Consider the following 57,256-nt stretch of genomic DNA (forward strand, 5'->3'; position numbering starts at 1 on the left):
ACATCAATCAGACACTCGGGGTGACGATTGTCCTTGTCAGTCATGAGATGCAGGTGATTCAAAGCATTTGCAATCGGGTCACGATCATGGCGGACGGGCAGATTGAAACGACGATTGCGACCGAACCGGCTGGAATCACGGAAATTACGAGTGATGCCGGTTGGTTCCTGACCCAATTGACGGAGCGGAGGGATCCACATGCCTGACATCGTGCTCGAATATGCTTCGGAAATCAGACTGGCGATCGGACAAACGTTCGTGATGGTCGGGATCTCGATTCTCGCGGCAGTTCTCGTTGGTTTACCGCTCGGAACCTGGCTCTATCTGTCACGCAAAGGCCAGTTATTGTCGAACCGGTTCGTCTTTTCAAGTTTGAACTTACTCGTCAATACAATCCGGTCATTTCCATTTTTATTGCTCGTCGTTTTCCTGATTCCGTTTACGCGGATCATCATCGGGACGGCGATTGGAACAGCAGCGGCGACCGTCCCGCTTGCGGTCATTGCGATCGCCCATTACTCACGGCTCGTCGAACAGTCGTTGCTTGAAGTGCCGAAAGGTGTCATCGAAGCGGCCGTCTCGATGGGGGCTTCGACACGCGAAGTCGTCGTAAAATTTTTATTTGTTGAAGCCCGGTCCGGTCTTGTGCTCGGTCTGACGACGTCGATCGTCAGCTTCATTTCCTATTCGACGATCATGGGAGTTGTCGGCGGCGGAGGAATCGGCGACTTTGCCGTCCGGTACGGCTACCAACAGTTTCAGACGGAATTGATGCTGTATATGATTTTAATTATGGTCATCCTGGTGCAACTGATTCAGTTTGCCGGGACGACCGTAGCACGCTTGCTCGATAAACGTTAACCGAAAGTAGGAATTCAAATGAAAAAAATCATGATATTACTCAGCGTGTTTGTCCTGGCATTAGCCGGATGCGGGAACGCGGACAAGAAGGACGAACAAGGTTCGACGGAAAAAACGGAGACGTTAAAAGTCGCGTCACTGATCAAACCGATGACAGAAATTCTGGATCTCGTTAAACCCCAATTAAAAGAAGAGGGCATTAACCTGGAAGTCGTCGTCTTGAGTGATAACGTTCAACCGAACAGTGCCCTGGCGGCAAAAGAAGTGGATGCGAACTTCTTCCAACACGTCCCGTACATGGAAGAGTTTAACCGGAACAACGATGCCAAACTCGTCCCGATTGAACCGATCTACTTCGCGAACTACGGTCTTTATTCGAAAGAATACAAAAAGCTGGACCAATTGCCGAAAGGTGCCGTCATCGCAATCGCGAACGACGTCTCGAACATTGACCGCTCGCTGGCTTTACTTGCCCAACATGATGCGATCAAGTTGAAAAAGAAAACCGGTCCGTATTACACGATGAAAGACATCACGGAAAACAAACGTAACTTTAAGTTCAAGGAAGTGGATTTGTTGATGCTGGCCCGTCTCTATGACGATGCTGATGCGGTCATCATGACGCCGGCCTACGCTTCTCCACTCGGTCTGACGCCGAAGAAGGATGCCCTTGTCACGGAAGGCGTCGAGAATGACTTCGCGATCACGCTCGTCGCCCGGAAGGACAATCAGGATGCAGAAGCGATTCAAAAACTTGCGAAAGCGATGACAAGTCCGAAAGTCAAAAAGTTCCTCGAAGACAATTATGATGAAACAGCGATTCCGGCCTTTAAATAAGTGATCAGATGTAAGGACCAAAAACCACTGGATGCATGTCTTTAAACAGACACGCGATCAGTGGTTTTTGCTTATAGTTTTATTAGAGTTTCGCTTATTGAGCGGTCAGTTTTTTCGCATAGCCGCTTTTTTGTAGAACGTCAGCTGTCGGCATATGGGTCCACTTGGTGACCGGGACATCGGGATTCTTTTGAATGAATTCTGTCATGATTGTATTGCCGATGGCGTAATTCGACCAACTTGGAATCTGTAACTCATAATTTCCGTTTTGTAAGTCAGAATATTTGATATTGTACGCATTCACTTCATGTAAAACATGTTTTAAGGAATGTGCAACGAGTGGTTGTGTCCAAAGGGGATTCACGTCCGGGTACAGGTCTTTTGCGAAAAGGTCTGCTTTGCCTTCTGTAACGATGTTATCAGTAACTGAGGAAGTTGATAGTTGTTCGGCCACAACAGTGTGATGGTATTCATGAGCCGTCGTATAGGCTAACATCGGTTCTGCAAAATCGACATCGAGATACAGGACAAACAAATCTTTTGAAAGAGCGATTCCGCTAACTCCTTCCATTTTTTTGTTGTGACTTGGATCATCTGGACTGATTGGCGCAACGAGTACAACAAGATCATTCTGCCGTGGGAGTTCTTTGATTGAACGCTGTAAGGACTTCTTAATTTGCTTATTAATACGTGTCTCATGTTTTTTCAAATAGGTTACGGATTCTTTTAAGTATTTTAAGTTGTTTGTCGGCTGGTCCAGCGGATTATAGACGCCAGATTGTTCGGATACCTTTTCTTGTTTCCGGACTCGTTCGTTTTCCGCCAAAACGTATTTTTCGAATAATGCTCCATTCTCGGTCGGTTTTTTCAATGCAGCATCGACATACGACTGATACGCGTCGTAGAGCGGAATGACGGTGATTGTCTGATTGTCTTGCTTGAAAGTCAATTTCTGTGGTTCGTCATTTCCATTTAGTCAGATGAACTTATGTTACCGATTACATCATTCGAGCGGATCAGCAGTCATTATTTTAGAAAAGGGTGAAACAGCAAGTTTTTTTGAGAAATGTCAGAATATTCACCAGATAAACTCCTAGCACGAGGTCACAGACCTATGTTATCCTTTCGAACGAAGTACCTGATTCGTTGATAAAACATGAGTCAGGTCGTAATTAAATCGTGGGGGTTTCTTATGTCTAAAACAGTTCCAACATCCTTTATCGTCGTCATCGGTATGATGCTGTTTGCCTTGTTTTTCGGGGCCGGTAATCTGATTTTTCCACCGATGCTCGGGCAAATGGCAGGGGAGAACGTCTGGATTGCCAATGCCGGGTTCCTGGTCACAGGCGTCGGCTTACCGTTGCTTGCGATCTTAGCCTTTGCCTATTCCGGTGAACCGGACTTACGGGCGATGGCGTCCCGGGTCCATCCGATCTTCGGTCTTGTCTTTGCCATCATCCTGTACTTAGCAATTGGTCCATTTTTTGCGATTCCGCGCGCCGGAACCGTTTCCTATGAAATCGGGATCAAACCATTCTTCGGAGAATCGGCGTCATCAACACCACTGTTGATCTTTTCGATTCTGTTTTATACGCTTGCTTGCCTGTTGTCGCTGAATCCGACAAAAATCGTGGATGTCGTCGGAAAGATTTTGACACCAATCAAGATTACATTCATCGGGCTGTTGATTCTCGTTGCCGTCATTAAGCCAATTGGAAGTTTTCAGAATCCTTTGACGACGTATCAACACAACGCTTTTTTTAACGGCTTCCAGGAAGGATATCTGACGCTTGATGCCCTCGGCGCGTTTGTCTTCGGCATCATCATCATCTCGGCAATCAAGGAAAAAGGGGTTACGTCGAAAAAACAACTGCTGATCATCTGTTCGAAAGCAGCTCTGATTGCGGCAAGCTTGCTGGCCATCACCTATTCGGCCCTTGCGTTCATGGGGGCTTCCAGTGTCTCGAAAATCGGTCCGTTGAAGAACGGAGCGGAAATCTTGTCTGCCGTCTCCGATTATTACTTCGGTTCGTACGGTTCGATTCTACTCGGTCTGATGATCACGGTCGCGTGTCTGACGACGAGTGTCGGTCTGATCACGGCCTGTGCGTCCTTCTTCTCCCTCTTGTTGCCACGGATTTCATACGTCAAGTGGACGATTGGACTGTCGATCTTCAGCGCGCTCGTCGCCAACATCGGTCTGACACAGTTGATCGCGATTTCGAAACCGGTTCTGCTGACACTTTATCCACTGGCAATCTGTCTGATTTTCCTGACGTTCTTACATAACGTCTTTAAAGGAAAACCGGCTGTCTACCAGGGCGCGATGTGGATGACGTTTGCCGTCAGTCTGTTTGACGGACTGAAGGTCGCGGAAGCACCGGTTGGACCGGTCTTACGTGTTTTTGAAAACGTGTTGCCGTTCTTTTCCGTCGGACTCGGTTGGGTCGTTCCGGCCATCATCGGAGCCATCTTAGGCGGATTATTCGGGCGGAAAAAAGCGTACCGCTCGGAAGAATCACGTGTTGCTTAATTTCAATTTTATTTAGACGGAAGCTGTTTCGATTTTAAAATCGAAGCAGCTTTTTTGCTGTCTGCCCAACTATCATCGATGGAAACAAATTGGAATGGTATTGACAAAGGGAACAGGATCGATGATATAGTAGTATTGCAAATGAGATTCATTATCAATTAAAAGGGAGTGGTTTTTCTGTTTATTCAACTTAAAACAATCCGGGTGGAAACCGGTCATGCCGAGTCAATGATTGAACGGTTCGCAGGCGAAGGCATCATCGAACAACAACCCGGCTTCATCGATCTCAGTGTCCTGCAAAAAAAGCGGACGCGGGGCGAGGAAGAAGTCATCGTACTGATTCGCTGGGAGTCGGAAGACGACTGGAAAGCGTGGGAGACGAGTGACGTCCATCTTGCAGGTCACCGTGCACGTCGTGGTCAACCGGTGCCGTCGTTCATTTTAGGAAGTGACCAGCAGTATTACGAGGTCCTTGGTCAAAAAGTAAAAAGTTAAAAAAAGACCGATCCGTCGATTCGTGACAGATCGGTCTGCCTTTATTTTCGGAACAATAATACGATGAAATAAGGTGCCCCAAGAATTGCGATGACAATCCCGACCGGAATGTCGGCCGGAGCAAGCAGATTTTTCCCGATCAAGTCGGCGAGCAACACGAGCAGACTGCCGAGCAGGGCGGCGACCGGAATCAGACTGTAATGATTTGGTCCGACGAGACGCCGGGCGATGTGCGGGGCGAGCAATCCGATAAAGGAAATTCCGCCACCGGCAGCGACACAGGAACCGGCAAGTGCGGCAGCGATCAATAAAATCCGTTTCCGTGTCCGTTCGACTCGGAGTCCTAACGTCTGCGGGAGCGAGCCGCTCAGTTGCAACAGATTCAACGACCGGCTGTGTAAAAAGGCAAGCGGCACCAAACTGACGATCCAAGGGGCAAGCGTCAAGACGGATGACCAATCTGCCTGCCAGATGCTTCCGGTCAACCAGACCGTCGCCTGCTGAAAATCGCGAGGATCCATCTTCAACTGAAAAATGATCAAGAGAGCGCCGCAGAGGGCGTTGATTCCGACCCCAACCAACAACAGACGTCCCGGTTGGACCGCTTTTCCCGCCAACCGGTAAATCGTCCAGGCGACAAGCGTCGCACCGAAAAAAGCGACGAACGGCAGAACCGGAAGTTGATGTGTAGCGGAGCGAAAGAAAAACAGCGTCAAGACCACGAACAGTCCGGCACCGGCATTGATTCCGAGAATGCCGGGATCAGCGAGGGCATTGCGTGACATCCCTTGAAGTAATGTCCCGGAGACAGCCAGTCCGGCACCAATCAACAAGGCGAGCAACATCCGCGGTAGCCGGAGATCGATGAGAATCAATCGTTCCGCTTCCGTCCCTTGTCCGATCAACGTTCGGCCGATCGCACCAAACGAAACGGGAAGAATTCCGGTCGACAGACTGTACACGAATGTCAAAATGAGCAGACTACATAAACAAACCAGCGTCAATCGCGCCTGTTTTACGGCATGCCAGACATCCATCAGACGGACAACTCCTTTCGGCGGGCGAGATAAAGAAAGTAGGGTACCCCGACCAAGGCGGTGACGGCTCCAAGCGGGGTTTCGAACGGCGGATTGATCATGCGCGCCAGCAAATCGGAAGCGATCAATAACGTCATGCCGAACAGAGCGCTGACCGGTAGCAACAGGTAATAGTTCGTTCCGACTAAAAAGCGGCTGATATGGGGAATGATCAAGCCGACAAAGCCGATGACACCGGCGACCGACACGGCAACACCGGCAAGCAGGACGATGCTGCAAAATCCAAGCAGCCGGACTTTCGTCAACGAGGAACCGAGCCCGGTCGCAACATCTTCTCCGAGCGAGAGGACGGTCATGCTGCGGGCGATATGTAAGGAAATGAGGAGTCCAAGCAGGACGACCGGAAGCAAGACAAACACGTGCGCCCATTTTGCCCCGGATAACCCGCCGGCATACCAAAAGCTGAGATCTTGGGCGACTTGGTGAAACAGAGTGATGCCGGTCGACAAGGCGCTGAATAAAGCACTCAGTGCCGCACCGGCTACGGTCAACGTGACTGGTGAAAAGCGACCGCGGGCAAACACCGTGATCAGCAGAATGACGGCTGTTCCAAGTGCAGCGCCGCCAAACGAAAAGGCAAGCGAAGTCACAAATGAATGCTCCGAGACAAAGGCTAGCGACAAGGCGACTCCAAGTCCCGCTCCGTGGGTGATGCCAAGCAGGGAGGGGTCAGCCAGCGCATTCCGGGTCAACCCTTGCATCATCGTTCCCGACAGCGCCAGTGCAATGCCGACAAGCCCGGCGCAAATCAGACGCGGAAGCCGGACTTCTTGGACGAGTTGATGCTGCAGATTACCGGCGTCAAAGGCATGAAACGAGGCGAGGACGGTCGCCCGGGAAATCGGCACGGCACCGTAAAACAAGGACAGTGTACTGAGTAGCGTGAGCAGTCCAACCGTGAGAACAACAATCGTCAGGATTGAGCGTGGTCGAACGGATGTAGTCATAGACGTCTCTCCTTTTTAATTGAGAATCAGATTCATTATCAACGCGATTAAACGTACATCGAAGACCAATTTTTTGTCAAATGTTTTTTTAAGGAGTGGGCAGGATGGAGTTACAGATCAAACCGTTACCAATCGAGAAGCACTGGTTGCTTGAAGGCGACCGGCGATCAGTCAAGCCGGGACTGGTCATTGTCGTTGCGGGGAGCGGATTTTTATACAGCAACCGGCACCGATTATACCCGGGCGACGCCGTCTGGATCGAACAAATCGATGAGGTGTTGCCAACTGTAAAAGAAACCTGTTTGTTCTATCACCTGACGTTGACAGGACACCGGTGTGCGCTGTACCGACAAGATGCAGGCATCCTGCATGACTGGTTACGGCAACTGCATGTCAGCCCGACTTCGGAACAGGAAGGGTTGACTCAACTACGAATTCTGTATCAATTGCTTGAGACATTGAGCCGCGAACAGGAGAATCATGTGTTTGAGGAAGTGGTCGCTTCGTGGCTGAAGGACTTGTCGATGCAACGGTCCGTCCATGAGCTGGCGCTTGATCTCGGAATGTCGGTCCCGACATTTAACCGGCTGTTTAAAGAGCGGTATCACGCAACACCAAAAGAATATGTGACGCAACTGCGGATTCGCACGGCAAAGGAGTGGATGCTCGCTTCACACGAGATGACGTTGGCGCAAATCGCACAAAAAGTGGGGCTGCAGGACGAATTTTACTTCAGCCGCCTCTTCAAAAAACGGACCGGCTTGTCGCCGACCTATTTTTTACAACGGATTACGCCCCGGATCGGCATTGCCAGCCGCCTCTTATTGCAGGATCATCTGTTGGCACTTGGTCTGCAACCGATCCTGGCACCGAGTTATCCGACGGAATACGGAGCAAGCGGATTACCCGTGTTTTTGACCGGACTGGACGGAACCCTTTTGTACGACGCCAATCAACCGCTTCAACGGGAATGGTTCGAGACGACGGCACTCGATTTGATTATCAAGACACCGAGTTTAGAGAAGGGACAGGATATCAGCTGGTTGCCGGCGGACCATGTCCTTGAACTGCCGCATCAAACCTGCTGGAGTGACTATCTCCGACTGATTGCCGTCGCGACGAATCGGGAAGACCGGATCGAGCCGATCGTCGCGCAGATTACAGCGCTCGAACAAACGGTCAAGGAACGTCTGACGTGGAACAAGACCGGAACATGGGCTGTCGTCTGGATTCGACCGGATGAGGTGCGGTTATACGGGACGAAGCAACATACAATGCTCGATTTTTTATTTCATGATTTGGGTCTGACACCGGCACCGGGATTACCGGAAACCATTTATGAGATTGTCACGCTGGAGACGTTACAACGAGTTGATCCCGAAAACCTGCTGATCTTATGGAGTCAACCGGTTGATGTCGAGCGGATTCAGCAAGAAGAGTCGTGGCAGACCTTGCAGGCGGTCAGGCGCCATCAAGTCCATTATCCGGACAGCGTTGATTGGGATCCTTGGGGACCACTCGGGCGCACCCACATGCTGAAGCAATTGTTAGACTACATCGAAAATGAACCACGCTTGATTTGTCCATGAAAGTTGATCGGTTCGTCCATGTTGCTCTTTAGTGATAATGATTATCATTACTAATGAAGAACGAGAGTGAGAGGGGAAAAGAACCACATGAAAAAAATCATCAGTGTCACATCAGTCCTCGCGACGTGTGTTGTATTAGCCGCCTGTGGAGGCGAGGCAAGCGAACAACCGACAAAAAAAGCAGCCGCCGTCCACACCGTTGAACATATTTTTGGAAAGACGGAAGTTCCGAATGATCCGAAGAAAGTGGTTGTCCTGTCGCACGTATCGTGGGAAGGGTCGCTCGTCTCCGTCGGTGTCAAACCGTATGCCGTGATGGCGTACGATAATGAGTTTCCACCACACTTGACGAAAGAACTCGAAGGAACGAAGGCGTTGCCGTACGCGGACGAAATCAATCCGGAAGAAATCGTCAAACTGGATCCGGACTTGTTGATCATCAGTGACCGGTACAAACCGCTGTATGACAAACTGGCTAAAACAATCCCGACAGTCGTCGTCGAGGTGGGGGGTGACTGGAAAGAGGATCACCTAAAGGTTGCGGAAGCGGTCAACAAGAAAGAAGAAGGACAGGCAGTCATCGATGACTTGGCGAAAGAAGCAAAAGACATCGGTCAACGGATTAAGGAAAACGTCAAGGACGAGACGTTTATGGCGGTCTCGGTCAACAAAAAAGATATTCGTGTCTACGGTCTGACGAACCACGCGACGAACTCGCTCTTGTTTGATGATATCGGGCTGACACCGACGAAAGGTCTGCCAAAAGACTTCGGGGAAAACATTTCGATCGAAGGACTGGCGAAATACAATCCCGACCACATCATTGATCTGTCGTACTTCAACAGTGGACCGTACTACGATGAAGTGACGAACGGGAAGGTCTGGAAAGGGCTGACAGCAGTCAAACAAGATCAAGTCCATCAATTGTCGACGACGTGGGGCTTCTGGGATCCAATCGAACGCCAAAAAGGATTAATGGAACTGGAAGACGTCTTATTGAAATGACCAGATGAAGAGCAGGAGAAAGAACGGGGAAACCCGTTTTTCTCTTTTTCAAGAGTGAGAATGATTATCAATTGTTAGAAGGAGTGTGACAGTCATGACGACACGTACAGAACGAACCGAAGAGATTGCAACCCATGCAACGCTCCAAGCATTCGGCAACAGCTACCTCCGTGAAATCGACATGATCGAGTGGTTCATTCCAACAGACGAGGAGAATGTCCGGTTCGGTGATACCGCCTGCCGGATCGACGTTGGGACCGTCTACGTCCTTGAAATCCGCCGCCGTTCACGGATCGGTCGTCACGAAATCGGACGGATTTACCGGCAAACGACGAGCGGGTGGACAGAGGAAGCACCGTTGACTTTCATTATCGCTTGTTGCCAACATCTGCAACGGCTTGCTCCCGGCGTGACGGATTTATTGTACCGGGTTCTCGACAGTCACCGGGGTATGTGTCACATCATCGCGCATGAGCTGAACGAGCCGGTTTGTCCTGAGACGTTTCTTGAACACGAGCAGACGGTCCGGTTCGGACATTGGTTCCACCCGACGCCGAAAAGCCGGGTCGGGATGCATGACTGGGAGCAAGTCGCGTATGCACCGGAATTCAGGAACGGGTTTCAACTCGATTATTTTGCGGTTGATGAGTCCCTGCTGACGGAAGCCAGTGCGACGGATCAATGGATCAGCGAACAGATGCGGAAGCAACTCGGATCAGCAGTGGCACTGTCAGCGTCAGAACGCCTGTTACCCGCGCATCCTTTGCAGGCACAACATCTTTTGTTGCAACCGACCGTGCAACAGTTGCTCGCGACGAACCAACTCCGCCATCTCGGCCGCCTGGGTCCGATGTACTTCGCGACATCCTCGATCCGGACAGTCCTGCAAGCGGATCGGTCGCACATGCTGAAGTTTTCGATTCCGGTTCAAGTCACCAATTCGCGCCGGGTCAATAAACGGCACGAACTGACGGCGGGATTCGTCATGCGACGTCTCGCTGAACAGTTGACGTTGCCAAAGAGATTTTCAATTACGCACGATCCGGCCTATGCGACGATTCGGACGGAGGCGGAAGAATCCGGTTTTGAGGTCATCTACCGCGAAGCGCAAGGCGATGCGATCAACGTCGCGGCACTCGTTCAGGAACCGCTCGATCAAGAACCATCTGTCTTGATGTCGCTTGTCCACGAAGCCAGACAATCGGGTCAATCGTTAGACGAAGCTGCCTGGGAGTGGTTTGCAGCGTATATCGAACTGACCGCCGGAGCGCTGATTGAATTGTATGAGACTTACGGGATTGCTCTCGAAGCGCACCAACAGAACAGTTTGATCCGCGTCGAACAGGGACGTCCGGTCAGCTATCAGTTCCGCGATAATCAAGGATATTATCTCGCCCGGTCACATGAAGAACGGTTAATACGACTGGAACCCTCACTCGCACAGGCACCAGATCTGTTTTATGACGAAACGACGATTCAAGAACGGTTGACCTATTACGTGATCTGGAATCACTTGGCGGGTCTGATTCATCGGTTCGACCGTGATGGACTTTTGCCGGAACAAGAGTTGCTCGATTGGCTCGGGAATTGGTTCGACGACCGACAAGCGATGTTATTCGGACTCGGAAAAGACTGGATCGAGTATCTCCGTTCGCGTCAGACGTTACCTTACAAGGCAAACTTGTTGACGCGCCTGCATGCACTTGACGAACTGGAAGTCAGCGGGGAACGGGTCATCTTCATTGATATCGATAATCCATTACAGCGGGAGGGGTACCATGTCACGACTGAGCGAACGACGTGTCTGCAAACAACTTCTTGAAGCGATCCTGTTCGAACGGATCGAGCCGTTCATCGAACACCGGCGACCAAAGGGGAAAACGACATTTCGGTTCGTCCGACCGCCCTACGAACTGACGATCGAGGGTGGACGTGGGGCATTCGACCGTGTCTGGCTCGAACTCGAGACGGCCGTCTTGACACAACACCAACAAGTCCAACCGCTGACGCTTAAGCATGTGCTCGATTGCTTTCAAATCGAGGACCAATTGCGACAAGAACTGAAGCAGACGGTTCAGTTGGATGAAATCTGTCCAAGACTGATCGTCGCCCGAACGAACTTGTCGTATGAAGTATTGGAACAAGCGTTAGTCGAAGGACATCCGTATCATCCCTGTTTTAAGTCACGGATCGGCTTCTCAAACGAAGATCATTGGCGATATGGACCGGAAGCGGGACAACGATTCCGATTACGGTTCGTCGCCCTTCCGACTTCAGTCGTCCGTGCGACACGGATGGACGGGGTGATGGAGAAGACGTTTGGTCGAACGATCCTGGCCCAATTAGAGACCAGACTGACAAGCTTGACGAGTAAGTGGGAAAACTACCAGATCCTGCCCGTCCATCCATGGCAGTGGGCGCGGGTCGAGCGGGAAGTCGAACGGTGCGGAGGAATCGATCTTGGGGAAACGGGTCCTCATTTTCAAGCGACCCAGTCGATCCGGACGGTCTTTCAACCGGAGGCACCGGATGTACCGCATCTTAAATTTCCGCTCGATTTGATGCAGACGTCAGCACGGCGGACGTTCACCGTCCCGAACATCATGGCGGCACCTTCTGTATCGGACTGGTTGACCCGTTGGACAGACGGGAAACATGTCACCTTACTGCGTGAATTTGCCAGTCAGGTCGTCGAGACGGAAGACGGACGATTATCCGGACGGATCGGCTGCCTTTATCGTGACAATGTGTTGGCAAACGTGACGGCGAACGAAACCGTCGTCCCCTTGACGGCACTACCCCTCCGTGAAACGACCGGGGCACTGTTTCTGGATCCTTGGGTGAAGACATACGGTCTCGAGCCCTGGCTGAAACAGTTTCTGAGCGTGTATCTAGAACCGGTTTTTCAGTTGCTGATCGAAGAAGGGATTGCCATCGAGGCACATGCCCAAAATACCTTACTGGTGTTAGAGGACGGGTGGCCGACGCGACTGATCGTCCGGGACTTTCACGACAGCGTCGAGTACGTCACATCGTTTGTCCGTCAACGGGAGGACATACCTGATTTTGAAGCCATTCATCCCGCTTTTCGTTCGTCACTGAATACGTATTATGAGATGGCAGACGTCGAAGCGTTACGTGAACTCATCATGGATACGGTGTTTGTCTTCCATCTGACGGAATTATCACATCAGCTGGAGGCACAGTACGGCTTAAAAGAAGCGACGTTTTTTGATTGGGTCGTCGAGACACTCGCCGGACTGCAGTTGCCACCGGACCGTCTCGCTGTTCTCGAGCTGGACGCGCCGATGATTCAAGCTGAATCGCTGGTCACCCGGAAATTCAAGACAACTCAGACCCAACATCTTGTCCGCAATCCCTTGGCGGCAGAAACGAAGAAAGGAAGCGAAACGTATGCTATACATTGAAGAAACGATTTACACCGAACAGATGCTGACCGATCATCCGGTCTGTCGATTAAGCTGGCTCACGGATCCTGCTCGGACGGTCGTCGCCGTCTGCGTGAAGGATGCTGCGAGCTGGATTGCGTTTTGCCTGTACATGAAACGAATCAATGGGACGGTCGTACCGCTTCATCCTGATTTACCGGAAGCAGGAGCACGCCGTCTGGCCGAACAAGCCGGGTGCGATTATTTGGTCTATCACGATTTTCAGCAACCGATCCGCTTGACCGCAGCGAAACCTCGTCCAGGTGGACTGATCCAGTTCAGCTCCGGGACGACGGGAGACGCCAAAGTCATTCACCGGACATGGGCATCGATTGAGCAGGAGTTGACCGCATACGATCAATGTTTTCCGTTACCACGCACGACCGGAACGATCGTCGCCTGTCCGACGTCGCATTCCTACGGCTTGATTTGTGGTATCCTCGCGACGTTGCATCGCGGCGCGACACCGGTCATTCTCGAAAACCTGTCGCCACGCCATGTCTTACAGGTTTGTCAGACACACCCGGACGCGATTTTGTATGCCGGACCGGGACTTGTTTATCTGCTCAGTCAATTTAAACAACGGCTGTTCGCGGTGATGATCTCCGGAATGACGTTGCCTGCCGTCTGGTTTGAAGCAATTCAGAACGTGACGGATCATCTCCTGCAACAATATGGTTGTTCGGAAGTCGGCTGTATCGCCTTACATCCTGCGCCTAAAACCGCGCAAGCAATCGGTTATCCGTTACCACATCTGCAAATCGAGACCGGAACAAGCGATCAGCCGGCGGAATTACGGGTCAAATCGGATGGAATATGGATCGGGACAAAGGATTTGATGAGTCAGTCGGAAGACGGCGAACTGTTTTTCCTCAGTCGTCTGGACGAGATGATCAACGTGTCCGGTTTGGCGGTCTATCCGGCAGACGTCGAGGATGTGTTGTTACGTCACGTCGACGTCGAAGAAGCCGTCGTCTTTAAACGAAGTGATCGGCTGCAGGGGGAACGGGTTTGTGTGCAACTCGTCAGCACGGCGACGGAAGAGACGTTACGGCACTATTGCCGGGAACAGCTCGCCCCACATCAATGTCCGACCGATTGGACGTTTGTCCCGGCAATTGAAAAATTACCGAACGGAAAAGTGAGCCGGATCCGACTGGGGGTGACGTCATGAAGCGAGTACTCAATCACCTGGCATTTCGGCAACTCGTCCGGGACCACCTGGATGTCGTGCTGCCGGAAGAACTGACGGGACAGGAACGCCTTCGTGACGAGCTGCAACTCGACTCGATGCGCCTGTTACAGTTGCTCGTCCATCTCGAACTTGAACTGGATTTGATTCTGGCCGATGAAAAACTCGGTCAGCTTCCGCAGATGACGGTCGACCAGTTCCTTCAGTCACTTCAGAAAAAGGAGGTCCTCCGATGATTAAGGTGCATTGTCTCGTCAGCTGCGTCTGTGAAACGATCAAACGGTCGGAAGCCGACCATCGCCCGTATTATTTTGGGGTCTGGGATGCGGATTTTGCCGTGACACCTGACTTTATCTTGTCGCATCATGACGAACGGATCGATCATCAAGCGATGCTTGAGTGGTATCGTTTGCTGTACGGTATCACGGTCCATCGTTGGTATGAGCCGAGCCGATCAAAAGCGGAAAATCTTGCGCGTCTGGACGAGTTGATGGCGACGAAACGACCAGAACAATCCATCATCGTCATGCTGGATCTCGCCCGGTTACCGGAGCGGGAAAATAAGTTCCACCATGACGTCTTTCCACATTATGTGATGCTCGAGCCGACCGCTGACGAGGAGACGTGGCAGATGCTGGACCCGGATTTCCGGTACGAAGGGGAATTTGATCGGATGCGGATCATCCAGGCGATTAATCAGCCCACTGTTTCTGGAGGGTTTTGGTTTGATTCGAGTCAGGTCCAGCTGCCGGACGCAGAAACCGTTTCGGCCTATTTCATGAGTGGTCTCAAGCGACATCATCCCTTGACGGAAGCGGTAGAACAAATCGTCCTGCATCATATCGAGACTCCGGACCGGCTGCCGGCTGCGTTAAAACAACTGCCGGTCATTGCGATTCGGAAGTACGCCTATGAGCATGCCTTCGCCTATTTTTATGAACACCTAGCGATCGATCTCGTGACTTCCGATTTTGAAGACTGGTGTGACCAAATCGAACGGCTTGTCCATCAATATACGGTCATTCAGCATCGGGCGATTAAATACAGCGTGACACGCGACAGCGCAGTCCTAAGGGAAATCCAGGACTTGCTTGCGGCACAGACGACATCAGAAGACACCATCAAACGGAAGCTCGTCGACTTGTTCAGCCAATATCGTCAGAAAGAAGGGGACACGGATGCAACTTGCACTTTGTACGATCAGCTACCGCCATCATCTACGCTCATTTGAAGACCTGTTGACCTTTGCGGCGACGGAACAGTTCGACGCGATGGACGTTTGGGGTGTCCATGCGAAACACCTGCGGGCAGACGAAATCACCGCCTTACAGGAAAGTACGATTCAAGTCAGTATGCTCAGTCATTATGTTTCGTTTGATGCCCCTTTATCGGTTTTGTTGGAGCAAACAAAGGAGTTATCGTACCTGGCACAACGAATCGGAACGCGCCGGATTCGGATTTTTGCGGGAAACAAGGCCAGTCATCAACTCACTGAAGCAGAACGGGCGCGCCTTGTTTATCAACTGAGCGGCATTTGCAAAATCCTCGATCAAAACAACCAGTTGGTTTTACTTGAAATTCATCCGAACACAGCGGCCGATACGATTGAGTCAACGGAACGATTGTTGCGAGAAGTCAATCATCCCGCATGCCGGATTAATTTTGATGTTCTGCACGTCGTCGAATCCGGTGCCGATCCGGTCAGTTCCTATCTCCGGCTCGAGCCCATCATCGAGCATCTGCATTTAAAGAGTATCGCCCGGATGGATCAATTTTCTGTGTTCGCGCCGGAAAACGTCTATGCGGCAAGCGGGACGCGAGACGGAATGGTCCCGTTGTTTGATGGCATCGTCGACTACGAGACCTTTTTTAGCGAACTGGGTTCGATCCTTATCCACAAAACGGCGAGTCTTGAATGGTTCGGGGACGCCCCGGATGAAAGTGTCGCAAACGACCGCCGCTTGATTGCAAAAGCATTGACGCTGCGTGTTCCCCAGTTCATCTAATGTTCACACAGTCCAGTGTTTAGCGAAGTGACTGAAAAGGAATGGAACATAATGTAAGTCTATTGTTCGTTGCGCCTGGTTTACTCTTGAGAGGATGTTGATCATGTCAGAACGTGTATTCATCAGTCCAGCAAAGTATGTCCAAGGAAAAAATGTCATCGACCGGCTCGGTACATACGTGAGCCCATTCGGTGAGACGGCCCTCGTCATTGCCGACGATGTCGTTTGGGGAATTGTCGAGGAACGAGTAAAAACGTCACTAGCGACGGCTGGCATCAAGATTGAGAAAGCGGATTTCAGTGGGGAAGCTTCGCGGCATGAGGTCGAACGGATTGCTTCCGCAGCGAAAGACGTCGGTGTCCAGTTCGTCATCGGTGTGGGCGGCGGGAAGACGCTCGATACAGCGAAGGCCGTCTCGGACGAACTGCATCACCCGGTCGTCATCGTACCGACACTTGCGTCGACCGATGCGCCGACGAGTGCGTTATCCGTCATTTATTCCGATGAAGGCATTTTTGAGAGTTACCGCTTCTATAATAAAAATCCGGATCTCGTCTTAGTTGATACGAAATTGATTTCCGAAGCACCGGCCCGCTTCTTTGCGTCCGGTATTGCCGATGCACTGGCGACATGGGTCGAAGTCCGTAGTGTCATTGCCTTTGGAGGTTCGACGATGGCGGGGGGGCGCCCGACGATCGCGGCAGAAGCAATCGCAAAACGTTGTGAAGAAGTGCTGTTTGAACATGGACGCCTCGCCTACGAATCCGTTCAGGCGAAAGTCGTCACCCCGGCGCTTGAAGCCGTCGTCGAAGCGAATACCCTGCTTAGTGGACTCGGATTCGAAAGTGGTGGACTCGCAGCGGCTCATGCGATTCACAATGGGTTTACGGCACTTGACGGGGACATCCACCATTTGACACACGGCGAAAAGGTGGCATTTGGTACACTTGTTCAGTTGGCACTTGAAGAACATCCTCAAGAAGAGATCGAGCGCTACATCGCGTTTTATATGGATTTAGGTCTGCCGGTCACGCTCGAAGACGTGAAACTGAAAGACGCTTCTCGCGAAGACATCCTGAAAGTCGGTCAGGCAGCGACGGCTGAAGGAGAGACGATCCACAGTGGTTTTGCTGTCACGGCGGACGAAGTGGCGGATGCGATCATTGCAGCCGATCGTTATTCAAAAGCGTATCAGGCAAAACTAAAGAACTGACTTGACGTTATGTATTCAAACAGCGGACACTCCCTGATTTTAATTCTAAAATGAGAGCGTGTTGTATGAACGGTCATTAAAAAAGGCAATCCTTCTCGATGAAGAGAAGAATTGCCTTTTAGCTTTTAGTTGGAGAAAAAAATGACTTTTAGTGAACGTGCGGTTCCTGTTCGCCGTGACAGTAGAGTTGATCTTCATGGTCATGCTGTGCTGTCTCGACTTGAATCGTCGCATGTGTGATGCCGACATGTTTTAAGTCATGATCCAATTGTTTACGAATCGTCTCAGACTCGTGGACCGTCATGTCGTCTTTGACGACAACGTGGCAGGACAACGCATTGTAGCCGCTCGTAATCGACCAAATGTGGAGGTCGTGCAGACCAAGGATTGCTTCGTTTTTCTGAATGGTCGAGAGGACCTGTTCGATGTCGATGTCACTTGGCGTCCCTTCCATCAACACATGGACTGCGGCCTTCGTCACATAATAGCCGCTGCGCAGGACGAGGATGGCGACGATGACACTCGCGAGTGGGTCCGCCCAGCCCCAGCCGAAGAAAAGAATCAATAGGGCGGCAACGATGGCACCAATCGACCCGAACATATCGCTTAAGACGTGCAGGTAGGCGCCGCGCATGTTTAGATTATCTTCATGCCCGCTGCCGCGGGTCATGATCCAAGCAACAAGCAGATTGACGAGGAGTCCAAGAACGCTGATGATCAACATCCCGGTCGTTGCGACAGCCGGTGGATTTACAAACCGTTGCACGGCTTCGACGAAGATATAAAGCGAAATACCGATCAGGGCGACACCGTTGAAAATTGCCGCGAGAATTTCAAACCGCTTCGAACCGAACGTCTTATTCGCATCCGGTTTTTGGTTTGAGAAGTGAAAGGCTGCGAGAGCGATCGCAAGCGAAATCGAGTCACTCAGCATATGCCCGGCGTCTGACAAAAGGGCGAGACTGTTCGTCCAAAACCCGCCGATTACCTCGACAATCATAAACAGCGTGATGATGATAAACGATAGACGCAAAACTTTTTTGTTGTCGGTGTGATGGTGGTGATGATCATGCGTCATAACGATGCCTCCCTATACATTCAAATGTCTATTTGAATTATAGGATGTTACACGTCTTTGGTCAACCGACGTATGTTTCATCGACAACACCCCCTCACTTCAAGAGAAATGAGAGGGTGTTCAGAGTCATAGATAATTCAGGGGATTGACACTGCTCGCAGCAGAAGTCGCACTGTAGACATACGTGCCACGGTGAAGTTCGAAGTGAAGGTGCGCACCGAACGCGTTACCAGTCGCTCCGACCGTTCCAAGAACTTGACCTTTAGAGACCGATTGTCCGACAGAAACCGAGCGGCTGTTCAAATGAGCATACAGGCTCGTAAACGAGGCACCGTCAATCGTATGTTTGACCATGACGTAATTACCGTACGCTCCTTTGAGTTGGGACGTGATGATTTTTCCGGCTGCCGTCGCATAGACAGGTGTGCCTTTCGGTGCGCCGTAATCGATCCCGTTATGGAATGTGTAACCATACACGCCACTGGCTTTTCCATATCCTTGTGTGATCGGACCGCTCGTCGGCGTAATGAAATCGTTTGACGCTTTTGTTGCGCCACCTGAACTTGTTAAGCTGGTGACCGTATATTTTTTTGCATAATCCGCATGAACAAACCGCTTGTTTCCATTATATAAAAACTTGATCCAATCGCCGGTCCGTCCGAGGTAACGGAACGTTTGCCCACTGTTGACCGTTCCGACGTGCTGGCTGCTTGTCGAGGAACTGCTTCGAACCCGTAAGTTGTCGACCATGATCTTGATTTTGTACGATGTCGTGACGGAATATTTTTTGACATATGTAGAAGAGACGTAAACTTTCCTGGAACCGTAAAGGATTTTCGTCCAATTTCCGGTCCGACCTAAGTATTTGTATGTATCCCCTTTATCGAGACCCGTGATGACACCAGCTGTCGTCGAAGGGCCCGTCCGGACACGGAGTCCATCATTCATCACTTTGACTTTATAAAAGGTTGCGGCTTCTGCTTTTGGAACCGCATATGTCGAGAATCCGGCGACGGCAATGGCTGAGACCGTCAACGTGGTCAGTAATTTTTTCAATTCAGTAAATCCTCCTTTGAATCTATCGGGCTGTTTCGTATGTGGTTCATGTCGTACGGTATGTAAAACACTGATTGGAATTTCTTAGATGAGTGTACCATCTGTGAAAATGTTTAAATATTACAATATTATTTCTAAAATGTTTCAGTATTTTATATTTTATCGAATAAAAATCATTAATTTACTTAATATGGTAATTTTATACCGGTGTTCAAGTGTAACTGAAATCAAAGGAAATCCTATCGGAATAGACTTTAGGAAAAAAAGACAAAAAAACGTACCATGTTATGATAAGATGAATTTTACAATAATTAGGATGAGTTTATTTCAGTGGACCTATTTTCAAAAAGGTTTAAAAAAAGAACACCCGTTGCAGGGTGTCCGAGAGTTAACTTATAAGACGTTGAGTGGGTTGATGCTGTTTGCAGCTGACGATCCGCTGTAGACGTAACCACCACGGTGGAGTTCGAAGTGAAGGTGTGACCCTGTTGAGTTTCCTGTGCTGCCGACGTTTCCGATTTTTGTCCCTTTGGCAATCGATTGACCGGCATAAACCGAACGACTGCTAAGGTGTGCATAGACACTTGTGTAGGAAAGTCCGTTCACTTTATGTGTCATCATGACATAGTTACCGTATGCAGCTTGATAACCAGATGTGATCACTTTACCTGAAGCAGTCGCACGGACCGTTGTCCCTGTTGCTGCTGCGATATCAATGCCGTTATGGAACGTATATCCGTAGCGGCCGCTTGCATTGCCATATCCTTGTGTGACAGGTCCACTTGTCGGACGTAAGAAGCCGGTCGAGACAGAAGCTTTAGCAGCATATACTTTTTTGCCGGCGCTATAACGTTTTACATAACCGGAATAGACATATCGTTTTTTGCCGCCGTATGAAATCTTCGTCCAGTTGCCTGTTTTACCATAATACTTAAAGGTTTGACCGGCGTTGACACCAGCGATGACCTTGTATTTCGTTGAAGGGCCGGTCCGAACGCGTAGCCCGTCTGCCATGATCTTGACTTTATAAGAAGAAGAGCTAGCAGCCTCAACTTTACCTGTACCCGTGCTTGCAAATCCTGAAACGACGAGTGCGCTCATCGTGACTGTTGTTAAAATACGTTTCATGTTGTAGTTCCTCCTGATGGTGAAAAAAGTGACGGTCAATGAAAGTGGATGACAGAAGATATTCTGCCTGTTTGATGTGAGTTATATGTGTGGGCTGTATATGAATACTGCGTCGTAGTAGTGAATTGAATAAATCGAGTATAGCATCGGTCGTTTTGAAAATAACATTTCAGTTTGATTTCTGAATTATACTCAAATAAGTTATATTGTAATCTTTTGTTTTGAATAATTCTGAAATGAAGGTGTACCAACAATTCATTTGTTACAAACAACACGAATCTTGACATATTCGAAAATGTGGGAAAATGTGAAAAAGTATGGGTCGATAACAAAAACCGAGGAGTGAAAGTAGATGGATATTAATTTTACCGTGGAGCAGCAACGATTTAATCACCGGGCCGCTGCCGTGATCGTGAAAGAAGGTCATCTGTTGATACATCGAAATGTCCGGGATGACTTTTGGGCATTGCCGGGGGGACGGATTCAACTGATGGAGTACGGCGAACAGGCAATCGTGCGGGAAATCGAAGAAGAGTTGGGTAAGACGGCTCGTGTCAAACGATTTTTATCCGCTCAGGAAAACTTTTTTGAATATGACGGGATTCAGTTCCATGAAGTTGCCTTTTTCTATGGAGTGGAGTTGATGACACCAGAGGAACTGACGTTAGAGCCGTTTCATGGGATCGAAGGAGAACAATTCATCTATCAATATGTACCGATTGATCGCCTGCAATCCGTGAAGTTGTATCCAGTCCAACTCACAGAAATGATTCAGTCCGGCGAATGGTCAGGACTATTTTCGAATGAAGGATGAATTACATATCATCCTATAGAAGAAACCGATTCTGAAAAAACGACGAATTTTGTCGTTTTTTTGTGTCTGGACGTTTATTGATACATGGCAAGGGAATGTTAATGAAGGTAGCCATTCATTAATCAAAAAGGGGTTGGATTAGATGCGTGAAGAAGAATTGGAACAGATGCATCAACAAGCACGGGGACAAACACAGGATCAGCAACCGGGAATCGAATCCGAAATGAATCCTGAACCGGTCTACGACGACCCGGAATATGTCGGTTCTGGCAAATTAAAAGGGAAAGTCGCCTTGGTGACGGGTGGAGATAGCGGCATTGGGCGTGCCGTCGCGATTGCTTATGCCAAAGAAGGCGCTGATGTTGCCATCGTATACTTAAATGAAGGACAGGACGCTGAAAAAACGAAACAGTTGATTGAAGGGTATGGCGTCAAGGCGTTGGCACTGGCGAAAGACGTCAGTCGTCCGGAAAACGCCCAACCGATTATCGAGGCCGTCATCCAAGAATTTGGTCAGCTGAATATCTTAGTCAATAACGCCGGAAAACAATTTCCGCAGGACGACTTCTTAGCGATCACACCAGAACAATTAAAAGAGACATTCGAAACGAACTTGTTCTCCATGTTCTATTTGACGCAGGCCGCACTACCGCATTTGAAAAAAGAAGATACGATCATCAATACATCGTCCGTCACGGCGTACCGGGGAGCACCGTCGTTGATTGATTATTCAGCAACCAAAGGGGCGATTACGACGTTGACCCGTTCACTGGCGTCGAACTTGATTGAAAAAGGGATTCGTGTCAATGCCGTCGCACCGGGTCCGATCTGGACACCTTTGATTCCGGCAACGTTCTCAAAAGAAAAAGTAGAAGCACACGGGGAAGACACACTGATGAAGCGACGGGGACAACCGTCTGAGAATGCGCCAGCCTATGTCTACCTGGCGTCACGCGACTCGAGTTATGTCACAGGTCAGACGATTCATATCAACGGCGGCGACTACATCACATCATAAGGAGGAAATAATCATGAAGAAAAATCCGAATGAAGTCCCGGAACACGAACCGAATCAACCGGACGAGATTCCGACGACACCTCCGTCGGAGATTCCGGAGACACCGCAGGAAGATCCGATCCGTCAACCCGAGCCGGATACGTTCCCGGAACCAACCGAAATTCCGGAGACGCCACAGGAAGACCCAACACCATACTAAACAAGAGAGGCTGATTCTGGACATCGTTCATTGGGCTAACCTAAAATTTTGAGACAATATAAAACACCTTCGGAGTGGTACACTTTTAAAAAGTACTAACATCGGAGGTGTTTTTGCATGGGCAAAAACGTATATTCAAGTGAAGTGAAATGGGCAGTAGTCAAAGATAAGCTGAGTGGTGAGTTAACAACGAAAGAGATCATGGAGAAGTACGGAATCAAAAACAAATCGCAAGTCGAAACATGGATGAGATGGTATCGGTCTAATGAACTCTATCGATTCGATCAGCCGATTGGAAAACAATATACCTATGGACATGGACCAGATTCTGCGAGTGAGGATGACAAGAGAGAACGACAAATATCTCATCTGAAGATGGAAAACGAGATCTTAAAAAAGTACATGGAGATCGAAAGAGAGTTGAGAAAGAAGCAGTCATAAAAATTGTAGAGTTTCTTCGGGGGAAGTATACAGTCATCGCTATTCTTAGTGCTTTGAATGTATCAAGAGCAAGCTATTACCGTTGGATTAAAGAATCTGTGAAAGCACCTTCGGTGCTAGAAAAAGCCATCATTGAACTAAGTAAACAGACGAAGTATCGGAATGGACATCGAAAAATAAAGGCATTATTACAGCAAATCTATCAGTTGAAAGCCAATCGGAATACCGTACAGAAAATCATGCAAAAACACCATCTCCAATGTCGGATCAAGCCGAAACGAAGATGGAAGTCTCAAGGTGAGCGCATCATAACGGCACCGGATCTTATCAAGCGTGATTTCACAGCAAGTAAACCGAATCAGAAGTGGGTGACGGATATCACCTATATCCAATACGGCAGCACGACGAAATATCTTTCAACTATCATGGACCTATTCAATAACGAAATCATTGCCTATAAGTTATACGAGCATCAACAAACGCCTCTTGTGATCGATACGTTGAAGATAGCGCTTGAGAATCGAAACTACCCCGAAGGGGTCATCCTTCATTCGGATCAAGGAAGTGTCTATACGTCATACGCCTTTCAAGAATTCGTTAAGAGGAATCACCTAACAAGCAGCATGTCTCGTAGAGGAAACTGTTGGGACAACGCAGTTATCGAATCGTTCCACTCTAATTTAAAGTCCGAGGAGTTTCAGTACGTCAAATTTAATTCACTAAGAGACCATGAGGTCTCTGAACGCGTTATCAATTACTTAAATTACTATAACGAAGAACGAATTCAAGAAAAATTAGGCTACCTGACACCTAAAAAATATGGTGTACTGGCAGCCTAATCAAGGTGTTTTATATGTGTCTCATATTGCTAGGTCAGTCTACAGAGTCAGTTTTTTAGTTCGTGAATTCACAAAAAAATTTCAAGTGATTTGGGAACCCTTACATTATCTTGAACGTAAAATAAGGTATCAAAAGGGGGAAAAGCAAATGGGGGTTATCCTAGTTTTTCTAGCAGTTGGGGCAGTATTTTGGTTTTTCTTCAGTTACTTACTGGGTTATCGGAATAAAAACATCACGATGACATTTGACGATCGGTTCTACACGCTCGAGGAACATGTGAAGGCGATTGAAGAGAAACTAACACAAGACGGGAAACAAGTGGAATACATCGGAAACCGTCAATTTCTCGTCGATGGTAAAAAGTACCTGTTCGTTGAACGGACCGTTTCGATGTCAGGGGTACCGATGCAGCAAACGATCTTAGAATTTCAAAAATAAATCAAACCATGATACCGCCTCCATTCGGAGTGCGGTATTTTTTTGGAAATGGATTGACAGTCAACTGTACTATGGGTATGATACAGAAAGGAAGTGTATTACTGTTTTAATACAGTGAACGGAAAAGGGAGGTCAAGACCACGATGCAATTTGACCAAAGAAGCCCGGTGTATCTTCAGGTCGTCCGATGGTTCAAGGAACAAATCGCGACAGAAGAACTCAAGTGCGGGCAGGAAATTCCATCGCGCCGGGAAATCGCGGCACAACTCGGAATCAATCCGAATACGGCACAAAAAGCGTACAAAGAAATGGAGGATCAACAATTGATTACGACTGAACGAAATGTACCGAGTAAAATCACGATGGATCAGGAAATTGTCAAAAAAGTCCGGACGGAGATGCTCGACGAAGCGGTCGCACAATTCATCGAGGCAGTCCAGGCGATTCAGATTCCGCTTGGCGAAGTCGTCACGAAAGTCGAAACGGTGTATCACTCAACAGAACGGAGGAAACTAGATGCTTGAAGTCCATGGTTTAAAGAAACGATATGGTCGGAAGAAACCGATTTTAGAAGGTGTCTCCTTTTCGGTTCGCCCGGACAGCATCACCTGTCTGATTGGTTTAAACGGGGAGGGGAAATCAACGATCCTAAAGGCCATCATGGGTCTTGTCCCGGTCGATGCCGGAACGGTCTTAGTAGACGGCGAAGTCTCACGCGAAAAAATCGCCTTCGTTCCGGATCTGCAGACGATGCCGAGTTACATGACGATTGGTGACGCTTTGACGTATATGAGTGATTATTATCCGGACTGGAATCCGAAGGTCGCGGAAGAGTTGATGGGTCTGTTCAAGTTATTGACGACCGACAAAATCTTGGAACTGTCGAAAGGGAATCAGGCGAAGTTCAGTTTGGTACTCGGCTTTTCACTCGACCGTCCGTATCTGTTGCTCGACGAACCGTTTGCGGGGATTGATTTGTTTACGAAAGAACAGATTGCCTGGATCTTTTCAAGTCATTTCATGGAAGGGCGCGCCATCTTGATGACGACACATGAAATCACCGAAATTGAACATCTGATTGACCGGGTTGTCTTTTTACAAGACGGTCGCATCATTGATGAACACGATACGGAAGAGATGCGGGAAGTATACGGAAAATCGGTCCAGGACCGGATGCGGGAGGTCTATCAACGATGAAACAATATCTGATGTTAACGAACGAAGAGTTAAAAAGAAGCTGGAAAATGATCGTATCGGTCATCCTTGCGATGGCGAGTATCGAAATCTTGACCGTCGTCGGACGGGTTATCTACGAAGAAAACCAGGTGCAGGAATATATGGTCTATGCGAAATTGTCCGAATCGGAAGCCCTGCGTTCAATTGGAAAGTTATCGTTTGAGCAGGCTAGTTCTTATTTTAGTTATATCATTATGATTGGAGTCGTTCTCGTCATTTTGTATGCAATTCAAATCTGGTACCGGGATTGGTTCGGTGAATCCAAGTACATATACCGCTTACTATTGTTACCGGGCGGCCGGGCGAAAATCTTTTTTGCCAAATGGACATCACTGGCTCTCGTCATCATCAGTTTCATCGGATTACAATGGGTGGTCATCCAGCTCAGTTATGTCATTTTCAACTGGCTGATCAAAGATGACTACCGGGAATCGTCCTCACTCGGCCTCTCGATGACACTAAAACAGCTGTATACGATGAGTTTAGTCGATCTGCTTATCTTTATTGTTTTATCATTATTCATTGTCAGTTTTTTGTTTATGCTCGTGTTACTGGAACGGTCTTACCGCAACGCTAAAGGAATGCTATTTATCGTTCTTGAAGTTGCGTTTCTTCTCCTCGTTACGATAGGCAGCATGTATGTGATTGAAAAGCTGGATATCTTTTTATCACAGGAAATATCAGCAATCATGATGGCAATCTTTGTTCTCTACTTTGTCTATATGATTTGGAAAAGTTTGCGCCTATTAAAATGGAAAATTTCGGTCTGAGGAGGACGTCATGCGAAAATTTAACTTTGTACTTATACTGGCTGTCGTCAGCTTCCTGACGATAGGAGTCTACACCATATTTATTCAATCAATCGATGAATCCGACTTTACCGTTGAGACGGTCAAAGGCGATCCAACACAACCGGCTGTCCGGTCTGTTCAAGCGGAACTTTATGATCAAGGATTAAAAAAGGTGGATTACAACGTTGGACTGGACGGTCGTGTCGAAAAAACGACGGATAATTTGATTAGTGGCTTGTTTGAAAGTCCATATAATGAGAATGGTGCACCGGCAGACTTCCGGCGCTTCATGCGTTCCGATTACGTCAGTACGTTGGAACAGGAATGCACCTCATATGCGATGGGTACGCCGGACAATAACAAATGGGAACTGCAGTATTGGGAGAATGGCAAACAGCGTGTTGTCAAAAAAATCTTTCCGGCACCTGCTGAAGCTCGGAAGTTAGGTGAAACCCAGCTCTATCCGTATAAACAGATTGGAAACAGTTTATATGTCCTTGCAGAGGATTATCAAATCGATTCAGAAACGTTGTTGTACAAAATTGATTTAAAAGGCGATACGATTCAAAAAATCAATTTATCCGTTACTTCTAAAGATGAAGTATCTCTTTTAGGAATTCATGATGAAACGGTTGTCTACTATACGACGGAAAGCATTGAAGGATCAGATGAGACTGAGGAAAAATTATACCTGAGCGATGGGGAAAAAATCCAACGCTTAAAAGGATTAAAGTCGTTCAGTACTGAGCAAACTGGACTGAGTGCGGATGGAACAAAACTGATTGTGGTTGAACGTGAAATGAAAGATTTCAACTGGACCGTCTATGATCTGGCGTCAAAAAAATCAGAAAAACATAAGCTGGATATCCCATTAGTGACAGACGAGTTCGGGTTAGACGAGTTCACCGAGCTGAAAGATGGTTTGATTTACACGGCGAATCGAACCGGTAACGGTGTCATCAATGTTCTTGTCATTGACCCAATATCAAAACGTGTCTTGTATGAAGGGAATATCAAAGACAAACTGAAACGAAAAGAAACGTCATTAAATTCTCTTATTCTTGATTGATTGACCTCTTACGTTCTACACAAAAACGCAATCTGAAACTCACAAAGAGTTCCGGATTGCGTTTTTTGTTTCACTGATATGATTTGAGGAGGATGTCTTGTTTTGTATAGTAACTCCACGTCAGGTCTTGCGATTCGACCTTTTTCGTCGTCACGGCAACAAATGTATTTTTACCGGTATAGATCCCGACGAAGTTCGGCGTTTTCGCTTTTTTCGCTTGTACGAACAACAAGTCACCCGGCATTGCTTTTTTCAGTGTGACGGTTTTCAACGGCATCGCGGCCTGTTTCGCAATCGTCCGCTCGAGTGTCAGACCACTCTTTTGATAGACATATTGTGTGAAGCCCGACGCGTCAAAACCTTTTATCGTCGTGCCACCTTCTTTATACGGAGTCCCGATTAACGACGTCGCCAGTTTAGCGATCGCTGCTTTCTTTTTGGCGAGTGCTTTTTCCGACAACGGTTTTTTCGTTTCGACCTTTGTTGGTGTCGCAGCGAACGTGGCGACCGGACTGACTGTCGCCGTCAGTAACAAAGCGGTTAATGGAAGAGTGTAATACGATTTCATAATCAAAACTCCTTTAAGTAGTTGGAATGGATAAGCTGTCCTTACCGTACCACGGTGATTGACAGATTAAGCAACAAATTGGATACGTTCACCTAACAAAGTTGTAAGGTTCGGTCTGAGGAGCACTACACGTCCAGTCCCATGACGAAAAAAATCCTTTCACGTGCGCCTCGTCCGAGAACACATAGGAAAGGATTTCTTTTAAATGAATCTTCGTCACGCCCGCTGATCGAGCCGATGACTGACAGCCGTCAAAGCGGCTGCGAGTAAGGCAACGGCACCACCAACGAGGGCGATATTCATGATCGGACCGTTTGCATAGACCAGTCCGCCGAGGGCAGAACCGAAGGCAATCCCGACATTGCTTGCGACGGGCATCAAGGACGCGGCCAGTCCTTTTGCTTCCGGATTGAACTTTTCCGCTAAATCAATCAGATAAATTTGCGTCGATGTCGTCAGTAAGATCGACATCAGCGACATCAAGGCAATGTTGATCAGACCCAGTGAGACGGATGCCGTCGTCACGTAGAGTGCGGCAAGAACGATCGCCTGGACGATAAAGACGAACCGCAATCGACCGATCGGATTCCGGCTGGCGATTTTCCCCGCTAAGATATTACTGAAAATCGAGACAACCCCGTACGCAAGTAAAATCGGACTGATCCAGGTCGACGGCAACTTCAGTTCCAGCTCGAGAACCGGGACGAGATACGTGTAGACGACATACGTCGCACCAAATCCGAACGACGGGATGAAAAAGGCAATCATGATTCGCGGATTGGCGAGTAGACGAAGTTGATCCCGAATCGAACTGGTTGCTGCTGATTGCTGGACCGGAATGACCTTCAGGACAGCGAGCAGAGCGATGATACCGAGACTGCTTGTCAGCCAAAACGATGCGGCGTACCCGGCATGCTGACCAATGAAGGTACCAATTGGAACACCGAGGACATTTGCCATCGTAAATCCGCCGAAGATGAATGAAACGGCGACACCGCGTTTTGCGATCGGGACACTGTCGCTTGCGACGACCATTGCAAGTGAAATCAGGACGCCTGTCAGAACAGCCGTCACGATCCGTGACAACAACAACAGTTCATAATTCGGTGCGATCCCGCTACAGATGTTCAGGATGATCCAGACGAAAATCAGACTGAGCATTAACTTCCGTCGCTCAAGGTGTCCGGTCAAGGACATCGTAATCGGTGTCCCGATCGCGAAAGCAATCGCAAAGGCAGAAACGAGCGTGCCGGCTTTGGCAATCGTGATGTTCAGACCGTCTGCGACTTCAGATAAAATACCGACGATGACGAATTCGCTTGTTCCCAGGACAAAGGTCAACATGGATAACGTAGCGATCAACAGCCAGTCGGCTTGACTCAAACGAGTCGATGATGATGACATATACATTCCTCACTTCTGGCGCATGTGCGCAAAAAAACTATCGTTTATCAGAATAGCATGATTTGCACCGGTCGGAAACCGGATTTAGAGGACGGTGAAAAAGAAGAATTATTGCGAATAGCATGTCAATTTCACTTGCTGAATATTCGGGTATACTGAAGAAGTAAAGACAACTAAAAAACGAGTAAAGGACGTGACGGAACATGCAAGCAACAGTCACTTGGAATCAGAAGATGGGCTTTAGCGGTGAGACCGAATCCGGGCATCACCTGGCGATGGATGCGGCACCCGACAACGGAGGCGACAATCAAGCTCCGCGCCCGACGGAGTTGTTACTTCACGCCGTTGCCGGCTGTACCGGCATCGATATCGTCTCGATTTTAGAAAAGATGCGCTTGACGCTGACGTCATTTGAAATGGATATCGAAGGCGAACGGGCGGATGATCATCCCCGGCGTTTCACGACGATCTCGATTCATTACCGGCTCGAAGGTGATTTACCGGACGATAAAGTCCGCCGGGCGATTGCCTTATCAAAAGACAAATACTGCTCGGTCTCGCAATCGCTGAACGCGGAGATTGAAGTTTATTACTCGATCAACGGCGTCCGGAACGAGGAACCGATTTGAAACGGATGGTTCCTGTTCTGTTAGCAAGCGTTCTGCTCGCCGGTTGCGCCGACGAGCCCGCAAAACCGGCTGCACCGGAACCGAAGCCGGCGAAGAAAACAAAGCCACCGCAACCGGACCGGCCTTCTGCAGCTGAACGGGCGGAAAAACAACTGAAAGAGACCATCTCGAAGATGTCGACAGCGGAAAAAGTTGATCAGTTGCTATACATCGGCGTGACGGGAACAGCTCTGACGCAAGCGGACCGTCAATTACTGCAGGACCATGTGCTTGGAGGCGTCTTGTTACTCGGTGGCAATATCACCTCGACCGATCAGCTGAAAACCTTTACGGCAGCGATTGGCGAAGCGCAAACGGCGGACGAAAAAGCGTTCCTTGGTTTTGATGAAGAAGGCGGGCGTGTCAGCCGGGTCCCGGATGCCCGACTCAAATTATCACCAAGTCTGTCGTTTGGTCATAAAAATGATCCTGGTTTGATGAAGGAAGTCGGACGGACACTCGGTTCAATTTCCCGTTTTTACGGCTTTAATATGGACTTCGCTCCAGTTCTTGACGTCAACAGTAATCCGGCGAATCCAATCATCGGCGACCGGGCGCTCAGTGCGGACCCGCAACAAGTGGCACGGCTTGGTGTGCCATTGATGCAGGGCATGAAGGAAGAGGATATCGTGCCGGTCGTCAAACATTTTCCGGGACACGGCGATACGACCGTCGACTCGCATGTCGGTCTGCCGCGGGTCGATGCGACGAAAGCGGAACTTGAGAAGACGGAGCTGGTCCCGTTTAAACGGGCGATTCAAGACGGGGCTGAAATGGTCATGGTCGCGCATATCCTGTTCCCGGCTCTCGACAAAAATCGTCCGTCCTCATTATCGAAAGAAGTCATGACCGGTGTGTTACGGAGTGAACTGAAATTTGATGGTGTCATCATCACGGACGATCTCGTCATGGGAGCCATCACAGAACGGTACGGATTAGCTCAAGCGGCAGGTCTTGCACTTGAAAACGGTGCGGACATGGCGATGTTTTCCTCACCCGGCGCGTACGCGTCCGTTCACAAGGAAATCATGGCGCGGATCAAACAAGGGAAATTGTCGGCAGCCGATCTCAATCAGAAAGTCATGCGGGTCTTACGCTTAAAACAAACGTATGACTTGTCGCAAACGAAACGTGTCGACGAATACCAACGCTTGATCGAGCAGGTCAAAGCGGTCGAATCGGACATGCGACACTAATCAAGGGTAGAACAAATCGGACTACCCGTGGTAAACTACAGGCGTACCATACAAATCAATATCTACACTAGGGGAGTCTCGTAGCAGACTGAGACGGAAGTATCCGGACCCTTTGAACCTGATCTAGTTCGTACTAGCGGAGGGAAGTGGTATCCGATCATCTATCGAGGGAACGCCAAGCGTCGCCCTTTTCGTAGGACCACTCCATCAGTTCATGGGGTGGTCCTTTTTCGTGTGGAAAGGAGGGGGAACGATGTCACATTTACACCTGATTACAACCGGACGCGACAGTAAGGAAGTGTTGGAACAGACCCTTCCACAGCTCGCAATGTCCGTCGATCGCATCCACTTACGGGAGCCAACCTGGTCAGTCCGGGAATTGGTTTCCTGCATTGATACGTTGCTCGATCAAGGAGTCCGGGCAGACCAGCTGGTAGTCCATGACCGGCTCGATGCAGCACTCGTCACCGGCACGACCGTCCAGTTGACACGCCGCAGTCTGTCGGTCGAGCGTGTCCGGGCACAGTTTCCGACGATTTTCATCGGTCAATCGGTTCACTCGTTGACCGAAGCGATGGTGGCGGAACAAGCCGGCGCCGATTACGTGATGTATGGTCATATTTTTGAGACGGATTCGAAACCCGGCGTGGCGCCACGGGGGCTCGATGCGTTACAGCAAGTCGTCGACTGGACATCAATCCCGGTCATCGCCATCGGCGGAATCAAACCGGAAAATCTGTCTGATGTCTTAACCACCGGGTGCAGCGGAGTTGCCATCCTGTCCGGGATTTTGGGTCAAGCCGATCCGGCGGAAGCAGCCGGACGGTTCCGGACGGTGATTGGACGATGAAACAACCGGATGTATTAATCGTCGGCGCCGGTATCATCGGTTTGACGCTCGGATATGAATTGTTGCAGCGGGGACAAAGTGTTCACGTGCTCGATCAGTCGGCTGTCGGACAAGGTGCGACACGGGCGGCAGCGGGGATGCTCGCGACGGACGAAGAACTGTCGGAACCGTTACATGCGTTAGCGGCAGTGAGTCGCGTACTTTATCCGAAGCTTGTCCGTCAATTGTTCGACGAGACCGGGTTGACGAGCGGCTATCTCGAACTGCCGTTTCAGCTGCGCCAGACAAAGCAAACCGTCCAATTTGAACGGGTCGGTCAAGTCGATCCTCCATTGCTTGTCCGGGCGTTACGGCAAGCGATTGAGCAGCGGGGCGGAGTGATTGAAGAACAGGTAAGTGTCTTGCGTCTTCTGCGGGACGAAGGGACGGTAACCGGGGTGGAGACAAGCCGGGGACAACAGGTTGGACGGCAGGTCGTCATTGCTAGTGGACGAGGGTCGGAACCGTTGTTGCAAACAATCGGGATTCCGATTGATACGCTTCCGGTCAAAGGTGAATGCCTATCTGTCCGTCTCACAACCGGTCGACTTGAGCAGACTTTGTTTCATGAGACGGTGTATCTTGTCCCGAAAGCAGACGGACGGATTATCATCGGCGCAACGGAACACGTGGGTGAGGAGTCGACGACGGTCAACGCGGGCAGCGTCTCGGACCTGTTGGCGGCAGCAATTGACGTGTATCCGCCGATCCGTGATGCGGCATTGATCGACATCTGGTCCGGTGTTCGCCCGCAGACCCGTGACGGGTTACCGTATCTTGGACGGGTCAAAGGAATTGACGGTTTGTTGGTCGCGACGGGACATCACCGGCACGGCATCTTGCTCGCTCCGGTGACAGCACAAGTCCTCGCTGATTGTGTCATGAACCGAAAACCGGAAGTTGCACTGGAGGCATTTTGTTGCAGACGACACGAGGAGGAGAATACATGCAAATCCGATTAAATGGGAAAGACTATCGACTGGCGGAACAAACGAAGACGCTACACGACTTGATTCAGCAGTTAAACATTGATGAAGAGGTCGTCATCATCGAACAAAATCATCAAATCATCGACCGGTTCCGGTATACGGACACGAACGTCCAACCCGGTGATGTCGTTGAAATCGTTCATTTTGTAGGAGGCGGATAACATGTTAGAAATTGGCGGAAAAACATTTGCATCACGATTATTACTCGGAACGGGAAAATACCCGGACGCTGAGACGCAACAACAAGCGGTCGAAGCATCGGAAACGAACATTTTAACGTTTTCCGTCCGGCGTTTTGACGTCTTTGCGAAGGAACAGACGAATCCACTTGCGGCACTCGACTTAAGTCGCTATGACCTGTTGCCGAACACGGCGGGCGCAAAAACGGCGGAAGAAGCCGTCCGGCTGGCAAGGCTCGCCCGGGCATCCGGCATGTGTGACATGGTCAAGGTCGAGGTGATCGGTTGCGACAAGACATTATTGCCGGATCCGATCGAAACCTTACGGGCGGCAGAGGAATTAATCAAGGACGGTTTCATCGTCTTGCCGTATACATCGGATGATTTGTTGCTCGCCCGTCGGCTCGAGGAACTGGGCTGTCACGCCATCATGCCGGCAGCGTCACCGATTGGTTCGGGACAGGGAATTCTGAACCCGCTCGCGCTCAGTTTCATCATCGAACAAATGACGGTCCCGGTCATCGTCGACGCGGGAATTGGTTCACCGGCCGATGCGGCTTACGCGATGGAGCTTGGTGCTGATGGTGTCTTGTTGAATTCTGCGGTCGCCCATGCCACCGATCCGGTCAAAATGGCGCAAGCGATGAAACTGGCGATCGAAGCCGGGCGTCTTGGTTTTGAAGCGGGGCGGATCGAGAAAAAACGGTATGCGACAGCAAGCAGTCCGACGACTGGAATCAGCCGCCCATGACAGACCGGTACAGTCGCCAAATCCGCTTCCGTCCGATCGGCCAAGGTGGACAAAATCAACTGGCTGAGCGCCGCGTCGTCATCATCGGTCTCGGTGCGCTCGGGACGGCGGGGGCGGAACAACTCGTCCGAGCCGGTGTCGGACACGTCACACTCGTCGACCGGGATTATGTTGAGTGGAGTAACCTGCAACGGCAACAGTTGTATACGGAACAGGATGCAGAAGAACGACTTCCGAAAGTCATCGCGGCGCAACGGCGTTTGCGTCAAGTGAATGCGACGGTGACGATTCAGCCGGTGGTCATGGATGTGACGGCTGAGACGATTGAAGCGCTCATCGCCGGAATGGATTTGATCATCGATGGAACCGATAATTTTTCAATCCGGCTGCTGATCAACGATGCGGCGGCGAGGCAGGGAATTCCCTGGATTTACGGGGCATGTGTCGCCAGTTACGGCATGACATACACCGTTTTGCCGAAGGAAACGCCTTGTCTGCATTGTTTGCTGAATCACCTGCCGAAGCAACAGGATACGTGTGATACTCGGGGCATCATCAGTCCGGCCGTCCAACTGGTCGCCTCGCATCAAGTGACGGAAGCATTGAAACTGTTGACGGGTGCGAAACCGGTACTACGTCAGACGTTGCTGTCGTTTGATCTTTGGACGAATCAGCAGAGCCAGATCGATGTCACGTCCTTAAAGCAAACGACATGTCCTTCGTGCGGTGACGCTGCCGTCTATCCTTATCTCAACGGAACGCCGCTCCAATTCGTGACGTTGTGCGGTCGGGATACCGTTCAAGTCCGGGGAGAAGGGAAACGGGATTTGGTCCGGCTTGAAAACGAGATGGTGGCACGTGGGATTAAAAGTCAACGGAACCCGTATTTACTGATGTTCGAAACGGAACAGAACCGGATTGTCGCCTTTGCAGACGGGCGGATCTTGATTCATGGGGAACCGGATGTTGAACAGGCAAAGCAGGTATACGAGACGTATTTCACGAAAGCGTTCACAAAAAAGTAAAACATTTTTTTGAATACATGTTTTAGATGTTTGAAAAAGAGGTAAATAAGACTTCAGACGTAAGTCGGAGCTTTATTTGGAACGATTTGAATTGTGAAGAGGAGTGATTACGATGAAACAAGAATTCGATCAATCGATCCAGTCATTGGATCAGACGAAGCGGACAGACCATGCAGCTGATGCTGTTCAGCAAGCGAATTGGAATCCAGACCGATATCGGACGAATCTGAATCCATTTTATCTGTCACCTTGCAGCGTCGAACGTCGGGAAGACCGTCAGCAAGAAGTTGACCGGATCGTCGAAGTCGAGCCTACATCCTCCCCTCTCCAACAGTTATTCGAGCAGAAACAGGAAGAGCATATAACAAAAACTGGATCAGGTGCTGCGAAACATTCACATTCCGGTGGTAAATTCACGACTGGGATCGTCGTCGGTGCAATCATCGGAGGATCCGTATCGATCTTCACCTCGGTGAAGCGATTTCGTAAAAAGCGTCAGACGCACTAACAACTAACTGTTAGCAGGATCACGAAAGACCGTCACCTTACTCAATAGGGTGACGGTTTTTTTGTCGTATCCAGCAAAAGGAGGGGAACTACATGGAGAAAAAACAGCAGGAGGTCTTTTCCATGCTTGGTCAGCCGGCGAAACGCGCCCTGGCAGAGCATGGTGTCACGTCGCTCGTCCTCCTCGCGACGCACTCGGAACAAGAGGTTCGAAGATGGCACGGCATTGGTCCTTCTTCGATGCCGAAGCTTAAACAAGCGTTAGCGGAGCAAGGACTGACCTTTAAGAAATGAATCGTCCGGCAGAACCGTTCCAAGTCATGCTAAAATAAGGATATTATAGAGGAAAAGTGAGCGTGATACAGGTGAAATGGATTCATACTGCCGATTGGCACTTAGGAAAAATCGTTCATGGCGAATCGATGCTTGAAAATCAACGTTTCGTCCTGCAGGAATTGTTACAACTGATTGACCGGGAACAGCCCGATGCCGTCGTTATCGCCGGTGATTTATATGACCGTGCCGTCCCGCCGACGGAAGCTGTCGAATTGTTGGACCAGACCTTTGCCGAGATCGTCCTCGAACGAAACATCCCGATCATCGCGATCAGCGGCAATCATGACTCGGCTGAACGGCTGAGTTTCGGAACGACGATGTTACAACGGGCGGGGCTTCATCTGGCAGGGAAATTAACGCCGGCAATCGAGCCGATCACGATCCAAGGCGTTCGGTTCTATCCGGTCCCGTTCGCGGATCCTGCCACTGTACGTTATGTCTACCAGGATGAATCGATCCGGACGCACGATGAAGCGATGCGAAAAATCATCGAGTCGATGCCGATCGAAGGACCAAGTGTCCTCGTCGGTCATGCGTTTGTAATCGGTGGACTCGAAACGGACTCGGAACGGCAACTGTCGGTCGGGACGGCCGGGCAAGTCAGTGCTAGTGCCTTTGCACCGTTTACGTATACGGCGCTTGGTCATTTGCATAATCCACTGGCGATTCGCTCGGAGACGATCCGCTACAGCGGCTCATTGCTGAAATACTCGTTTTCGGAAGCGAATCATCTCAAAGGTGTCGATATCCTGACGCTCAACGAGACCGGGACATTTGATCGCCGGTTCGAGCCGTTGGCAGCCAAACGGGATTTACGGGAACTGACCGGGAACCTTGCTGAACTGACGGACCCGGCGTTTGTCACGACACAAACGACGGACGATTACATCAAAATCAACCTGACGGACGCAGAAGCCTTGATTGATCCGATGGGGAAACTGAAAAAAATCTATCCGAACATCTTGCATCTGGAGCGAACCGGTTTTACACGCGAAAGTACACGCGCTGTGCAAGCCTCACGTGATCAGGTCCAGGCGGCGACGATTACGGATTTGTTCAGTGAATTTTATGAAGCCGTCCGCGAAAAACAACCAACGGATGCGATGCAGACCGTTTTAGAGGAGGAAGCAGCATGCGTCCAGAACGATTAACGTTACGTGCTTTCGGACCGTTTGCGGACGAAGAGACGATTGATTTCCGTCAACTCGCCGGTCGAACGATGTTTGTCATCTCCGGCAATACCGGAGCCGGTAAAACGACGATCTTTGATGCATTGACGTTTGCGTTGTACGGGGAGACGTCCGGCGGTGAACGGGAAATGAGCGATTTGCGCAGTCATTTCGCAAAACCGGACCAAAAGACGGAAGTCGAACTGGAGTTCCTCTTAAAAGGCGAGCGGTACCGGATCATCCGCCAACCGAGTCAACCCCATCCGGTCAATAAGACGGATTATGGACACGAAGCGGAACTGGCACGACACGATGGAGAAGCATGGAAACCACTCGCCTTAAAGATTCCGGAAATCCGCCAACAGGTCCAGGAGTTATTGCAACTGGACCATAAACAGTTTTCGCAAATTCTCTTGTTGCCGCAAAATAAATTCCGGGAACTGTTGATGGCAGAGTCAAAAGACAAGCTCCAGATTTTGAAGCAACTGTTCAAGACGGAACAGTATGGTGAGTTCCAACAACGTTTGCACCGCAAAGCGCTGGATCTCGCAGCAGCCATCAAAGAAACGAAGACGAAGCAGTTGTCGAAACTTGAAGAACTGCCGCTTGAGCTGAACTGGGCAGAGGCGACGGAAACGACAATCCGGCATCAGACGGATCAGTTACTCACATCACTTGATGAGAAAATCGAACAGACGAAAACGGTGGAACAGACTGTCCGTCAATCGGTTCAACAGCTGGTAGAACGTTTGCGTCAGGCGGAACAACTTGAACAGACGTTCCGTGAGTATGATCAGTTGTTGCGACTCGAACAACAACTCGCGGTGACATTGCCGGATATGAAACGTCAGACGGAACGGTACGACGCGGCGACGCGGGCGGCGGCAATCAGTGGAGTTTTCGAGACGTTTCAATCGGAACAGCAAACGGTCCAGCAGTTGACGGCTACGAAACAACACGTCTCGACAGAACTGGAGCAATTGTTGCATCGGCTCGATCAGGTGAATCAAGACGTCGATCGGTTGTCGGCAGAGGAACCGGAAATGCGTGAGGTGATGCGTCGCTTAGAGCAAATCGAAGAAGAATTACAGCGGTTGCAGGATCAAGAACAGCTGTTAAAACAACAACAGCAGTTAACCCGGGCGATTGCTGAGCTGAATCCTGAAGCGTTACGCAAGGAACGTGATCAGAAGCGCAGTGAACGGACGACACTTCAAACAAGAGTCGGCGCGATGACGGACGAGTCGAGCAACCGCCTGACGATTCAGGAACGGCGTTTCCTCTTACAGACTGCTGAGCAAAAACAGCAGGAATGGCAACGAAACGAAGCGGAACGGCTTCGGTTGATCGAACAGGGAACGCGGGTCAAACAGGAAAAAGAGCAGGCGGAACTTGCCTATACGACAGGGCGGCAAAACGAACGCCGTCAACTGGCCGCAGAACTGGCGGCGCATCTGCATGACGGAGACGCTTGCCCGGTCTGTGGAAGTACGTCACATCCGCAACTTGCGGTCAAAACAGAACCACTTGATGTCGAGGCCTTACACCACGTCTACTTAAAAGCTCAGACGGCGCATCAGGAACTGCAGGCAACCTACCGGACGGTCGCGGAACGTAAACGACAACTCGAACACGACATCACGACGCTTGGTCAAGGCAAGGAGCTTCCGACCAATCTGACGACGATCCGGACAGAAATCGAGTCCTTGCAGGCTCAGGAAACCGAATTGCAACGGCAACAGGAACAAAAACAACAGCTCGAGCAACAAGTACGGACGATCGAGAAGGTACTGGAACGGTTGGACCGTCAGATCGAGGAAGAGACAGATCGTCAGTCGAAACTGCAGCTGGAACTGGCACGGCTCGAAGGTACGTTGACCCGGAATCCGGATGCTCCGTCGCGCCGGGAATTAGAGACGGAACAGCAGACGTTAAGCAAACGGTTGGCGTCGTTTGAAGAAGCACGGACGGAAGCGCACAATCAGAAAAAACAACTGGATCAAGACGTCGCGGTGCGGCGCGATCGGTTGGAGCACATCAAAACAGACTTGACGGAGCGTACATCGAAGTGGACGGAAGCGAAAGAATTGTTTGAGCGTAGCCTGCAAGAAGAACGGTTTGCGACGATCGAACAGTTTGAACAGGCGCGGATGACGCGGCAAGACATTGCGCAATTGGCGGAACGTCTGGAAGCCGACCGGCGGAAACGGCAGGACGTCGAGACGGGACTGGAGCGAATCCGTCAGATCATAAAAGCGCAGGACCGACCGGACTTAGCGACGATCCGACTGTCTGTCGGGCAGGCGGAAACCGAACTGACCGAAGCGACGGACCAGCGAATCGGTGTCGAAAAAGAACGGCTCCACGTCAAACAATTGGTCGATGCCTGGTCGAACCTACAACAGCAAATCGAGGAAGAAGATGCACGGTACGGCATCATCGGTGAGCTGGCACGGGTCGGGGTCGGAGAAAATGCACAACGGATGACGTTTGAGACGTATGTCCAAACCGCCTATTTCGATGAGATCCTGCAAGCCGCGAACCGGCATCTGCACGGAATGACGTCGGGCCGTTTCCTGCTTGAACGGAAGACGGAAGCCGGAAAGGGCTTGAAAAAGTACGGACTCGATTTAAACGTCTTTGATGCCTATACGTCGCAGACACGGCACGTCAAGACGTTGTCCGGCGGGGAAAGTTTCAAGGCCTCACTCGCCTTGGCGCTTGGTCTGTCGGAAGTCGTGCAGGAAGCAAGCGGCGGCGTGTCGCTTGAAACGATGTTCATCGATGAAGGGTTTGGTACACTTGACCCGGAATCGCTTGAACAGGCGATCGAAACATTGTTATCGATTCAGGCAAGCGGTCGGATGGTCGGAATCATCAGCCACGTCCAGGAACTAAAATCGCGGGTCGATGCGAAAATTGAAGTCACGCAAGGTAAAACAGGATCGACGATTCGCCTTGTCGTCGAGTGAGGGGTGTAAGATGGAAACCAAACAAATGGTAACGAAATCGATGTTGATCGCTGATTTAAAACAGCTCGGCGTGACGGCAGGAATGAAAGTATTTGTCCACAGCTCGATGAAGGAAATCGGTTGGATTCCGGGCGGCGCACAATCGATCATCGAAGCGTTGCAAGAGGTCGTCACAGCAGACGGTCTGATCATGATGGCGGCACAAAGCACCGATAATTCAGACCCGAAAAACTGGAGTCGTCCCGCCGTACCGGAAGACTGGTGGGAGACGATCCGTCAGGAAATGCCGGCGTACGATCCGGCCAAGACGCCGACGCGCGGAATCGGGAAAGTACCGGAACTGTTTCGGACATTCCCGGACGTCAAACGCAGTGAGCATCCGATGTGGTCGGTTACGGCGTGGGGCAAAGACGCAGCGTCATTCGTTGCCGGACATACGATTGAAAATGGATTTGGTCCGGGTTCACCGCTTGAGAAGTTCATCGAAGCGGACGGTCAGATTCTTCATCTCGGTTCACCGTGGGATGCGACAACCGTTTGGCATTATGCCGAATACGGGATTGTCCGCCCGGATGAAGAGTCGGGCTGTAGAGTCAATCAAGCCGGTCAAGAGGTCTTCATCACGTACCGTCACCGGATGATCGACAGTGATCCGTTTGGACCGATCGGTGAAGGATTGACGGATGAGACATTCGTGACGATAGGCAAAGTCGGACAAGCGACATCGCACCTCGTCTCGGCAAAGGAATCGATTCCCGTCGTCATGTTTCAGCTGAATGCCTTAAATAGTTGGTTAAGCTGAAACTTTTCCGGGAAACAACCGTATTAAGAAATACAAAAACAGAAGGAGTGAACGCAAGATGGCAACACGATTCAAAGTTAATCCTGCCTTGCGCCGTGGTTTTGAGACGGCGCGCGCTGGTGAACGACCGATGACAAAAGCAGGGACGATGAGTAAGATTTTCCTCTTACTTGCCCTCGTCACGGCAGCAGCCGGTGGAACGTGGTTCTTCTTAGCTGCGAATCCGCAATTTTTAGTCCCCGCCTTGATTGGTGGCGTCGTCCTCGGCTTGATTCTCGCCCTGATCATCACGTTTAAACCACGGACAGCACCGGTTCTTTCACCGGTCTACGCGATTGTCGAAGGGGTCGCCGTCGGAGCGATTTCGTTGATGTTTGAAAGCATGTACCCAGGGTTAGTCGGGAAAGCGGTCCTCGCGACATTCGTCGTCTCGTTTGCGATGTGGTTCGTCTATTCGACGGGCATGATCAAAGTGACGCAACGGTTCCGTTCGGCCGTCACGGCTGCTATCCTGTCGATTCTCGTCCTGTACGGGGTTAACTTACTCTTGACGTTGTTCGGCATCAGCTTACCGTTCATGACGGGCAGCTCGCCGCTTGCAATCGGGATCCAGTTCGTCATCGTCATCGTCGCCTCACTCTCACTTGTGATGGACTTTGATTTCATCGCCCGACAAGTCGAGGCGCGGGCACCAAAATCGATGGAGTGGGTCGCAGCGTTCGGATTGATCGTCACGATCATCTGGCTGTACATCGAAATGCTTGATTTACTATACCGTTTGGCAGCGCGTGATTGATCCCGGTTGATCTGTGAGGAGTAAATATCAATGAAACCACTGATTTTATTTGATGGGGACTGCAATTTGTGTGATGCCAGTGTCCAGTTCATCCTAAAACGCGATCAAGGTTATTATGACTTTGCGTCGCTGCAAGGAACAATTGGTCAACAGATGATTCAAAAACACCGGTTGTCGACGGATTTAAATAGTGTCGTCGTGATTGAACAGGGAGTGCCGTACGTCAGATCGGATGCGGCGCTTCGGATTACCAAGCATTTAAACAGTGCTTGGCCGCTTCTGTCAGGTTTTCGATGGATGCCACGACCGTTACGAGATGTCGTGTATGATTTCATAGCCAAGCACCGGCATGAATGGTTCGGACAAAAACAGCAATGTTTGTTACCGGATCTAAAGACATGGGCACGGTTTCACGATTAAAGTCACGGATAGAGACGTAATTAAAACCCGTTCGATGAACAAAACAACAGGCAAGTCCTCCTCTCGGAAGACTTGCCTGTTGTTCGTTCAGCTTCTGTCCGACGATGTCTCTTTGATCGCATCGACATATTGTTTTGCTTCAAGTAATGGATACCCGAGAGTACCCCGAACCAGTTTAATCGCTTCCACCGTCTCATGGTCAGACAGAAGTTGCTCAATCTGTTCATTCAGTAGGCTGTGACTGCTTTCGGCATCAGTCATGCCGAGATGTTCTTGAATACGTGTCAGTTCACGTAGTGTTTGCTGTTGTGTCATGCGAAGTTTTGCGAGTTGCTGGGAAACGGATTGCCAAACGATGATTAGCAGGATCAAGGGCAACCATGTGGAAAAAAATGAGTCCATTATCAAAAACCCTCCTTTTTCTTACCGTACCACAGCATGTACTCTGTAACAATTAGTGGAAATCCTAAAGAATTCCGTTTATTCTAGGATAGTGGAAAATTAAGGGTTACATAAAGAAAGGAATGAAATTAGTGGAAGAACTGTTAGCTGCACTGATTCCAACATTACTTCTCATCGGAAGTATCCTAATTGTTGGATTCATCGTCACGCTCGGAAGTTTGTTTTATTTCCGGCGACGATCGTTTGAAAAAAGTACATACAAGCAAGTCACGCAGGAAGGTTTCCTGAAAGCCGTCCGCGACAAAGGCATTTGGGGAGAATACTTGACGACGCGTCAGCTTGAAAAAGTCGAGGGCTACGGGAAGTTTGTCATGAACACCTATTTACCAAAAGTACGGGGGAAGGGTCTAACGGAAATCGATATCACGTTTATTCACGAAAGCGGCATCTACGTCTTAGAGTCGAAAAACTACAGTGGTTGGATTTTTGGAAAAGAAGCCGACCGGCAGTGGACACAAATGTTTAAAAACCGCTACAAGCAACGGTTTTACAACCCGATCAAACAAAACGAGCAACACCTCAAAAGCATGGAACAGTTTTTAGCCAAAACAGTGGAAGACAATGTCTTTCAATCTGTCATCGTCTTCAGTGAACGGTGTGAACTGAAAAAGATTACGATTGATTCCAGTCATGTCCACGTCATCAAACGAAACGATTTACGTCGTACGATCAAGCGGCTGGCGACAGTCAAACGTTTGACATCAATGCAAGTTGATTCGGTCTACGAGCAACTCAAACAGCAATCTCAAGTCGATCAACAGGTCAAGGACGCGCATATCGAAGCGATTAAATCGTTTTCGTCGTGAAAAAAATTAGAGATGGAAGTGAAATTATGGCCATTCATCAAACCCCAATCGATTATATTGATATTCCTGCACCACAGCATAGTGAAGATGCTTATTATCGTGTTGTGTATGGTGATGTAGATTGGCAAGAAATTCAACAATATAACCGTGCTGTCTATGTATTGATGGGATACGGAAAAACCATTGCTTATCGTAGAGTAGCCCATATCTTGACGACTCCGAATACACCGAACGATCTATCCGATTTTGATAAAGTCATGGCTGCAATGCAACGGTTGAAAGACCGCAATGCTGTCTATAACGACAAACGGAGAGAGAATCACTTATCCGTTTGACAAACCACCTCATCCGGCATATAGTAAATAAGTTGAAATAATAAGTAGTGCAACTATTTATTTCGAAAGTGGGGAGTTCAAGTGAAAGAGGCAGATTGGTCACTTGGTATGCAACTGTCACGCAGCTATCATTCCTTCAAGCGTGCCGCGACGAAACGGATGGCAGAACACGATCTGACACCGGAACAGTTTTCGGTTTTGAGTGAACTTCATAAGCAAGAAGGAATCTCGCAAAAGCAGTTGGCCCTGTTCACGGAACGGGATCAGACGACGGTCGGAAAGATCCTGGATAAACTGGTGAAGAAGGAACTTGTCATCCGTTCTGCTGATCCACGGGACCGGCGGGCGTTCATCCTACTGACGACAAAAGCAGGGGCAGAGGTCATCCGAATGTTGGAACCGACGCTCGGTGAACTGCAGCAACAAGCTTTTTCCGGTCTCTCCAAAAAAGAAATCAAACATTTTATCAAAACACTTGAAACCATTCACAAAAACGTGACGTAAGTGGTTTCTCTTTTTTAAGTAAATAGTTGCACGTGCTATTATAAGTAATGCATATAAAAAGGAGCAAAACACATGAAGACCTTTAAAGATGTTTTTTCAATCACCCAAACGAAAGTCGGGTTGATGTTTGCCTTGATCGTCCCGACTTTATTTCTCGTCGTCTGGATGACGGGGTACCAAGGGGCAACTGAGCGCCTCGACCAATTACGTGTCGCCGTCGTCAAGGAAAGTTCGACGGCCGGTTTGTATGAAAACCTGCAAAAGGAAAGTCCCTTTACCGCCAAATCCGTCTCGTCGGAAACAGAAGGGCTGAAACAACTCGATGCAGGAAAAGTCGAGATGGTCCTCGTTGCCGACTTAGCGGATCAAAAGAAATTGACGTTCCATGTTAATCAGGCAAATGCCGAGTTCGCGAACGGCATTCTTAAACAGGCGACGTCTGAGATCAGCCAGATGTTAAATGGAAAACCCGTGATTACGTCTGACGTCATCGTCGAGCATCAAGTATCTGATTTTTCGACATCGATGTTACCGATTCTGTTGGGATTCGTCATCTACATCGCCGTCATGACGATGGGGATCCAGTTTAACCTCGTGATACAGATTCTAAAAAACCAGCATTCGAAGTGGTCGCTCTTTTGGAGTAAACAACTGTTGCACGGCATCGTGCTTTTGGTCGTCCCGCTTGTGATGGTGTCGCTTGCCTTTGCGTTTTCTGACATCGAAGCGTCCTTTATCAAGGTATGGGCCTTCCAACTGTTGTTGACGGCAGCCTGTATCGGTGTCACCCAGATGAACTTCACGATTTTCGGTCCGATTGCGCCCCTCGTCAATGTCGCCTTGATTCCGTTTCAGTTGATGACGGCAGGAAACATCGTCCCGCCATCGATGCTGGCCCCGTTCTATCAGACAATCGGACACTATCTGCCAGTCCCGAATGCAGTCGCCGGATTGACCCGGTTGATTTACTTTAATGGCGATATCTCGTCCTTTGTCGTCCGCCTGACGGTCATCTTGCTGATCACAGTTGCTGTTACCTTGATTCTGACTGCGCTACGCCGGGAGCAGGCCCATATCATTGAAGTAAAACAAGCATCGTAACCAAAAACGAGCTCGATCCATTTGGATTGAGCTCATTTTTCATATTAAGCAAAAATATCGGCAATCGGTGTCGTTCCTTCGAGCAGGGGAATCGTTTGACGGTACGCAGATTCCTGTTCAATCGATGCAATGACGACACGAGCGACATCGACGCGTGCGATCGTCGTCTTGTCCGTTGAAGCCGGGTCTGTCGTGACGGCACCTGTTCCAGCGTCATCGGTCAAACCACCCGGACGTAAGATCGTATAGGCAAGCGAGCTGTCCCGAAGCAGACGGTCGGCATAATGTTTCGCGACATAATATGGTTTCATGCTGTCTGACCATGTTTCCGGTGAGTCGGCGTTCAAGGCACTGACCATGATGAATTGTTTCGCCTGGACTTGTTCAGCTGCTGCGATTGATTTCGCTGCTCCGTCTAAATCGATCAAAATCGTTTTATCGGCACCGGTATGTCCACCCGATCCAGCCGTGAAGATGATGACGTCACTCCCATTGATGGCATCTGTAAGGGCTGAGACGTCCTGTTCCAGGTCGAGTAGGATCGGTGTTGCGCCAAGCGCTTCGAAATCTGCGAATTGTTCGGGCGAGCGCAAGCCGACACGGACATCATGGATGGATCCACTCAATTGCTTCGCCACCTGACGACCGACTTTTCCGTTTGCTCCAATAATGAATACGTTACTCATCTTCCATTCCTCCCATTCGTTGATTCGTTCTTTACCAGTATGGAAGAAAGTAGTTGCTTCCTGCAATCAAGAGGGCTTGACAATTGGACATGAAAGGTAAGAACTGCCGAAATAATCAAAAAACTCTTGGATAAGATAAAAGAATATGATACTGTTTTGAGTATTATACAGAAAACAGCGTGAGACAGAGAGAGGATGCGAGTGGAGTGAATAAACGACAAGGATTGGCGCTTGGTGGAGGACTGTTGCTTTCGAGCCTGCTCGCAGTGACGAAGCTGAAGGATTTGCCGGATACGCTTGGAGTCAGTAAACAAAACGTCTTCACGACGAAGAAGATCGTTGTCGGGACGACGGGTGATTATAAACCGTTTACGTACTTGAACCGTCAGACGAATGAGTACGAAGGATTCGATATTGAAGTCATCCGCTCGTTCGCGAAGACGGCCGGACTTGAAGTCGAGTTCGTCCCGACGACCTGGGCGACATTGACACGTGACTTACGGGCAGGGCGGTTCCATATGGTCGTCGGTGGCGTCACGAAAAACATCGAACGCGAAATCGTCGGCGACTTCACGAAAAGTTACTTGTCGTTCCAAAAAACGCCGCTCGTCCGTTTAGAAGACAAACACCGTCTGACCTCAATCGAAACGATCAATCGTCCGGATGTGACGATTGGCTTGAATCCGGGCGGGACAAATGAACAATTCGTCCGGCAGACGTTTGATCAGGCGAATATCGTCATGTATGCGGACAATCTTACCATCCCGGCAGCTGTTGCGACGGGGGAGGTCGATGTCATGATCACCGATACCGTCGAAGCGATTTATTATGCGTCTTTGGACACGCGGTTAGGTGCTCCGAAGATTAGTGAAAAGTGGATTCCAGCCGAAAAAAGTTATCTCGTCCAGGATCGTCAAACGGAAGTGATCGATGTGATGAACCTCTGGATGAATTCATATGAAGGAAGCGAACGTATTCAAGAATTAAAAGAAAAATGGAAGGTTGCGTCGTGACCGATGTCTCTAACCTAGTATGAGCCGAGCGAATCCGAAAGTGGGTTTGCTCTTTTTTTGTACAAATGTCTAAAAAGGGGTAAAGGTAATGTAGTCGCTTAAGTATCGAACCGATCTCTCTAGCAGAAAGGAAGGGTGACCGTGATCCAGGTAGAGCAGTTGACGAAGGAATACAACGGGAAAAAAGTCGTGGATCAGATTTCGTTTCAGGTGAAAAAAGGTGAGATTTTTGCCTTTTTAGGGCCAAACGGTGCCGGGAAGTCGACGATGGTTCAGATGTTGACGACCTTGATTTCTGTTTCGTCCGGTCACGCGACGATTAATGAGTATGACATACAACGGGATCAAAAAAATGTCCGTCTCCAAATCGGTGTCGCGCTGCAGGAGACGGGCATCGACAATGATTTAACCGGACGAGAATTGCTTGTCCTGCAAGGGAAATTATTTGGGTTTTCGCAAGCCAAGGCGACGACTCGGGCAACCGAACTGTTGGAATTGGTCGGGTTATCAAACGACGGCAATCGTCGAGCCGGTAAGTATTCCGGCGGGATGAAACGGCGTCTTGATTTGGCGTTGACGCTTGTCCATCAACCGGCTGTCCTCTTTTTGGACGAACCGACGACGGGACTTGACCCGGCGAGCCGGCAACAAATCTGGACGGAGGTCCGGCGCTTGAACGAAGAATACGGGACGACGATTTTTTTGACGACACAATACTTGGAAGAAGCCGATCAGTTGGCAGACCGGATTGCGATCATCAATGAAGGGAAATTGATTGCCGAAGGGACGGCGACGGAACTGAAGGCGATGAATGGGGCAGAACGGATTGAGGTCGTGCTCGAAGACGACCGAGCGACGGAAGCGTTTAGACAGGCGTTTGCCGGACGACTCGAAAAAGGAATGATTCTGCTTCCGTCAGAGGGGACGGAAACGCTGAAACAAGTTGTCCGTTACCTGGATGAACATCAGTTGACGGCACGCTCGCTCGTCGTCAAGCAACCGTCGCTCGACGATGTCTTCATCCAACTGACCGGTCAAGCCTATAAGGAGGAGAAGTGAGATGTGGCGCGAGACGATGATTTTGACACGACGCAGTTTACTCGTAACGTTACGGAATCCGTTTTCATTCATCCCGAACTTGATCATCAGCGTCTTCTTTTTACTCGTTTATACGAGCGGATTATCCGGCATCTCCAGTCTGCCTCAGTTCGGCGGGGTCGACTACCTGAACTTCATCTTACCGGTCTCGATCGTTTCCGGTGCGGTGGGTGGTGCGGGGGGAGCCGGTCAAGCTCTTGTCAAGGATATCGAAAGTGGTTATTTCGCAAGGCTCTTGCTGACACCGGTCTCTCGGACGGCGATTGTCCTCGGACCGATGCTTGCCGGCATGTTGCAATTGTTTGTTCAGACGTTGTTGATCTTCGGAATGGGGTTTTTACTTGGTCTGTCGATCCCGGCAGGAGCGGCCGGTTTCTTCCTGACGATCGTTCTGGCGCTTGGCTTTGGTCTCGCATTCGCCGGGTACTCGGTCGGTGTCGCCTTGAAAACCCGGAACGCACAGGCAGCACAAGCGGGGACGTTATTATTTTTCCCGTTGATTTTCTTATCGACGACATTCGTCCCCAAGGAACTGATCGAAGCCGAATGGCTGAAGGTTGCGGCGACGCTCAATCCGACGACCTATATCATGGAAGGAATGCGGGCAGTTTTGTTACGTGACGCAATCGACTGGAGTGTCTATACGCAAGGTGTAATCGTCGCGGCCGTGCTCAGTATCGCGATGGTCGTATTTGCGGCAATGAATGCTAGAGGAGCGCTTAAAAAATAAAAAACAGCCGGACACGCCATGATTTGGCGAGCGTTCGGCTGTTTTCTTACTCAACGATGAAGTCACTAAACGTTCCGGCATATAAACGTGTCTCGGTCGACAGGACGATCCGGTCCTGACGCATCTTGATCGTCCCTTGAAGCGGCGTTCCTTTTTCCGATTCAAATTGAATCCGGGCCTGCTCGTCATAACGATTGCCGTCACGTTTCAATAGATAAGTGTTGTCATTATCAGTTGAAATCAAATGCTCGCCGTGGACGATGAAATCGGAAAACTGTCGTAAAGGAGCGGCGTAACTGGTACCTTTCCCGTTTTCAAGGTGAACGATCCGGTAATCCGGATGGTAGAAAAACCACGCATCGTTTGACGAACAGACGTTTAACGCATAACAATCATCGATCGGATAATCCTTATTTTTAAAGACAGCCTGACCGTGTTCGTCAAAGACGGCTAAACCAAACGATCCGATCGAGTTGGTTGCGGCATCCGCAAAGACGCCTTCGTCAAAATAACTGACCCAAATCTGATCTTTTTCATCGACATGGACATTTTGAATGCCGTCATCGAGACAAAAACGATCCAATAAATGACCGGATGAATCATAAATGAAAGCATTCGGTAACCACGATCCATCGACATCATCGTCACACCGTGAGGCGACAAGCAGGATCCGACCGTCTGAAAACGCATCAACATAACTGAACTCCGTTTCTGCTTGCGCGACGATCGTTGTCGTCCGCCACTGATCAAACAGCCGGTGGACGTGTAGCACATCACGATGGCGTTTTGTATCGTAAATCTGTTCAATCATCATGATCTGTCCTGAAATCGTCAGTCCGGTCGCTACGTGCTTGCCCGTCACTTGAGAAGCCGTGACACGGTCGAGGTGAATTTTTAATGTGTTGGAAGTATCCAAGGTAAGTCGCTCCTTTTTAAAAACAGTCTGCCACGGAGGACAGACTGCAAAACTTGAATTACGTTGTACGCTGCCGTTTTTTCAGCGTTACATAAAGAATGATCATGACGACGGCGGCGATCAAGACCCCGTTCGTATAGGGAGCGGCGACTTCTTTGATCGAGCGCCAGTTCGTTCCGAGCGTCTCTCCGAGATAAAGAAACAAGATCGACCAGGGAATGATCGCTAGGATCGTGTAGAGTGAGAATTTGGTCTGATCCATCTTGGCAAGACCAGCAGGGATCGAAATCGCGTGACGGACGACCGGGATAAAGCGGGCCCCAAAGATGACACCTTGTCCGTACTTCACGAACCAGCGTTCTGCGAGATCAAGGTGGTGTTCCGTAATCAACAGGTATTTCCCGTATTTCAAGATCAACGGTCGACCGCCGTAACGGGCAAACCAATATAAAAATAATTGCGAAAACAAACCACCAATGACAGCGGCGACGACAGCAAGCGGCCAGCCGATCGTTCCTTGGGAAATCATGAATCCACCATAGGATAAAACGATTTCGCTCGGAATGATTTCAATCATGAGACCAAGTGCAATCCCAAAATACCCTAAGTCGGCTAAATATAATAAGACGTTGTTGACAACCTGAGATAACACATCGAACACTCCTTTTGCTTCACTTCATCCCTTTATATTAGAGAAGAAACGCAGAAATTGAAAGAAAAACATGATGGACTCCACTAAACTGATATGCAGACAGCATCTTTAACGGAAAAAACGAGAAGCTGGATCGGACAAAGCAACCTAAAAAAAGAACCAACGTCAGCAAAAGACGTTGGTTCATTGTCGTAGAAAGATCAGTTACAAGACCATCGCAGCAATCGTACCAAAGACGAGTAACGGCAGATTGTAGTGCAGGAACGTCGGGATGACGGTCTCACGCATGTGATCGTGTTGGCCGTCTGCATTCAGTCCGCTGGTCGGACCGAGTGTCGAATCCGATGCCGGACTACCAGCGTCACCGAGTGCACCAGCTGTTCCGATGATGGCGATCGTCGCTTCTAAACTGAATCCGTATTGGATACAAAGTGGGACGAAGATCGCGGCGATGACAGGGACGGTCGAGAAACTTGAACCGATGCCCATCGTGACGAGCAAACCAATCAACAGCATGACGAAGGCCGCAACGAGTTGCGAGTCCCCCATCAAGGATTTCGAATTCTCGACGAGCGGGTTGATGTCGCCCGTTTTCCGGAGGACGTTTGAGAAACCGTTCGCGGAAATCATGACGAAACCGATGAACGACATCATCCGCATGCCGCGGGTAATGACGTCGTCCGCTTCACTGAATCGCACGAGTCGGAGGACGAGGAATAAAACAAGACCGGTCGTCGCAGCAATGATCATCGATTCTGTCGTCAACTGGACAGCCAGTGTCGCAAGGACGACAAGCCCGCTGAGGAATAACTTCGTTTTCGTGATGACGGGAATCTCGTAATCGTCCGGTGCGATATTGCGCATTTCATACTCGCGCGGTTTCCGGTAATTATAGAGACCGATCAACAGTCCGATGAGCATCCCGAGTGCCGGAATCGCCATCGCTTGGACGACGGACGCGCCAGCGATGTCCATTCCATTTTTTTCGATGTTCGGTAACAGGATTTGATTTAAATAAATATCACCAAAACCGATCGGCAGGAACATGTACGGTGTGACAAGACCAAATGTCATGACGATCGCCATCAGACGACGGTCAATCTTCATTTCATTAAAGAGACCGAGTAATGGCGGAATGATGATCGGAATAAAGGCGATGTGGATCGGCAAGACGTTTTGCGAGCTGATGGCGAGCAAGAGAATCGCAAAGATGATGAATCCTTTGAGCTTTTTGACGGATGTCGCATCCGCTGATCCTTTGGAACGTGTGATCAAAGCGTGCGCCAAGGCATCCGGAAGACCGGTTTTTGACAAGGCGACGGCGAATGCGCCAAGCAGGGCGTAACTAAGAGCGATTTCGGCTCCGGCGCCAAGCCCTTCGGCAAACGTTCCGATCGTCGTATTGAGACCAAGACCGCCGATCAATCCACCGGCAAGAGCACTGAGGACCATCGCGAGGACGATATGGACGCGGAAGATGGCTAAAACAAATAATAGAACAACGGCAATAATAACGGCATTAAACATAACTAAAACCACGCTTTCTTTTGGTATCACTGTACTATACTAAAGTATCATACAGACCGTTCTTTTGACTGTCAAGAAAAAAACACAAAAAAGGTAGGCCTGACGTCAGATTGAGACAGGTCCTACCTTTCTTCTTCATTAAATGGTCTTCAGCAATCGACTTGATCGAGTTTTCCGGTCCCTGGATCGATGACGAGTCCATGGACTTCTGTTCCCGGTGGTAACAACGGATGGTTTTTGATCAGACCAACCGAGTGGCTGACGTTTTCCTCGACCGAAGTGAAGCCGCGTAACCATTGTTTCAAGTCGACACCGGAAGCATCCAGTGTATGCAACACCTGTTCATTGATTCCACGGTCTTGCATCTCGGCAATCATCTTTGCCGGATCAATCGTGCTCATGCCGCAGTCATGATGTCCGATGACAATGACTTCCTCTGCACCAAGTGCATACAAAGCGACGAGGATCGACCGCATGACGGAACCAAACGGATGGGACAGAACGGCCCCGGCATTTTTGATGATTTTCGCATCACCGTTTTTAAGACCAAGGGCGTGTGGAAGGAGCTCCGTCAAACGTGCATCCATACAGGTCAGAATCACAACCTTCTTATCCGGGAATTTATCCGAGATGAACTGTTCGTATTGTTTTTCTTCAACGAACTGTTGATTAAACGCAAGCATTTGATTAACGATTGACATGAAACTTCCTCCTTTAAGACAAATGAATGATGGAACTATTCCTAGCGTACACGATGAACGATTGGTCAGACAAGCAGATTCATGAATTGTTGTGACAGTTGTCACAGGAGAGGGATGAAAAGACGGATCCTTGCGTCAGAACAGGTTGTTTTAATGAAAACGTTCTCATTCATGTGAAATAGTTCACAGGATGGTCATGCACAAATTGAGCAAAAGGCGGTATGATTGATTTGTGAAGGAAAGCACAAACTACTCGATATCAGCTTGGCATTCCTAACATGTAGTAAGGAAATGCAGACTCAGATTCGTTCCAAAATAGGGAGGAAACCTAACATGGCTGTCAAAGAAAAAATCAAACAAGATGTCTCACCTGTCGAACAAGCAATCAATCAAATCGTCGCGAAAGGTCAAACGGCGTTACAAGAACTATTAACATTTGATCAAACGAAAATCGATGTAATCGTCCGTGACATGGCGCTTGCCGGTCTCGAACGGCACGTCGAACTCGCACGACTTGCGGTTGAAGAAACAGGACGTGGTGTCTTTGAAGATAAAATGATCAAAAACATGTTTGCGACGGAATATATCTATAACAGTCTTCGTGATGAAAAAACGGTCGGGATCTTAGAAGAAGATGTCCAAAACGGGATCACCTACATCGCGGAACCGGTCGGTGTCGTCTGTGGCGTCACACCTGTGACGAATCCGACATCAACGACGATGTTCAAAGCGTTGATTGCGATCAAAACGCGCAACCCGATCATCTTCGCCTTTCATCCGTCCGCACAAAATTGCTCACTTGAAGCGGCCAAAACGTTACGTGACGCTGCCGTTAAAGCTGGTGCCCCGCAAGATTGTATCCAGTGGGTCGAACAACCGTCTCTCGAAGCAACAAAAGTCTTGATGAACCACACCGACATCGCGATGGTTCTTGCGACGGGTGGAGCCGGCATGGTCAAATCAGCGTATTCAACCGGCAAACCGGCACTTGGTGTTGGACCAGGGAACGTACCGTGTTACATCGAAAAATCAGCAAAAATTAAGCGGGCCGTCAGTGATTTGGTCCTCTCGAAAACATTTGATAACGGAATGATCTGTGCCTCCGAGCAAGCGGTCATCGTCGATCAAGAGATTTATGCAGAAGTGCGGGCAGAGATGGAAGCGCTCGGTTGCTACTTCTGTACAGCAGACGAGAAAAAACGTCTTGAAGCACTTGTCATCAAAACCGACACATGTGCCGTCAATGCGGACATCGTCGGGAAACCGGCAACATGGATCGCAGCGAAAGCGGGCATCGAAGTCCCGAGCAATACGGTCATGCTCGTCGCCGAACTCGAAAAAGTCGGCACCGAAGAACCGCTCTCACATGAAAAGCTAAGTCCCGTCCTTGGTGCCTATAGCGTCCAATCAACAGAAGACGCCTTCCACGTCGCCGAACGGATGCTTGAAATCGGTGGTCTCGGTCACACGGCGGTCATCCACACGACGAACGATGACTTGATGACAGCGTTCGGACTCCGGATGAAAGCCTGCCGAATCCTTGTCAACAGCCCGTCAGCACACGGTGGGATTGGTGACTTGTATAACGAATTGACTCCATCGCTGACACTTGGTTGCGGATCATACGGGAAAAACTCGGTCTCTGAAAACGTAACGGCGAAACATCTACTCAATATCAAGAAGGTGGCGAGACGACGCGTGAACATGCAGTGGTTCAAAGTACCGGAAAAGATTTTCTTTGAAAAAAACTCGGTTCAATACTTGAAATCAATTCAAAACGTCTCACGGGCCTTGATCGTCACTGATCAATCGATGGTCGAATTCGGTTACGCCGATAAAGTCATCCGAAACTTACCAGCAGGTGTCAGCTACCGGATTTTCGACCAAGTCGAACCTGACCCGTCAGTCACGACGGTCGAAATCGGGGCACAAGCGATGCGGGACTTCCAACCCGACTTAATCATCGCCCTTGGTGGGGGATCTGCGATGGATGCAGCGAAAGGCATGTGGCTGTTCTATGAGCAACCAAATGAGAAGTTCTCAAACTTACGTCAAAAATTCCTCGATATCCGGAAACGTGCTTATAAATTCCCGGAACTCGGAAACAAAGCGAAGTTCGTCGCGATTCCGACGACGTCAGGAACAGGTTCTGAAGTCACACCGTTCACGGTCATCACGGATAAAGAGAAAAACGTCAAATATCCGATTGCTGACTATGCATTGACACCAGACATCGCGATCATCGATCCAGAATTCGTCATGACGGTGCCCGCTTCAATCACAGCTGATACAGGAATGGACGTCTTGACGCATGCGACAGAAGCGTTCGTCTCAGTCCTTGCGAACGACTATACGGACGGACTGGCATTAAAAGCAATCAAGATGATCTTCGACTACTTGCCACGCGCTTACGATAACGGTTCAGACGCGGAAGCACGCGAAAAAGTTCACAATGCGTCAACGATGGCAGGGATGGCGTTTGCCAATGCCTTCCTCGGCATCAACCACTCAATCGCGCACAAAATCGGTGGGGAGTTCCACACACCACACGGTCGGACAAATGCGATTCTGATGCCGCACGTCATCCGCTACAATGCAGCGAAACCAACGAAACTTGCTTCATTCCCGAAATATGAATCATTCATCGCGGATGAACGATATGCGGAAATCGCCCGTTACCTCGGTCTGCCGGCAGCAACGACGGAACAAGGTGTCGAATCACTCATCCAAGCGATCACAGAACTCGGACAACGCCTCAACATCAAGATGTCGTTTAAAGCCCAAGGCATCAAAAAAGCGGACTTCGAAGCGAAACTCGACAAGATGGCAGTCGATGCGTTTGAAGATCAATGTACAACAGCGAATCCGAAAATGCCGCTCGTGACGGAACTCCGTCAGATCATGGAACTCGCCTACGAAGGCATCTAATAGAGAGAAAAACATCATGGCAATTCAAAAGAGCCTTGCTTCCGGTCGACGGAGGCAAGGCTTTCGTGTGTTCATAATCGTGAAGTCGCGTTCACTCATTTGTTAATCACAATGGATAATTGATAGTTCACATGCACATTTAAATCAACTAAAAACGAATCCAATTCTTTGTTAGATGGAAAGCGACATTCGAGCAGGTAACAACTGTCCCCACTGATTTTATAATTATTCAGAACTGGATGGTCTACAGTTAGTTGGACATAAACCTTAAGGTCAATTAGACTTAGGAAAATTATGAACAGCAGAGGAGAATCACCTTCATGAATAAACGGGAACGAAGAATTTTTAGCGATTCATTCAAACAACAGATGGTTCAACTCCATTTGAATGGGAAGTCACGCGCCGATATCATTCGGGAATATGACTTGACGCCTTCGGCATTTAATCGCTGGATCAACCAAAGTAAGACGACCGGATCTTTTAAGGAAGAAGATAATTTGTCAGATGAAGCGCGTGAGCTACGTGTGCTTCGGAAGCATGTCCAACAACTCGAGATGGAGAATGATATTTTAAAGCAAGCCGCGCTGATCATGGGACGAAAGTAAGTGTGATCAAGAATAATCGACATAAATACTCGGTATCAGCAATGTGCAGCGTCCTCCAATTACCCAGAAGTACGTTTTATTATGAAGCGAGACAGCGACCATCGGTCGACGATGTGACGGAAGCCATCCGTGAAATTTTCCGGCGCAGCCGAGAGAACTACGGCACGCGTAAAATCAAGATTGAACTCCAAAAACAAGGGAAATGCGTCTCTCGTCGCCGAATCGGACGCATCATGAAAGACCAAGGGCTCGTCTCTACGTACACGCTCGCGCAATTCAAGCCTAAAAAAGAAGCGTGCAACGAGTCGATGGAAGCCAATGAATTGAATCGCGCGTTCAAGCAAGGAGAAGAGCTATCCGTTGTCGTCAGTGACCTGACATACATCAAGGTCCGTCAAAAATGGCATTATGTATGTGTATTTGTTGATTTCTTTAACCGAGAAATCATCGGTCACAGTGTGGGCGAGCGAAAGGATGCGCAACTGGTCCATCGTGCTTTCGCTTCCATTCCTCATGATTTGCGTCGTATCCGGATGTTTCACACGGATCGAGGACGAGAGTTCAACAACCATCTGATTGAGGATGCCCTTCATACGTTCGGAATCCGTCGCTCGTTGAGCAAAAAGGGTTGTCCGTACGATAACGCAGTCGCGGAAGCCACGTTTAAAATCATCAAGACAGAGTTTGTCAAAAAACGAGTGTTCTCGAGTTTGACGGAGCTGGAACGCGAGTTCCAGGATTACGTGAATTGGTTCAACCACCTTCGCATACACGGTACATTGGATTATCAAAGCCCCGTTCGCTACAAACAATCACTCCTTAAGAAGATTGTCTAGTTTAGTGTTGACAATCCATCTCCTACAATGATTATTATTTTTATGACTTCACGAGTTCTCAAAGAAAGCACACAGCACTTCATGAAATGGGACATGCTCTTGGATTAGATCATCACGGACTTGCTGGAAACGTGTTGAGATCTGGCTTTTACAGTTATGAAGTTTTAGGTTCGCACGATAAGTCAGATTATCGAACTCTTTGGGGCTATTAATCCAATATAAGGAGCGTTAACTATGAAAAAATTCTTAATAGGTTCAGTAGCAGCAGTTATTGGCCTGACTGTTTATGGATTTGATCATTACCAATCAGAAAAGAAGCCGGTCAAAATTGTTAATGCATATTTAAATGAAGT

The 57,256-nt window shown here is 49.3% G+C and carries 61 protein-coding genes, 1 pseudogene and 1 riboswitch (2 of these 63 only partly in view); of the genes and pseudogenes, 47 read left to right on the forward strand and 15 right to left on the reverse strand.

Annotated features, from left to right (window positions below):
• The 3 genes in view from P404_RS17725 to P404_RS0115140 are tightly spaced (at most 18 nt apart) and all read left to right on the forward strand, a layout consistent with a single transcriptional unit that may run on beyond the window.
• Positions 1 to 206, forward strand: the 3' portion of a protein-coding gene (locus tag P404_RS17725) for a methionine ABC transporter ATP-binding protein (protein ID WP_051590526.1). It extends 541 nt beyond the left edge of the window; only the last 206 of its 747 coding nucleotides appear in the window; its start codon lies beyond the left edge, outside the window; the stop codon is at positions 204 to 206.
• Positions 199 to 861 (forward strand): methionine ABC transporter permease, encoded by a 663-nt coding sequence (locus tag P404_RS0115135; protein ID WP_026831198.1) that lies wholly within the window; start codon positions 199 to 201, stop codon positions 859 to 861. The genes P404_RS17725 and P404_RS0115135 overlap by 8 nt, the downstream gene beginning before the upstream one ends.
• An 18-nt stretch (positions 862 to 879) precedes the next feature.
• Complete coding sequence (locus P404_RS0115140) at positions 880 to 1,698, forward strand: MetQ/NlpA family ABC transporter substrate-binding protein (protein ID WP_026831199.1); 819 nt, start codon at positions 880 to 882, stop codon at positions 1,696 to 1,698.
• A 94-nt stretch (positions 1,699 to 1,792) separates the two neighbouring features.
• Here the strand turns inward: P404_RS0115140 and P404_RS0115145 are convergent, their stop codons facing one another.
• Entirely contained in the window at positions 1,793 to 2,647 is an 855-nt protein-coding gene (locus tag P404_RS0115145; protein WP_026831200.1) for a DUF2268 domain-containing putative Zn-dependent protease, read from the reverse strand.
• Positions 2,648 to 2,890: 243 nt separating this feature from the next.
• Here P404_RS0115145 and brnQ point away from each other — a divergent pair, with 243 nt between their 5' ends.
• Positions 2,891 to 4,231: a branched-chain amino acid transport system II carrier protein gene (brnQ, locus tag P404_RS0115150; protein WP_026831201.1), complete on the forward strand. Its 1,341-nt coding sequence runs from the start codon at positions 2,891 to 2,893 to the stop codon at positions 4,229 to 4,231.
• 177 nt (positions 4,232 to 4,408) lie between these two features.
• Positions 4,409 to 4,726 carry an antibiotic biosynthesis monooxygenase gene (locus tag P404_RS0115155; RefSeq protein WP_026831202.1) on the forward strand — a complete coding sequence of 106 codons (318 nt, stop codon included), beginning with the start codon at positions 4,409 to 4,411 and terminating at the stop codon, positions 4,724 to 4,726.
• Positions 4,727 to 4,767: 41 nt separating this feature from the next.
• Here P404_RS0115155 and P404_RS0115160 read toward each other — a convergent pair whose 3' ends face one another.
• Positions 4,768 to 5,763 carry a FecCD family ABC transporter permease gene (locus tag P404_RS0115160; RefSeq protein ID WP_026831203.1) on the reverse strand — a complete coding sequence of 332 codons (996 nt, stop codon included), beginning with the start codon at positions 5,761 to 5,763 and terminating at the stop codon, positions 4,768 to 4,770.
• Positions 5,763 to 6,770: a FecCD family ABC transporter permease gene (locus tag P404_RS17730; protein ID WP_034774575.1), complete on the reverse strand. Its 1,008-nt coding sequence runs from the start codon at positions 6,768 to 6,770 to the stop codon at positions 5,763 to 5,765. Before P404_RS17730 ends, P404_RS0115160 begins: the two co-directional genes overlap by 1 nt.
• A gap of 104 nt (positions 6,771 to 6,874) precedes the next feature.
• On the opposite strand from P404_RS17730, the gene P404_RS17735 reads away from it, so the two are divergent.
• The 9 genes from P404_RS17735 (at position 6,875) to P404_RS0115210 (ending at position 17,224) form a co-directional block, all read left to right on the forward strand.
• A complete protein-coding gene (locus P404_RS17735) occupies positions 6,875 to 8,359 on the forward strand; it encodes a helix-turn-helix domain-containing protein (RefSeq protein ID WP_051590527.1) in 1,485 nt (494 codons plus the stop codon).
• An 87-nt stretch (positions 8,360 to 8,446) separates the two neighbouring features.
• The gene (locus P404_RS0115175) at positions 8,447 to 9,364 is read left to right on the forward strand and encodes an ABC transporter substrate-binding protein (RefSeq protein ID WP_026831204.1); all 918 of its coding nucleotides are present in this window, start codon (positions 8,447 to 8,449) and stop codon (positions 9,362 to 9,364) included.
• A 94-nt stretch (positions 9,365 to 9,458) separates the two neighbouring features.
• Positions 9,459 to 11,186 carry an IucA/IucC family protein gene (locus P404_RS17740; RefSeq protein ID WP_051590528.1) on the forward strand — a complete coding sequence of 576 codons (1,728 nt, stop codon included), beginning with the start codon at positions 9,459 to 9,461 and terminating at the stop codon, positions 11,184 to 11,186.
• Positions 11,143 to 12,792 carry an IucA/IucC family protein gene (locus P404_RS18420; RefSeq protein WP_026831205.1) on the forward strand — a complete coding sequence of 550 codons (1,650 nt, stop codon included), beginning with the start codon at positions 11,143 to 11,145 and terminating at the stop codon, positions 12,790 to 12,792. The genes P404_RS17740 and P404_RS18420 overlap by 44 nt, the downstream gene beginning before the upstream one ends.
• Entirely contained in the window at positions 12,779 to 13,987 is a 1,209-nt protein-coding gene (locus P404_RS0115190) for an AMP-binding protein (protein ID WP_026831206.1), read from the forward strand. Before P404_RS18420 ends, P404_RS0115190 begins: the two co-directional genes overlap by 14 nt.
• Positions 13,984 to 14,241, forward strand: coding sequence for a hypothetical protein (locus P404_RS0115195; RefSeq protein WP_026831207.1), 258 nt, complete (start codon positions 13,984 to 13,986; stop codon positions 14,239 to 14,241). The genes P404_RS0115190 and P404_RS0115195 overlap by 4 nt, the downstream gene beginning before the upstream one ends.
• On the forward strand, positions 14,238 to 15,236 hold the full coding sequence (locus P404_RS17745) for a DUF6005 family protein (RefSeq protein ID WP_201770347.1): 999 nt from the start codon (positions 14,238 to 14,240) through the stop codon (positions 15,234 to 15,236). Before P404_RS0115195 ends, P404_RS17745 begins: the two co-directional genes overlap by 4 nt.
• A complete protein-coding gene (locus P404_RS0115205; RefSeq protein ID WP_026831208.1) occupies positions 15,184 to 16,011 on the forward strand; it encodes a sugar phosphate isomerase/epimerase family protein in 828 nt (275 codons plus the stop codon). The genes P404_RS17745 and P404_RS0115205 overlap by 53 nt, the downstream gene beginning before the upstream one ends.
• 103 nt (positions 16,012 to 16,114) lie before the next feature.
• Entirely contained in the window at positions 16,115 to 17,224 is a 1,110-nt protein-coding gene (locus tag P404_RS0115210; protein ID WP_026831209.1) for a glycerol dehydrogenase, read from the forward strand.
• Positions 17,225 to 17,372: 148 nt separating this feature from the next.
• Here P404_RS0115210 and P404_RS0115215 read toward each other — a convergent pair whose 3' ends face one another.
• The 3 genes from P404_RS0115215 to P404_RS0115225 form a co-directional block, all read right to left on the reverse strand.
• Positions 17,373 to 18,302: a cation diffusion facilitator family transporter gene (locus P404_RS0115215; protein WP_026831210.1), complete on the reverse strand. Its 930-nt coding sequence runs from the start codon at positions 18,300 to 18,302 to the stop codon at positions 17,373 to 17,375.
• A 126-nt stretch (positions 18,303 to 18,428) separates the two neighbouring features.
• Positions 18,429 to 19,358, reverse strand: coding sequence for a peptidoglycan DD-metalloendopeptidase family protein (locus P404_RS0115220; RefSeq protein ID WP_026831211.1), 930 nt, complete (start codon positions 19,356 to 19,358; stop codon positions 18,429 to 18,431).
• Between the two features lie 393 nt (positions 19,359 to 19,751).
• Positions 19,752 to 20,486: a peptidoglycan DD-metalloendopeptidase family protein gene (locus P404_RS0115225; protein ID WP_014970141.1), complete on the reverse strand. Its 735-nt coding sequence runs from the start codon at positions 20,484 to 20,486 to the stop codon at positions 19,752 to 19,754.
• A 352-nt stretch (positions 20,487 to 20,838) separates the two neighbouring features.
• On the opposite strand from P404_RS0115225, the gene P404_RS0115230 reads away from it, so the two are divergent.
• The 9 genes from P404_RS0115230 to P404_RS0115275 all read left to right on the forward strand — a co-directional run bounded on the left by P404_RS0115230 (position 20,839) and on the right by P404_RS0115275 (position 27,332).
• Complete coding sequence (locus tag P404_RS0115230) at positions 20,839 to 21,300, forward strand: NUDIX hydrolase (RefSeq protein ID WP_026831212.1); 462 nt, start codon at positions 20,839 to 20,841, stop codon at positions 21,298 to 21,300.
• Positions 21,301 to 21,442: 142 nt separating this feature from the next.
• On the forward strand, positions 21,443 to 22,318 hold the full coding sequence (locus P404_RS0115235; protein WP_026831213.1) for an SDR family oxidoreductase: 876 nt from the start codon (positions 21,443 to 21,445) through the stop codon (positions 22,316 to 22,318).
• Positions 22,319 to 22,331: 13 nt separating this feature from the next.
• Positions 22,332 to 22,517, forward strand: a complete 186-nt coding sequence (locus tag P404_RS0115240) for a hypothetical protein (RefSeq protein ID WP_026831214.1) — start codon at positions 22,332 to 22,334, stop codon at positions 22,515 to 22,517.
• Positions 22,518 to 22,634: 117 nt separating this feature from the next.
• Positions 22,635 to 23,797 (forward strand): IS3 family transposase gene (locus P404_RS0115250; protein ID WP_150111991.1). Its coding sequence is split into 2 segments (ribosomal slippage): positions 22,635 to 22,911 and positions 22,911 to 23,797, totalling 1,164 coding nucleotides; the frame shifts between segments, so codons are not numbered across the junction.
• 148 nt (positions 23,798 to 23,945) lie between these two features.
• Entirely contained in the window at positions 23,946 to 24,236 is a 291-nt protein-coding gene (locus P404_RS0115255; RefSeq protein ID WP_026831217.1) for a hypothetical protein, read from the forward strand.
• Positions 24,237 to 24,379: 143 nt separating this feature from the next.
• Positions 24,380 to 24,760: a GntR family transcriptional regulator gene (locus P404_RS0115260; protein ID WP_014970145.1), complete on the forward strand. Its 381-nt coding sequence runs from the start codon at positions 24,380 to 24,382 to the stop codon at positions 24,758 to 24,760.
• Positions 24,753 to 25,433 carry an ATP-binding cassette domain-containing protein gene (locus P404_RS0115265; RefSeq protein WP_026831218.1) on the forward strand — a complete coding sequence of 227 codons (681 nt, stop codon included), beginning with the start codon at positions 24,753 to 24,755 and terminating at the stop codon, positions 25,431 to 25,433. Before P404_RS0115260 ends, P404_RS0115265 begins: the two co-directional genes overlap by 8 nt.
• Positions 25,430 to 26,242: a hypothetical protein gene (locus tag P404_RS0115270; protein WP_026831219.1), complete on the forward strand. Its 813-nt coding sequence runs from the start codon at positions 25,430 to 25,432 to the stop codon at positions 26,240 to 26,242. The genes P404_RS0115265 and P404_RS0115270 overlap by 4 nt, the downstream gene beginning before the upstream one ends.
• A 10-nt stretch (positions 26,243 to 26,252) precedes the next feature.
• The gene (locus tag P404_RS0115275; RefSeq protein WP_026831220.1) at positions 26,253 to 27,332 is read left to right on the forward strand and encodes a hypothetical protein; all 1,080 of its coding nucleotides are present in this window, start codon (positions 26,253 to 26,255) and stop codon (positions 27,330 to 27,332) included.
• A 70-nt stretch (positions 27,333 to 27,402) separates the two neighbouring features.
• On the opposite strand, the gene P404_RS0115280 is transcribed toward P404_RS0115275, so the two are convergent.
• Together P404_RS0115280 and P404_RS0115285 are read right to left on the reverse strand one after the other, a co-directional pair.
• Positions 27,403 to 27,900, reverse strand: a complete 498-nt coding sequence (locus P404_RS0115280; protein WP_026831221.1) for a C40 family peptidase — start codon at positions 27,898 to 27,900, stop codon at positions 27,403 to 27,405.
• Positions 27,901 to 28,116: 216 nt separating this feature from the next.
• Positions 28,117 to 29,310: an MFS transporter gene (locus tag P404_RS0115285; protein ID WP_026831222.1), complete on the reverse strand. Its 1,194-nt coding sequence runs from the start codon at positions 29,308 to 29,310 to the stop codon at positions 28,117 to 28,119.
• A gap of 197 nt (positions 29,311 to 29,507) precedes the next feature.
• Here P404_RS0115285 and P404_RS0115290 point away from each other — a divergent pair, with 197 nt between their 5' ends.
• The 14 genes from P404_RS0115290 (at position 29,508) to P404_RS0115355 (ending at position 42,003) form a co-directional block, all read left to right on the forward strand.
• Positions 29,508 to 29,933, forward strand: a complete 426-nt coding sequence (locus P404_RS0115290) for an OsmC family protein (RefSeq protein ID WP_014970151.1) — start codon at positions 29,508 to 29,510, stop codon at positions 29,931 to 29,933.
• A gap of 5 nt (positions 29,934 to 29,938) precedes the next feature.
• Positions 29,939 to 31,168 carry a beta-N-acetylhexosaminidase gene (gene nagZ, locus P404_RS0115295; RefSeq protein ID WP_236624432.1) on the forward strand — a complete coding sequence of 410 codons (1,230 nt, stop codon included), beginning with the start codon at positions 29,939 to 29,941 and terminating at the stop codon, positions 31,166 to 31,168.
• A gap of 59 nt (positions 31,169 to 31,227) precedes the next feature.
• A riboswitch (TPP riboswitch) is annotated at positions 31,228 to 31,330 on the forward strand.
• A gap of 91 nt (positions 31,331 to 31,421) precedes the next feature.
• Positions 31,422 to 32,018, forward strand: a complete 597-nt coding sequence (locus P404_RS0115300; protein WP_014970153.1) for a thiamine phosphate synthase — start codon at positions 31,422 to 31,424, stop codon at positions 32,016 to 32,018.
• The gene (locus P404_RS0115305) at positions 32,015 to 33,019 is read left to right on the forward strand and encodes an NAD(P)/FAD-dependent oxidoreductase (protein WP_026831224.1); all 1,005 of its coding nucleotides are present in this window, start codon (positions 32,015 to 32,017) and stop codon (positions 33,017 to 33,019) included. The genes P404_RS0115300 and P404_RS0115305 overlap by 4 nt, the downstream gene beginning before the upstream one ends.
• Positions 33,004 to 33,207, forward strand: coding sequence for a sulfur carrier protein ThiS (thiS, locus tag P404_RS0115310; RefSeq protein WP_014970155.1), 204 nt, complete (start codon positions 33,004 to 33,006; stop codon positions 33,205 to 33,207). The genes P404_RS0115305 and thiS overlap by 16 nt, the downstream gene beginning before the upstream one ends.
• 1 nt (position 33,208) lies before the next feature.
• On the forward strand, positions 33,209 to 33,976 hold the full coding sequence (locus tag P404_RS0115315) for a thiazole synthase (RefSeq protein ID WP_014970156.1): 768 nt from the start codon (positions 33,209 to 33,211) through the stop codon (positions 33,974 to 33,976).
• Positions 33,973 to 35,001: a ThiF family adenylyltransferase gene (locus P404_RS0115320; RefSeq protein ID WP_026831225.1), complete on the forward strand. Its 1,029-nt coding sequence runs from the start codon at positions 33,973 to 33,975 to the stop codon at positions 34,999 to 35,001. Before P404_RS0115315 ends, P404_RS0115320 begins: the two co-directional genes overlap by 4 nt.
• A gap of 112 nt (positions 35,002 to 35,113) precedes the next feature.
• Positions 35,114 to 35,509, forward strand: a complete 396-nt coding sequence (locus tag P404_RS0115325; RefSeq protein ID WP_026831226.1) for a hypothetical protein — start codon at positions 35,114 to 35,116, stop codon at positions 35,507 to 35,509.
• Between the two features lie 92 nt (positions 35,510 to 35,601).
• A complete protein-coding gene (locus P404_RS17750) occupies positions 35,602 to 35,802 on the forward strand; it encodes a helix-hairpin-helix domain-containing protein (RefSeq protein WP_051590530.1) in 201 nt (66 codons plus the stop codon).
• A 71-nt stretch (positions 35,803 to 35,873) separates the two neighbouring features.
• The gene (locus P404_RS0115335; protein ID WP_026831227.1) at positions 35,874 to 36,995 is read left to right on the forward strand and encodes an exonuclease SbcCD subunit D; all 1,122 of its coding nucleotides are present in this window, start codon (positions 35,874 to 35,876) and stop codon (positions 36,993 to 36,995) included.
• A complete protein-coding gene (locus P404_RS0115340) occupies positions 36,977 to 39,985 on the forward strand; it encodes an AAA family ATPase (protein WP_026831228.1) in 3,009 nt (1,002 codons plus the stop codon). The genes P404_RS0115335 and P404_RS0115340 overlap by 19 nt, the downstream gene beginning before the upstream one ends.
• A 10-nt stretch (positions 39,986 to 39,995) precedes the next feature.
• Positions 39,996 to 40,787, forward strand: a complete 792-nt coding sequence (locus P404_RS0115345; RefSeq protein ID WP_026831229.1) for an AAC(3) family N-acetyltransferase — start codon at positions 39,996 to 39,998, stop codon at positions 40,785 to 40,787.
• Positions 40,788 to 40,845: 58 nt separating this feature from the next.
• Complete coding sequence (locus tag P404_RS0115350) at positions 40,846 to 41,583, forward strand: Bax inhibitor-1/YccA family protein (protein WP_014970162.1); 738 nt, start codon at positions 40,846 to 40,848, stop codon at positions 41,581 to 41,583.
• Between the two features lie 30 nt (positions 41,584 to 41,613).
• A complete protein-coding gene (locus P404_RS0115355) occupies positions 41,614 to 42,003 on the forward strand; it encodes a thiol-disulfide oxidoreductase DCC family protein (RefSeq protein WP_026831230.1) in 390 nt (129 codons plus the stop codon).
• 87 nt (positions 42,004 to 42,090) lie between these two features.
• On the opposite strand, the gene P404_RS0115360 is transcribed toward P404_RS0115355, so the two are convergent.
• Positions 42,091 to 42,405, reverse strand: a complete 315-nt coding sequence (locus P404_RS0115360; RefSeq protein WP_026831231.1) for a hypothetical protein — start codon at positions 42,403 to 42,405, stop codon at positions 42,091 to 42,093.
• 122 nt (positions 42,406 to 42,527) lie between these two features.
• Here P404_RS0115360 and P404_RS0115365 point away from each other — a divergent pair, with 122 nt between their 5' ends.
• The 4 genes from P404_RS0115365 to P404_RS0115380 all read left to right on the forward strand — a co-directional run bounded on the left by P404_RS0115365 (position 42,528) and on the right by P404_RS0115380 (position 45,211).
• Positions 42,528 to 43,271, forward strand: coding sequence for a nuclease-related domain-containing protein (locus tag P404_RS0115365; RefSeq protein ID WP_236624425.1), 744 nt, complete (start codon positions 42,528 to 42,530; stop codon positions 43,269 to 43,271).
• Positions 43,268 to 43,606, forward strand: coding sequence for a hypothetical protein (locus P404_RS0115370; RefSeq protein WP_034774587.1), 339 nt, complete (start codon positions 43,268 to 43,270; stop codon positions 43,604 to 43,606). Before P404_RS0115365 ends, P404_RS0115370 begins: the two co-directional genes overlap by 4 nt.
• Positions 43,607 to 43,687: 81 nt before the next feature.
• A complete protein-coding gene (locus P404_RS0115375; RefSeq protein ID WP_026831234.1) occupies positions 43,688 to 44,110 on the forward strand; it encodes a MarR family winged helix-turn-helix transcriptional regulator in 423 nt (140 codons plus the stop codon).
• A 72-nt stretch (positions 44,111 to 44,182) separates the two neighbouring features.
• On the forward strand, positions 44,183 to 45,211 hold the full coding sequence (locus P404_RS0115380) for an ABC transporter permease (protein ID WP_026831235.1): 1,029 nt from the start codon (positions 44,183 to 44,185) through the stop codon (positions 45,209 to 45,211).
• A 44-nt stretch (positions 45,212 to 45,255) separates the two neighbouring features.
• Here P404_RS0115380 and P404_RS0115385 read toward each other — a convergent pair whose 3' ends face one another.
• Complete coding sequence (locus P404_RS0115385; RefSeq protein ID WP_026831236.1) at positions 45,256 to 45,897, reverse strand: SDR family oxidoreductase; 642 nt, start codon at positions 45,895 to 45,897, stop codon at positions 45,256 to 45,258.
• A gap of 206 nt (positions 45,898 to 46,103) precedes the next feature.
• Between P404_RS0115385 and P404_RS0115390 the strand changes: the two genes are divergently transcribed.
• The 3 genes from P404_RS0115390 to P404_RS0115400 all read left to right on the forward strand — a co-directional run bounded on the left by P404_RS0115390 (position 46,104) and on the right by P404_RS0115400 (position 48,738).
• Complete coding sequence (locus P404_RS0115390) at positions 46,104 to 46,910, forward strand: transporter substrate-binding domain-containing protein (RefSeq protein ID WP_026831237.1); 807 nt, start codon at positions 46,104 to 46,106, stop codon at positions 46,908 to 46,910.
• A gap of 141 nt (positions 46,911 to 47,051) precedes the next feature.
• Positions 47,052 to 47,969, forward strand: a complete 918-nt coding sequence (locus P404_RS0115395) for a daunorubicin resistance protein DrrA family ABC transporter ATP-binding protein (protein WP_026831238.1) — start codon at positions 47,052 to 47,054, stop codon at positions 47,967 to 47,969.
• A 1-nt stretch (position 47,970) separates the two neighbouring features.
• Positions 47,971 to 48,738, forward strand: coding sequence for an ABC transporter permease (locus P404_RS0115400; RefSeq protein WP_014970174.1), 768 nt, complete (start codon positions 47,971 to 47,973; stop codon positions 48,736 to 48,738).
• 46 nt (positions 48,739 to 48,784) lie between these two features.
• Here P404_RS0115400 and P404_RS0115405 read toward each other — a convergent pair whose 3' ends face one another.
• The 4 genes from P404_RS0115405 to P404_RS0115420 all read right to left on the reverse strand — a co-directional run bounded on the left by P404_RS0115405 (position 48,785) and on the right by P404_RS0115420 (position 52,534).
• Positions 48,785 to 49,654 carry a hypothetical protein gene (locus P404_RS0115405; RefSeq protein ID WP_026831239.1) on the reverse strand — a complete coding sequence of 290 codons (870 nt, stop codon included), beginning with the start codon at positions 49,652 to 49,654 and terminating at the stop codon, positions 48,785 to 48,787.
• Between the two features lie 58 nt (positions 49,655 to 49,712).
• Positions 49,713 to 50,306 (reverse strand): undecaprenyl phosphate transporter UptA, encoded by a 594-nt coding sequence (gene uptA / locus P404_RS0115410; protein ID WP_026831240.1) that lies wholly within the window; start codon positions 50,304 to 50,306, stop codon positions 49,713 to 49,715.
• Positions 50,307 to 50,510: 204 nt separating this feature from the next.
• Entirely contained in the window at positions 50,511 to 51,833 is a 1,323-nt protein-coding gene (locus tag P404_RS0115415) for a Na+/H+ antiporter family protein (protein ID WP_014970177.1), read from the reverse strand.
• Between the two features lie 149 nt (positions 51,834 to 51,982).
• The gene (locus P404_RS0115420; RefSeq protein WP_014970178.1) at positions 51,983 to 52,534 is read right to left on the reverse strand and encodes a beta-class carbonic anhydrase; all 552 of its coding nucleotides are present in this window, start codon (positions 52,532 to 52,534) and stop codon (positions 51,983 to 51,985) included.
• Positions 52,535 to 52,867: 333 nt separating this feature from the next.
• Between P404_RS0115420 and adhE the strand changes: the two genes are divergently transcribed.
• Entirely contained in the window at positions 52,868 to 55,462 is a 2,595-nt protein-coding gene (gene adhE, locus P404_RS0115425) for a bifunctional acetaldehyde-CoA/alcohol dehydrogenase (RefSeq protein ID WP_026831241.1), read from the forward strand.
• 95 nt (positions 55,463 to 55,557) lie between these two features.
• Here the strand turns inward: adhE and P404_RS18425 are convergent.
• Positions 55,558 to 55,698 (reverse strand): annotated as a pseudogene (locus P404_RS18425) (Lrp/AsnC ligand binding domain-containing protein); the annotation flags it as partial.
• 84 nt (positions 55,699 to 55,782) lie between these two features.
• On the opposite strand from P404_RS18425, the gene P404_RS0115435 reads away from it, so the two are divergent.
• Together P404_RS0115435 and P404_RS17755 are read left to right on the forward strand one after the other, a co-directional pair.
• Positions 55,783 to 56,903 (forward strand): IS3 family transposase gene (locus P404_RS0115435; protein WP_150111962.1). Its coding sequence is split into 2 segments (ribosomal slippage): positions 55,783 to 56,032 and positions 56,032 to 56,903, totalling 1,122 coding nucleotides; the frame shifts between segments, so codons are not numbered across the junction.
• A gap of 234 nt (positions 56,904 to 57,137) precedes the next feature.
• Positions 57,138 to 57,256 carry the start of a hypothetical protein gene (locus tag P404_RS17755; protein WP_026829744.1) on the forward strand. Its footprint extends 283 nt past the window's final position, so the window shows 119 of its 402 coding nt (coding positions 1-119); its start codon is at positions 57,138 to 57,140; its stop codon lies beyond the right edge, outside the window.

Origin of the sequence: Exiguobacterium antarcticum DSM 14480 (assembly GCF_000685865.1) — a bacterium.
GTDB classification, from domain to species: domain Bacteria; phylum Bacillota; class Bacilli; order Exiguobacteriales; family Exiguobacteriaceae; genus Exiguobacterium_A; species Exiguobacterium_A antarcticum.

Bases quoted from the DNA above. Each gene is read 5' to 3' on its own strand.
- P404_RS0115135 (WP_026831198.1), top strand. From the start codon at position 199: ATGCCTGACATCGTGCTCGAATATGCTTCGGAAATCAGACTGGCGATC.
- P404_RS0115140 (WP_026831199.1), top strand. From the start codon at position 880: ATGAAAAAAATCATGATATTACTCAGCGTGTTTGTCCTGGCATTAGCC.
- brnQ (WP_026831201.1), top strand. From the start codon at position 2,891: ATGTCTAAAACAGTTCCAACATCCTTTATCGTCGTCATCGGTATGATG.
- P404_RS0115160 (WP_026831203.1), bottom strand. From the start codon at position 5,763: ATGGATGTCTGGCATGCCGTAAAACAGGCGCGATTGACGCTGGTTTGT.
- P404_RS17730 (WP_034774575.1), bottom strand. From the start codon at position 6,770: ATGACTACATCCGTTCGACCACGCTCAATCCTGACGATTGTTGTTCTC.
- P404_RS17735 (WP_051590527.1), top strand. From the start codon at position 6,875: ATGGAGTTACAGATCAAACCGTTACCAATCGAGAAGCACTGGTTGCTT.
- P404_RS0115175 (WP_026831204.1), top strand. From the start codon at position 8,447: ATGAAAAAAATCATCAGTGTCACATCAGTCCTCGCGACGTGTGTTGTA.
- P404_RS17740 (WP_051590528.1), top strand. From the start codon at position 9,459: ATGACGACACGTACAGAACGAACCGAAGAGATTGCAACCCATGCAACG.
- P404_RS18420 (WP_026831205.1), top strand. From the start codon at position 11,143: ATGTCACGACTGAGCGAACGACGTGTCTGCAAACAACTTCTTGAAGCG.
- P404_RS0115190 (WP_026831206.1), top strand. From the start codon at position 12,779: ATGCTATACATTGAAGAAACGATTTACACCGAACAGATGCTGACCGAT.
- P404_RS0115195 (WP_026831207.1), top strand. From the start codon at position 13,984: ATGAAGCGAGTACTCAATCACCTGGCATTTCGGCAACTCGTCCGGGAC.
- P404_RS17745 (WP_201770347.1), top strand. From the start codon at position 14,238: ATGATTAAGGTGCATTGTCTCGTCAGCTGCGTCTGTGAAACGATCAAA.
- P404_RS0115205 (WP_026831208.1), top strand. From the start codon at position 15,184: ATGCAACTTGCACTTTGTACGATCAGCTACCGCCATCATCTACGCTCA.
- P404_RS0115210 (WP_026831209.1), top strand. From the start codon at position 16,115: ATGTCAGAACGTGTATTCATCAGTCCAGCAAAGTATGTCCAAGGAAAA.
- P404_RS0115215 (WP_026831210.1), bottom strand. From the start codon at position 18,302: ATGACGCATGATCATCACCACCATCACACCGACAACAAAAAAGTTTTG.
- P404_RS0115225 (WP_014970141.1), bottom strand. From the start codon at position 20,486: ATGAAACGTATTTTAACAACAGTCACGATGAGCGCACTCGTCGTTTCA.
- P404_RS0115230 (WP_026831212.1), top strand. From the start codon at position 20,839: ATGGATATTAATTTTACCGTGGAGCAGCAACGATTTAATCACCGGGCC.
- P404_RS0115235 (WP_026831213.1), top strand. From the start codon at position 21,443: ATGCGTGAAGAAGAATTGGAACAGATGCATCAACAAGCACGGGGACAA.
- P404_RS0115240 (WP_026831214.1), top strand. From the start codon at position 22,332: ATGAAGAAAAATCCGAATGAAGTCCCGGAACACGAACCGAATCAACCG.
- P404_RS0115255 (WP_026831217.1), top strand. From the start codon at position 23,946: ATGGGGGTTATCCTAGTTTTTCTAGCAGTTGGGGCAGTATTTTGGTTT.
- P404_RS0115260 (WP_014970145.1), top strand. From the start codon at position 24,380: ATGCAATTTGACCAAAGAAGCCCGGTGTATCTTCAGGTCGTCCGATGG.
- P404_RS0115265 (WP_026831218.1), top strand. From the start codon at position 24,753: ATGCTTGAAGTCCATGGTTTAAAGAAACGATATGGTCGGAAGAAACCG.
- P404_RS0115270 (WP_026831219.1), top strand. From the start codon at position 25,430: ATGAAACAATATCTGATGTTAACGAACGAAGAGTTAAAAAGAAGCTGG.
- P404_RS0115275 (WP_026831220.1), top strand. From the start codon at position 26,253: ATGCGAAAATTTAACTTTGTACTTATACTGGCTGTCGTCAGCTTCCTG.
- P404_RS0115280 (WP_026831221.1), bottom strand. From the start codon at position 27,900: ATGAAATCGTATTACACTCTTCCATTAACCGCTTTGTTACTGACGGCG.
- P404_RS0115285 (WP_026831222.1), bottom strand. From the start codon at position 29,310: ATGTATATGTCATCATCATCGACTCGTTTGAGTCAAGCCGACTGGCTG.
- P404_RS0115290 (WP_014970151.1), top strand. From the start codon at position 29,508: ATGCAAGCAACAGTCACTTGGAATCAGAAGATGGGCTTTAGCGGTGAG.
- nagZ (WP_236624432.1), top strand. From the start codon at position 29,939: ATGGTTCCTGTTCTGTTAGCAAGCGTTCTGCTCGCCGGTTGCGCCGAC.
- P404_RS0115300 (WP_014970153.1), top strand. From the start codon at position 31,422: ATGTCACATTTACACCTGATTACAACCGGACGCGACAGTAAGGAAGTG.
- P404_RS0115305 (WP_026831224.1), top strand. From the start codon at position 32,015: ATGAAACAACCGGATGTATTAATCGTCGGCGCCGGTATCATCGGTTTG.
- thiS (WP_014970155.1), top strand. From the start codon at position 33,004: ATGCAAATCCGATTAAATGGGAAAGACTATCGACTGGCGGAACAAACG.
- P404_RS0115315 (WP_014970156.1), top strand. From the start codon at position 33,209: ATGTTAGAAATTGGCGGAAAAACATTTGCATCACGATTATTACTCGGA.
- P404_RS0115320 (WP_026831225.1), top strand. From the start codon at position 33,973: ATGACAGACCGGTACAGTCGCCAAATCCGCTTCCGTCCGATCGGCCAA.
- P404_RS0115325 (WP_026831226.1), top strand. From the start codon at position 35,114: ATGAAACAAGAATTCGATCAATCGATCCAGTCATTGGATCAGACGAAG.
- P404_RS17750 (WP_051590530.1), top strand. From the start codon at position 35,602: ATGGAGAAAAAACAGCAGGAGGTCTTTTCCATGCTTGGTCAGCCGGCG.
- P404_RS0115340 (WP_026831228.1), top strand. From the start codon at position 36,977: ATGCGTCCAGAACGATTAACGTTACGTGCTTTCGGACCGTTTGCGGAC.
- P404_RS0115345 (WP_026831229.1), top strand. From the start codon at position 39,996: ATGGAAACCAAACAAATGGTAACGAAATCGATGTTGATCGCTGATTTA.
- P404_RS0115350 (WP_014970162.1), top strand. From the start codon at position 40,846: ATGGCAACACGATTCAAAGTTAATCCTGCCTTGCGCCGTGGTTTTGAG.
- P404_RS0115355 (WP_026831230.1), top strand. From the start codon at position 41,614: ATGAAACCACTGATTTTATTTGATGGGGACTGCAATTTGTGTGATGCC.
- P404_RS0115360 (WP_026831231.1), bottom strand. From the start codon at position 42,405: ATGGACTCATTTTTTTCCACATGGTTGCCCTTGATCCTGCTAATCATC.
- P404_RS0115365 (WP_236624425.1), top strand. From the start codon at position 42,528: ATGAAATTAGTGGAAGAACTGTTAGCTGCACTGATTCCAACATTACTT.
- P404_RS0115380 (WP_026831235.1), top strand. From the start codon at position 44,183: ATGAAGACCTTTAAAGATGTTTTTTCAATCACCCAAACGAAAGTCGGG.
- P404_RS0115385 (WP_026831236.1), bottom strand. From the start codon at position 45,897: ATGAGTAACGTATTCATTATTGGAGCAAACGGAAAAGTCGGTCGTCAG.
- P404_RS0115400 (WP_014970174.1), top strand. From the start codon at position 47,971: ATGTGGCGCGAGACGATGATTTTGACACGACGCAGTTTACTCGTAACG.
- P404_RS0115415 (WP_014970177.1), bottom strand. From the start codon at position 51,833: ATGTTTAATGCCGTTATTATTGCCGTTGTTCTATTATTTGTTTTAGCC.
- P404_RS0115420 (WP_014970178.1), bottom strand. From the start codon at position 52,534: ATGTCAATCGTTAATCAAATGCTTGCGTTTAATCAACAGTTCGTTGAA.
- adhE (WP_026831241.1), top strand. From the start codon at position 52,868: ATGGCTGTCAAAGAAAAAATCAAACAAGATGTCTCACCTGTCGAACAA.